Genomic DNA, 57439 nt, shown 5'->3' with positions numbered 1-57439 from the left:
CCAGTTAACCGGACGTGAAACTGAAATTCTGATTGGCATTGTCACGGGCCTGCCGAACAAGACCATTGCCTATGTTCTTCAGATCAATCCGCGGACAGTCGAGGTTCATCGCGCCAGCATCATGCACAAGATGCAGGCGAGAAGCCTTCCTGAATTGGTTCGAATGACGCTGACCGTCGATCTTAAGACAAATTGACGCAGATCAAGGCACCACCTGCACGCTGTGTTAACAGCGCCTTATGAATAGTTCGTTTCCTCATGCCAAGGTGCTGGTCGTCGCTCCGAATGCTGACCTTCGGCATTCACTCGCGTTCATGCTGAGAGCGGAAGGCTTCAGCGTAGAGTCACGATCGGCATGGCAGCCAGGCGACGACCTGGGCTTGAACCATGCCATGGTTATGGACCACGGCGGTGTGCCAAAGCGGTTTATTGATAACGGCACTCTGGAAAAGCTGGGTGCGCGCCTTCTTGTCCTGGCCAGCAGCCCCAGCCTTCCATCAGGGCTCAGAAACGCAACGTTCGTTCGTAAGCCCCTGCATGCACAAGAATTGGTCAGCGCGCTGCGCTCCGCGCTTACCAACCCCGATACGTAAAACTACGTAGGGATAAAACCTAATATCGCGAGGCGCGGTTTCGCGTGACAACTGACGTCAACAACGGTCCACGGAGTGCCCAATGTTCGACGCCATGCCCATCACCACCACACGTGCACAACCGGCCACGGGTCTTGCCCCTTTTGCCGTCGCCTCAGCGATCAGCTTTACACCCGGTGCCGAAATCTTCGCTGAGGGCGATAAGGCCGGTGCACTTTATCAGCTGGCGTTTGGCGTGGTGAGAGTCTACCGCCTGCTCGCCGACGGACGGCGCCAGATTTGTGCTTTCCATATGCCCGGCGAGATCTTCGGCTTCGAAGCCGGGACCGAACGCCATTTCTTTGCCGACGCCGTCACAGCCGTGGGCTTAAAAATCCTGCGCCCCGGAAGTGAGTCCGACCTGTCGCGGGAACTCCTCGCCCTCGCCTTGCGCTCGCTCAGCCGCGCCCACGACCACTTGTTGACGCTCGGCCGTACCGATGCCGTCGGACGCGTCGCGGGGTTCTTGTTGGAAATGGCTGAGCGCCAGGACGTGCGTGGTCATGGCGATATCGAGCTTCCGATGTCACGCACCGACATTGCTGACTATCTGGGCTTGACCATAGAAACCGTGTCGCGAGCGCTTACAAAGCTGAAGGACGCTCGCGTTATTCGCCTGGCGTCTGCCCGTCAGGTCGATGTCCTGCGCTGGGAAGCACTGGAAGACGCGGCGGGGTAGAGCCGTCTTCATTCAGAGGAGGGGATCAAGATGTTGCAGACCGCAAACCTCAGGACCGCGACACGCAGATCCCCGCCTTTGGCCCGAAAATTCCGAACGGCCCGTCGCCCAAGACTTCAGTTTCAACAGCCAGTGCCAGGCATTCCCGAATGGATCGCAAGAGCAGATGAACGCGCGTTTGGCTCACTTCGTCTTGACTTCAGCGCGCCGTGGATTGACGCGGCGCTTCGCCGCTTTGGACCCGCGTTGATATTCGATTTGCAGACAGAAGATCGGGACCTCGTCATCGAAACGTTGAGAGCATTTCTGGCGTTTGTTAAGCGCCGTCCAGGCTGCGCGCTTTTGATGGCGTCCTACCCAATAGACGATGCACTCCAAGCCTCTGTCCTGGAACGCAGCGGCTTTCTAGCCACTGGCATGTTGGCACGCGGAGACGGCAGGACCTGGATGCAGATGATAAATATTCTTTGAGAAATTTTGTCGGTTTGACCCAGGTCAAGGTCTCGCTCAACGCGGCGCCTAACGTGTGGTCAGATCATTTGAAAGGACAAATCCATGGCTCTGAAACCCGGAATGCAGGCGCAACTTGCCGAGACGCTCGACAGGTTGCAGGACATTGTCGAAGACACCAGTGACGAGGCGCAAAATCTTGGCCGGACGGCACGCCGCGAAATCCGCAGCCACCCCAGTGCGGCGGTAGGGATCGCGCTCGGCTTAGGCTTTATCGCCGGCGTCCTGACAGTCGCGGCCTGCAAAAGATAGTAATATTAGCCGATCAAAATGCCCTTGTGGTTGGCTAACTCCGGCGACGTAGAGGGTGATGTAGACCCGCATTGGGCACATGCTCACGTCGCCGGTCGGCGCCGGTCGTCCCCCACGACCGGCGCTTCCCTTTTTTCGGGTCTGTGGAGCTAGCCATGCCGGTAATTGAACGCACTTTAGACCAGTCCCTGGATGCCCTGAATGTCGCTTTGGCCGGGCTGGACGAAACCGATGCCGCCGCGCGTCTGGAGACGGATGGCTACAACGAGTTGCCACAGCCAGAAAAGCGCTCGTTTCTGTCTATTGCCGTGAACGTGGTACGCGAACCGATGATGCTGCTGCTATTGGCAGCCGGTCTCCTTTACCTTGTACTCGGCGACCCGGGCGAGGCGCTGATCCTGCTCCTGCTCGCCAGCATATCCGTAGTCATAACCGTGGTTCAGGAAACACGGACTGAAAAAGTACTCGAAGCCCTCCGCGACCTGACAAGTCCGCGTGCTCTTGTCATACGCGGTGGCACCCGCAAGCGCATACCCGGACGCGAAACCGTACGCGGCGACCTGATAGTGCTTGAGGAAGGCAGTCGCGTGCCGGCTGACGCTGTGTTGGCAGAATGGCATGACTTGCAGATCGACGAGTCGCTGCTGACAGGGGAGTCGGTACCGGTTCATAAGGGAGGCGCAGACGACGAGGTATTTTCGGCAACGCTCGTCGTGCGGGGAAAAGCCCTCGCAACCGTCACGGCAACCGGGGTCAGGAGCCGCATCGGCCAGATCGGTACCAGCCTTAACAGGTTGAAAGGCGAGCCGCCCAGATTATTGGCGGAGACACGTCGGCTGGTTCGCCTGTTCGGTGTCGGTGCCGTTGTCATATGTGCTGTCGCCGTCGGACTTCATGTGCTGCTCCGTGGCGATTGGCTCAATGGCATTCTGGCCGGCATAGCACTTGCCATGTCGATGTTGCCTGAAGAGTTCCCCGTTGTCCTGACTGTCTTTACCGCCATGGGAGCCTGGCGGATTTCGCGTGCACGGGTTCTGACCCGCAACGCCGCAGCCATCGAGACGCTGGGTGCTGCAACGGTATTGTGCACCGACAAGACAGGCACACTCACGGAAAATCGCATGTCGGTCGCCGCCTTAAGTCTGCCCGACGGCAGCACCTGGGATCCGCAGGCCACGCCTGCGCCACCATCCGAAGACTTTCGGCGCCTGACGATGTTTGGCCGTCTGGCCAGCGATCTTCAGCCGTACGATCCGATGGAAATGGCTTTTCACCGCCTCAGCGACGCTGTTGGCGACCGGGGACAATCTGACTGGACGATTTCTCGAGCCTACGGCCTGAGGCCCGACCTGCTGGCCATGACGCAGGTCTGGCAGCAGGCTGATGGCGGATTGGTTGCGGCAGCCAAGGGCGCTCCGGAGGCCATAGCGCAGCTGTGCCGCATGGATGACCAGGCGCGTTCCAGCATGCTGGCCGCCGCAGACCTGATGGCGAGCAAAGGGTTGCGCGTACTCGCCATCGCCTCGGCCTCGCCCGGTCCGGGCGACCTGCCGGAATCGCATAGCGATCTGCCGCTTGCGTTCATGGGCCTCGCTGGATTGGCCGATCCATTGCGAGGCGGCGTAACCGACGCGATTGCTGAAGCGCGCACGGCGGGTATTCGTGTCGTGATGATCACCGGCGACTATTCCGTCACAGCCGGCGCAATCGCCCGGCAGGCCGGTCTGGATGCTGAAGCTGTGATCACCGGGGACGCATTGCAGCAGATGGATGAGAAGACCCTGGCAGACACAATGCGCTTCACAACGGTGTTCGCCCGTATAAAGCCGGAGCAGAAGCTGCGGATTGTCAACGCCCTGAAAGCGGACGGGCAGGTTGTCGCCATGACCGGAGACGGCGTCAACGACGCACCTTCGCTCAAAGCGGCCCACATCGGGATCGCCATGGGAGGACGCGGCACCGATGTTGCGCGGGAGGCATCCTCGCTCGTACTACTGGACGACGACTTTGGGTCAATCCTGAAAGCCATCCGCCTGGGCCGGCGCATCCACGATAATCTACGCAAGGCCATGTGCTTCATCGTTGCCGTGCACGTGCCGGTTGCCGGTCTGGCGCTCTTGCCACTGCTGTTCGGCTTGCCGGCTATCCTCGGGCCCATTCATATTGCCCTGCTCGAGCTGGTCATCGATCCTGTCTGCTCACTGGTTTTTGAAAATGAAGCCGAGGAGAAGGACGTCATGCGCCGGCCACCGGCCTCGCCCAAGGCCCCGCTTCTCTCCCTTCCGTTGCTTGCCTGGGGCGTGGCGCAAGGGCTCGTTGTCTTCGCCCTGATCGCCTTGCCGGTCTTGTTGCTGCAGGGTTCCGACAAAGCGGAGATACGCGGTGTGGCCTTCCTGTCGCTGGTTTTGACCCTGATGAGCCTGACCCTCGTCAACAGGTCGTTCAGCACCTCGGTTGTCGCGGCATTGCGCCGGCCAAATGCCATGCTTGCCATCGTCGCCATGGTTGTGGCGGCGGGCACAAGCGTGGCCTACCTGCTGCCCTGGGCCAGAAATGGCCTGGACTTTGGACCGTTGGACGCTGTCGACATGGCCATTGCCGTGGGCTTGGCTGCTGCTGGGTTGCTCCTGCTCGAGGTCTTAAAAACCTTCTGGCGGCGGCCGCTTAGCCGGTAACACGCTTATGGAAATGGCCAGAACATTGGCGCCAGATATCGCTCGGCGCTGAAATCAGCCGATGCCCAACTGGCAAATGGTATGCAGATGCTTGAGACCTGATGCAGCTGCTGCCGCCTAAATATTCGGCATCGTGCCGGATTTCGACAGCAAGCGGCACGCATCTGCCTCTCGATCTTAACGTGTCAGCAGTAGCGGCAGCCTGGCGTGCTTTACGACAAAATCCGTAGCGCCGCCGAAGATCATCTCTCCGATGTGTCCTCGACCATAGGCGCCCATGACGAGCAAATTGGCGCCGAAGGCGCCGGCCTGTTCAAGGAGGACTTCACCGGCCTGGCGCTTGTCCGGATGCAGGTGGACAAACTCAGGCATGACGCCATGGCTGCGCAAATAGGCGTCGATGTCGGCATCGGCTTCCCGATCCGCCGCCTTGCCTTCAGAAAGAAGCGTCACGAGCAGCACTCTGTGCGCCATTACCAGTATTGGCGCCGCCGCTATGGTGGCGCGGGCGGCGGCCTGGCTGCCATCCCACCCAATCAGAACCGTCTGAGGACGCCCATCGACGGCCATCACGGCGCCGGGTGTATGCGGCACGAGCAGCAGCGGCCGGTCAGCGCTGAAAAGCGCGATCAGGACGGTCGTTAAATCCCCGTCGGGCGCGTTTTCATACCCGGTCACGATCAGGTCACATGTCTTGGCCTCGTCAGAGAGGCAGGCCTGGGGCGGGCCCAACCTCGTCCGGAACGTGGCAGTCACCGTAGATGGCCGGACAGGCATATCGTCTTCGCGCCAGGCGATATGGTGCCGCTGAGCGAAAACTGCGGCATAGCTGCGCGCCACCTCCGTCAGATCTTTTTCAGCTGCATCAACGGCGCGCAGGCTGTCACCATCACTGATCGCTGCAAAGCCAAATCCTGTTGCATCAAAAGCAGCAGCCGACATCGGTGCCGGTTCTACGATATGCAGCACACGGACCTGGGCCAGTTGGGCTTCAGCGAGAGTATAGGCGCTGGATAACGCATTGAACTCCTGGGCAGTTCCGCGAAACAGGCACAGTATTGTCCGAACCGGCATGACGATCTCCGTTTTCGCATGTCTAGCCCGTGTGAAAAAAATTGGATTTGATCATGCTCAAACGGCACATTGAATATTTGTGTCACTACAGCGCGTGAGTGACCGAACACGCTCAAGACAGCAGGACGCCACCGTTTTTTGGCTGGAGCTCCATCCCGTCGTCTCGCAATGCTCAGGTTTTATATTCACCCGCGCGGATCGCTTCATGACCGAAAACAACCAGCTACTCGACCGCCATCCCTATGCGTCGCTTCTCGACGGTGCGAAGACGTTCGAGCCCCTGAAGGTCGCGATTGTTCACCCCGTCAGCAATGAATCCATCGAAGCCGCTGCCGATGCACAGGCTGAAGGCCTTATTGAACCTATTCTGATTGGCCCAAGCACGCGCATTCTGGAGGCGGCTGAAGGCACCGACATTGCGAAATGGGAGCTGATCGACACCGAACACAGCCATGCAGCCGCGGAAAAGGCAGTCGAACTGGCCGCGCACGGCAAGGTTGACGCTCTGATGAAGGGCGCGCTGCACACGGATGAGCTTCTACATCCGGTGGTCGCAGCATCCTCCGGACTACGCACCGAGCGGCGCATCAGTCACGCATACCTGCTGGACGTGCCGACCTATTCCAAGCCTCTGATCATCACGGATGCAGCCATTAACATCGCACCGGATCTATCCGAAAAAGCCGACATTTGCCGCAACGCGATCAGCCTGTGGCGAAGCTTGTTCGGTGATGCCCGCAAACCCAAGCTTGCTGTGTTGTCCGCCGTCGAAACAGTCCTGCCGTCCATGCCATCGACCATCGATGCGGCGGCGCTATGCAAGATGGCGGAGCGCGGCCAGATCACAGGCGCGTTGATCGACGGTCCCCTCGCCTACGATAATATCATCAGCCGGGACGCGGCCTTCGAAAAGGGCATCATTTCCGATGTCGCGGGCGATGCCGATATTGTTGTCGTTCCCAATATCGAGACCGGCAATGCACTGGCAAAGCAGCTGATCTATCTCGGCGGCGCACAGGCGGCGGGCATCGTGTTAGGCGCGAGGGTGCCAATTATTCTGACGAGCCGCGCCGATTCCGTCCAGGCACGGCTGATGTCCTGCGTGCTGGCCGTGCACCTTGCCGCAGCGCGCCGGCTGGGGCGGATCAAATGAGTGCGACTTCGACGGGCGCACTCCTGACGGTTAACGCCGGTTCCTCCAGCCTGAAGTTTCGCCTGTTTGCTCTTGAACCTGCCCTGCCTGCCCTCGGTGGCGGGAAACTGACTGGTATCGGCGAGCGGCCGGTCTTCCGGCACCAGGGCGACGATGGCGACCTCCCTCTTCCGTTGGATATGGATATCGACGGAGCCGTTCGTTTCGTGCGCGATTGGGTGGACGACAATGCACCTTTCCCGATAATCGCCGCGGCACACCGCATCGTGCACGGCGGTCCCGACCTCGACCGCAGTGTCGAATTGAAAGACAGCACGCTTTCCTATCTGAAGACGCTGATCCCACTTGCGCCACTGCACCAGCCCCACAACCTTGCGGCAGCCGAAGTCCTGGCCAAGGCGCATCCTCAGCTACGCCAGTTCGGCTGTTTCGATACCGCCTTCCATGCCCATCGCGACCGCCTGGCAACCGAATTTGCGCTTCCGGAGCACATACGATCGGCGGGAGTGCGCCGTTATGGGTTTCACGGCTTGTCCTACGCCTGGGTCGCCCGGTGCCTGCACAAAGACCTGCCGCACCTGTACAATGGGCGGGTCGTCGTCGCGCATCTGGGCAACGGCGCCAGTCTTTGTGCCATGACCTCCGGGCAAAGCATCGATACGACAATGGGGTTGACGGCGCTTGACGGCTTGCCGATGGGGACACGCTGCGGCGCGCTCGACCCGGGTGTCGTCATACACATGCAGCGTGCGCTCGGCCTGTCGGTCGAGGACGTCGAAACGATTCTCTACGAGAACTCCGGTTTGAAAGGCCTGTCCGGGGTCAGCAACGACGTCAGAACCCTGCTGAGCAGCACTGAACCGGATGCCGCCTTCGCGATAGACTACTTCGTGCGCAAGGCGGCTCAGCAGATCGCAGCGATGAGCGTAAGCCTGGGCGGCCTGGATGGCTTGATATTCACGGGTGGCATCGGCGAAAAGGCCGCATCTGTCCGTGACCGGATCAGAAATGCTCTCTCCTGGCTCCCCCCCTTCGAGGTCCATATCATTCCGGCCGATGAGGAACGTGCAATGGCGCTTGATGTGGCGCCGTTGCTAGACTCTTGACTGTCCCTATGTCTGCCGGGCGCCGATTTTCGCGAAGCCGGGCATAGATCAACATGCTGACGATGGCTGCGAACAGACACCAGACGGACGGCAGGTTATTGCGATAAAAGGTCCAGGCGAAGGCAAGACCGAGCACTTGGGCCGCGCCGATCCAGCGGATGCCAGGATCGCTGCTGACAAAGAACGGGGCGCAGACGATTACGGCATATATGGCCAGCGTCCCCGGCAATACGCCCAAAGGATTGCCATAAGTAAGACACTGGTTGGCGATGCCGACGGTAAATCCCTGCGATACGACGATACTCACAGTATAGAGGGCAATCGCGGCCCCTGCGACGGACAGAGTTCCCAGTACAAATCGCCTTGGCCGACTGGTCTCCATAAGGAAAATGCTAAGCGGCACAAGGACCGGCCAGACGGCGCCGGCGAACAGTACATATAACTGAACGAGCACATGGATTGAAAGGACCGCAGACTGCACCGGCAGCAAGAGCCAAAGCATGCCCTCGATCAATTGCTGAGCACCGAAGAGTAAGGGAATATAGGCAAATGGCTTTTCAGCTGGCCTGAGAGGTGTGCGCAATGCGGCGGCACCGATACCGGTAAGAAGAAGGCCGGCTGCAAAGCTGACCGGAGCAGAAAAGCACATGAATATCCCCCGCGGAGTGCACAGCTGATCATCCAGCTTGTCTCACGCAAATCAATTCAACGGATTGATCGTAATCAAATGGAAGACGCGGCGCCGGGCTATAGTGAAAGCCGCAACCAAATACTCTGCAAGGGAGTTGACCATGTCTGCAGATACTGCCTCTTCGGGGCGTTCAGCAAAATCCCGCCTCAAAGACGCCCCAGCCTATCCGATCCATGAAACGACGGAAACCGTGAAGCGTGCCAGTGATAGCCTCAATCAGATTGCCAGCGAGTGTGCGGCCATCTGCTCGGACGATATCGCCGCTGCCATCGAAACGAGCTCGCAAAGCGCCAAGCTCTTTACCGAACTTGGCAGAGCCTATGTCGAGGCCATTACGACCTCGGCTGAGACCTATGTCGAGATTGGGCGTGAGGCGATGAGCTGCCGAACGCCGGCGGACATAGTCAGGCTGCAGAAGCGTACCATGGAAAGCCTGAACGGGTCCGCTGAAGCGACGGCCAAGATTTACAGCGACGTATTTGAGACATGGTCGAAGGCCGTGGACCCATTCGTCACCCGTATAACAGATGGCCCGCAAAGACTGTTTCGCGCCTTTGCGGACTGAGATAGACCGGCAAGATCGTCGCCAATTGCGGACAGACAGAAGGCCGCCTCCTAAGGGGGGGCGGCCTTCTCTTTAAGATACATCGATCTTACTGGAACTGGACTGGCTGCGGCGGCGAATCCAGGTCGTTCCAACCTGCGTATAGAGTCGCCGTACCGCGGCCCAGGCCGCGCGCTTGGCAGCCGCATCATGGCTCGCCATCAACCCACGGCGTAACGGCATCACATACGTCTCCCATGCATGGTTATAGGCTTGACGGTATAGCGTCTGGACCGCTGACGGCAGTTGTTCCCGAATATCCGGCGGTAAATCCGCGTTCGATGGATAGACAGAGGCGCGACCTCCAGAGGCGACGGCGGTCTCCTGTTCGTGGTGACGGACCACGGTGAATTCGCCCCCCTCGCCACCAACAGTCCGCTCGTAACATTCTACGGGTTCGCTGGGCGCCGTCTCGCAAACAACGTGGAGTTCGCATCCATCGCCTCCGGCTTCACGCGAAAATATCCTGGGGTGGCCTTGTCGATCGGACATGATTTTCTCCTCGATTTGCATCAAACGCCTTGCGTGCCAAGCTTGCTCGCTCTTGCCAGATGCGCATGACGACTGGCCTCGCCCTCAACCATGCCCATGATCGTCAGCCTGACCGGATCAAAACCACAAAACCTGAAGAGAGACTGGAAAGCCTTGCCGCCATGCGCCCGAAAAATGAGAGAGTAGAAGGCGCCTGGCATGCCCATCGTCTGGATCAAACGGACAGACTTGCCCTTGAGCAGGGCTGCGTTCATCGGGTTTTCCGCAGACAGTTCGTAAGCGAACCCTGGCGTGAATACGCGCTCGCAAAACCCCTTGACCAGCGCCGGCACGCTGAACTGCCACATCGGATAAATAAAGACGATATGGTCGGCCCATCGAATGAAATCCTGGACCGCAGTCAGATGAGGCTCCAGCAACTGATGGCCCTGATACCCTTCGTGCAGGATGGGGTCGAAATCGAGATCTGCGAGGTTAACACGCCGCACATCATGACAGGCCGAAACAGCCCCGGTTTGGTAGGCTTCGGCCAAGGCCTCGCTGAAACTGCGCCGCTGCCGTGCAGGATTGCCGTTGACGATCAGAATGCGCTTGTTCATTTTTAGCGTACCAGCAGGAGCGGCAGGCCGGCGTGCTTGACAACGTAATCGGTCGTCCCTCCGAGCAGCATTTCGCGCACATGCCCCTGGCCGTAGGCGCCCATGACCAGAAGTTCAGCCTGTAACGCGGATGCCTTTTTGACGATGGTCTCGCCGACGCTGGCGGCCCCACGCTCCTCGATTACCAACTCGGCATCAATGCAGTGGCTGCGCAGATAGGTCAGGAGATCGTCTTCGCCGACTTCATCGGGCTTGTCACCACCTGACAGGACACGAAGAATGAACACATTTTCAGCATGAAGCATGTGAGGCACGGCTTCGCGCAGCGCCCGGGCCGCGGCCCGGCTGCCATCCCATGCCAGAACAACCGTCCCTGCGTGCCCGGCGCTGGGGAAGGTGACGGTCGCATCGCGCGGGAAGAGAAGGATCGGCCTCCCGGCCTCGAAAAGCGAGGTCAGAACCACCTTCAGGTCACCGGCCGGATGATTTTCATGGCCGCTGATAATGAGATCGGCGGTAAAGGCTTCCAGAGGCAGGCAGACATCCAATTCACCGACGACGGTGCGGTAGATCGCCTGCGCCTGACCGGGAATCATGTCCGCGAAGCCTTCGCGCACCGGCACCATCTGGCGCTGGCAGGCGGCATTCGCCTGGGCTATCGCGCCGTCGGCCATCTGACGGGCTTCGCTTTCCAGGACGTCGAGCACCGACTGATCGGTTGATGCGGCATAGGCATACTCAGGAATGCCCAGGACGTATGGCAGCACGGGCGGCGCGGCTATGTGGAGTATGCGCAGGGTGGCGCGATAGCTACGGGCCAGCGCAAGCGCTGAATTGAGTGCCTCGGTGGCTTGGCTTGATCCGTCATGGACAAAAAGAAGAGATTTGATCGACATCGTTTGGCTCCTGTGTTGAGCCGAAGAGTCACACAGCGATTATAATCTCGCTTTGATGCCGATCAATTCGCACCTGCGAACATCGTGCTTTTGGCGGGCCCGCACGTAACGCAGCTAATAAGGAGCCGTCATGCCTCGTGTTCTAAAATCCACAATTTTTATATGGGTAATTGCTTCTGCCAGTATCGCCGGCGCCGCTTCCGCGGATGATTTCAAACCGAAGCAGGCCGGAAAGTGGCAGGTGACCGCCCGGTTAACCACCGTCGCGCCGGACGAGGACGGTCCCATTCTGACGTCTGGCAATGCAGTGACCGGACTGGCCGTCGCCGTGAATGACGATACCGTGCCAACACTCGGCTTTACCTACTTCTTCACCGACCACGTCGCTGTCGAAGCTATTCTTGGAACCTCCAAACATGATATCCGCGCGCAAGGCGGCACGACCGATGTTCTTGTTCACGAAACCTGGGTTCTGCCGCCGGTCGTAACGGCTCAGTATCACTTCAATCCCAAAGGAAAAGTCAGTCCCTATGTCGGCGCCGGCGTCAATTTTATGAACTGGTAAAATGGCAAGGACAAGAATGGCTTTACCGTAGCCCTTAAGAACAGCGGCGGCACGGCGATTCAGGCGGGTGTCGACGTCGCCCTGAAAGGCAATTGGGCGCTGAACATCGACTATAAGAAGGTGTTCTATAAAACGGATGCGCGCATAAACGGCGGCGCACTCAAATCCGAAGTCGTCCTCGATCCGGCGGTGACCTCCGTCGGTCTGGCCTACCGCTTCTAAATCATACGCCGCGCATTGATCCCGATCAATGCGAAGCCATTCTCCCGGACCATAGTGACGAACACCATGTCCGGGAGAAACTGCATGAAGACCGAAATTCTCACCTGTTTCGCGCTCTGTCTGTTGAGCACGGGCGCTGCCCGGGCAGCAACGCCGGCGGATGTGGCGCTCGGTGGAACGATCTATGACCGGCACTGCTCTCTGTGCCACGACAATAGCAAGCACATGATCAACGACAGCGGCCCGGCCCTTTTCGGCGTCGTTGGCCGCCGTGTAGCGTCCGTCGAAGGATATGATTACACGCCTGCGCTCCAGGAGGCTGGCCGTCGCGGGGAGCGTTGGACCCAAAAACGTCTGGACCGTTTCCTGACGAACCCGATGACCATGCATCCGGGGACGGAAATGCCGATGAACTTTGACCGGCCGGCTGATCGCAAGGCGATTATCGCCTACCTCAAGACATTGAAATAGGTTTCGGCCGGAGAACCCACTGGCATTCATCCCAGGTCCGGTCATTACCGCAACGTGCCTAGAACTGGAAGCCAGCGGTTATGCCACCCGCGAGTAGCGCGGGCTGTTGTTCGTCGTCCGCGCATAACGGTCGAAGACAGCCGCGATGGACCGAACGAGCATCTTCAGAGGCGCGTCGAATATGACCCGTCCATCGTCAATCGTTACCAACCCGGCCAAACGGAATTCCTCAAGCCCGGCCAACTCTTCGCTGAAATAATCGCCTGACAAGCCGTGGCGGCGCAGGATCACACTCGTGTCCGCTTCGAAGTAGCACATCAAATCTGCGATGACTTCCCGGCGAACAGCATCGTCACCACGATAAGACCAGCCACGAACCGTGGGCAGCTTGCCGGAGGCGACGAGACTGCGATAGCTTGTCGCCTGAGGAATATTCTGTGCGATGCCCTGATCGAGTTCGCTGATCGATGAGGCTCCTAGCGCGATCAGGCGATCGTTTGGCAGATCAGTATAGCCCATGAAGTTCCGGCGCAGCGTCCGGTTCGACAGTGCCTTGGCCAACCCATCGTCCGGCGTCGCAAAATGGTCAATCCCGACGCCGACATAGCCGTTATCTGCCAGCTGAGTTTCGATCTGCAGGTACTGCAAGGCCTTTTCGCCCAGGTCGGGAAGCGCCCTTTCGTCAATCAAGCGTTGGTGTTTTTTCATCCATGGCACATGCGCATATGAAAAGGCGCTGATGCGCTGCGCCTTAAGCTGAAGAATATCCTCAAGGGTTCTCCCGAGGGTTTCGGACGTCTGGTGCGGCAGGCCGTAGATCAGGTCGATGCCCAGCGATTGCAGCCCTTCATCGCGCAAAGCCCCTATTGCGGAAAGGATTGTCTCCATGGGCTGCACGCGATTGATGGCTGCCTGTACCACCTCTTGCGTATCCTGGACGCCAAGATTGACGCGATTGAATCCCAGATAGCCATAGGTATGCGCTTTCGCCTTCGTCACCCGGCGTGGGTCGAGCTCGATCGATATCTCGGCACCCGTGAGAATGTCGAAATTCAGGTGCAGGGCCGAGAACAGGCGCGTTATCGTCCCTGGCTGCAGGATGCCAGGCGATCCCCCGCCGAAATGCAGCGCGTGCACCTTCGGACGAAAGCCGAGTACAGATCCCACCAGGCCAATCTCGTGGATTAGGCTCCCGACATACGCCTCGATGGGCTCGTACTGCTTGGTGATTTGGGTATTGCAGCCGCAGAACCAGCACATCTGCTCACAGAAGGGCACATGCACATAAAGCCCGATGCTGTTCTCACGCGGCAACGCTGCTAGCCAGTCTGAATAGGTCGCCGGCGTGAGTTCACCAAAATGATGCGCCGACGGATAGCTGGTGTAACGCGGTGCTTCCTTGCCCAGCCACTTGAGTTGGTCGAGCTCCTGCCAGGATTTTACGGGTGTTTGCATGGTTATTTGTCGCTATTAGGTGGCGTTGCGCCACGATAAAAGTGTCAGGCCGGCGGCCCAGACGGCAGCAAACCCCAGGGCATGCAATTGCGCCTTGTCATAGATCAAGGCGCCGGCAATTCCTCCGGCGATAAGGCCCAGCCAGAGCAGTAGGTAGGGCGCCCATGCGAGTGCTGGTCCGCCTGCGCCAGCTTCTGCGCGAACTTGACCAATGCGCCTGTCATATAGGTGACGCCGACAACGATCTCGCCGTCGCGCTGTATGGCGGCATTCGCCGCTCCCATGGCCAGGACCATGACTGCGATCGCCGCTCCTTTGAGCGACAACAGGGCGAGTACAAAGCCTGCCAGCAAGAGGAGCGTGACCAACCCCAGGATCACAATTGCCGTCCGTCTCCGTTCCCTATCGTTCACAAATAATGTCGCGAGGAACATGCCGGTTACGAAGGTGCCCAGCACGGCGCCGAGGACGGCAATAGAGCCGTGAATGCCTCCGGTCACAGCGCTGACCGCCAGCCGCGTCGAATTGCCTGTCATGAAGGACACAAAGATGCCCTTCAACTCAAGGAATCCAAGCGCGTCTACAAAACCCGCAAGCATGGCCAGGCCGACTGCAACCTTAGTGGATACCCGGTCAAGTGCGTTCACTTGCTCTTCCACCAGTTCAGTCTGAGGGAGTTCAGGACGACGACCAAGGATGAAGACGACATGGCAATAGCCGCGATCAAAGGTGTGACGACACCCAGTACCGCAGCCGGGACAGCCAGCACGTTGTAGGCCAGTGAAAGCGCGAAGTTCTGCCGAACGAGGATCCGCGTGCGTCGGGCAACGTCGAAAGCCGTCACGATGGGCGTCAGGCCGACGCCGCGATAGACAAAATCCGCGGCATTCTGGGTGATGTCCATGCCGCTCGACGGCGACATCGAAACCGCCGCAGCTGTAAGTGCTGCCGCATCATTCAGACCGTCCCCGACCATCAGGACGCTGTGGCCATCTCTGCGAAGATCCTCGATGGCGCGGACCTTGTCCACGGGGCTCAGCGCGGCGTGAACGTCCGTAATTCCCAATTTTGCCCCCAGGGCTTCGGCAACCTGGCGCCGGTCGCCGGACAGCATGATGACATGCAGACCACGCTGCTTCAGGTCCGAAACGGTATCATCCGCATCGGATCGTTCGATATCCGCAAAGAGGAGGCGCACAGGTGGCCGGTCCCCGCGCCGAAACCAAAGTTCAATCTGATGATCCTCGCTCGGCGAAAGTCCCAACCAGGCGGCCCGGCCAACCTTCACAGGTTCGCCCTCCCATGTGGCGGAAAGGCCATCGCCAGGATGATCAGCGACAACCACTTCGGGCAGTGGACCGTAACACTCAGCCGCACTGATGGCCTGCGACAGCGGATGTCGGCTGTGGTGGGCAATGGAAACGGCAAGGCGACGATCCGCCTCTTCCAGGTCGTGTGGGTTGAGCCAATGTGGCTGCCCTTCCGTAAGCGTTCCGGTCTTGTCAAAGACGACTGTGTCAATCCGCGCCAGCACCTCCAAGCCCTTGCTGGATTTCAGAAGAATGCCGCGCGAAAAAAGGTATGAGGATGCCAGGACGTGGACAACCGGAACGGCCAGACCCAAGGCGCACGGACAGGTGATGATCAAGACGGCCATGGCCTTGAGCAATGCGTCTTCCCAGGGCACAACCCCGCCTGTCAGGTAGCCGAAGCCCGTCCAGCCAAAGAAGGTGGCGAGCGCAAGTATGTGCACGACTGGCGCGTACAGGCTGGCAACACGATCGGCGAAACGCACATAGGCGCTTTGCGACTGCTCGGCTTTTTCCATCAGAACGATGATCTCGGACAGCAGGCTGTCGTCGGCTGCGGCGCTAACCTCGACATGCAGAGGCGCAGACTGGTTGATCATGCCGGCATAGAGTTTTTCACCGCATACCACCGGGCGCGGCAGGGTCTCACCTGTGACCAGCCGCGTGTCGACATCCGAGCTTCCCGAGATTACGATACCGTCCGCCGCGACCTTCTCCCCGGCCGTCACGATGAGGACATCGCCCGGCCGGACGTCACGGATGCGGACCGCCAGCGGCTGGCCGTCCTTCAGCACGCGCGCGGTGCCATCGAGCATGGCCAGCAAGCCTTGCGCCGCCTCACGCGCCTTGCCGCGCGCCTTCAGGTCGAGATAGCGACCAATCAGCAGAAAGAAGAGCAGCATGATTGAGGCGTCGAAATAGACGTAGTGGCCATGGTTGATGGTTTCAAACAGCGACAGGGCATTGGCCAGGATCACCGCCAGCGAGATCGGCACGTCCATATTGGTGCGGCCGGACTTCAGCGCAGAGATCGCCGAGCGGAAAAAGGGCTGGCCGCAATAGAGCGTCGCAGGCATGGCGATCAGCCCCATGAACCAGTGCATCAGGTCGCGCGATGGCCCTTCTAGGTCGCGCGAGAACCACAGCGCATCGGCAAAAAGCATGATGGCGGCCGTGGCGAAGCCCGACACCGCCAGATAGGTCAGGAGCGTCCTTTCCTCGAGCCTGGCCTGGACGGCGCGGCTGTCGGGATCGAACGGCGCGACATGGAAACCCAGGGCTTCGATCTCTTCAGCGAACGCGTTGGCGCTCTCAGGCGAAGACGCCTTTGGCCAACTGACGCGCAGGCGCTGGGTCGAAAAGTTGATCCTGGCCTCGACGCCCGGGTGCGCGGACAATGTCTGCTCGATCTTCCAGGCGCAGCTGGCGCAGCGCATGCCTTCGACCTGCATGTAGAGCGAACGGCGGTCCTCATCATCGCGGGCAAAACAGGAGAAATCGACGGCGGCGGTCATTGTTCGTCCTCTTCCGGCTTCAGAATGCGTGCGGCATGACCTTCCAGATCCTCGTACTGGCCGCTGTTAAGGGCCCACAGCAGACCTCCCAGGCCGGCCAGTCCGAGAACGAAGGCCAAGGGAATTAGGATCAAGAAGGCGCTCATGACAGTTCAGTCGATATACAGGTCGGTGGCGGACTGATACTCGCGACCGCGAAGACGAGCGGTTACGTGTACGGTCCAGCGGCCCTTCGCCGGCAGCGGCGCGTCTGCGCTGTAGACACCGGGCCGGACGGAATTTAGATCGAAGCTGCAGTCATTGGCCTTGACAGCCGGATGGATAAACCATGCGCGAACCTGCGCCTGTTCCACGGCAAGGTGCCGGCTGTCCCGCAGCGTGAAAACGATACGGCCATTTTCATAGGTCGTAACAGAGTGCCAGCCCAGCACGTCCTGCGCCGCGGCCTTGTCTAGGGCGTCGTTATATTCCAGGCCCTTTGCATAGGCCTGACCGGTGATCTCGTTCGGTGGGTTGCGGAAAGCAATAATGACGAAAGCGATAAAGCCGGACATGAAGGCGAGGTAAAACGCCCCGATGATCCACGGCACGAACCTGCCGCGCAGCCGATCGATTTCCGCCTGAAGCCGGTCAGGGTGTGACGAAGTAGCTGGCATGCTTTGCCGCCTTTCCAGAGGAGCGATCGGTAAGACTGAAGGTCACGGGGGTTCGTCCGGCGGCGCGGGTAGTGGTCACAAGCTGGACACGGAACTCGCCGACGCTATTTGCCGGAACCGTTATACTCGGCACGGGCTGGTCGCCGGCAGCCAGGAGTTCCATTGTTTTCACGGGAATTCCGTCGACTTGCACAAGATATGCGCGGTCAAAATGCGTCTTGTTCAAGACCTTGAGCTGGTAGTTGTTGCGGATGTCGCCGCTGGACATGCGCACATACAGGGGCGAACGATTATGAATGATATTGACGTCGGTTTCGGTCCGCATCAGCACTGCCGCCAGCATCAACGCCCCTACGATGGACATGATGGCGGCATAGAAAACGGTGCGTGGCCGAATCCACTTCATCCTGCCTTTGGAAGGGGACTGGCCTGCGCCGATTTCGGCCGCGCGACGCGACTGGTTGTTTTCCGTGTCGTAATGGATGAGGCCGCGGGGCAGCATGACCTTTTCCATCACTGAATTGCAGGCATCGATGCACAGGCCGCAGGAAATACAGTCGAACTGAAGCCCGTCGCGAATATCGATGCCCATCGGGCAGACGACGACGCAGGCGTTGCAGTCGATACAATGCCCCCGGCCCTCCCAGGTCGCACCCTTCTTATGGTGGGCGCGCGGTTCACCGCGCTCATGCGCGTAAGAGATGATCAGGGTGTCGCGGTCGAACATGGCCGACTGGAAGCGCGCGTAAGGGCAGGCGTATTTGCAGATATTTTCGCGTGCAAACCCCGCCATGAAGTAGGTCGAAAGTGTTAGCGCCAATATCCAGATACCCGTCGACGACGGAACGTCCAGATGTACCAAACCTTCCAACAGCGTCGGGGCGTCATTGAAATAGAAGACCCAGGCGCCACCGGTCAGAAGACCGATGAGAAGCCAGACTGCGTGGGTCAGCGTCTTTTTCCAGATCTTTTCCAGCGTCCACTTGTCGTCGTCGAGGCGTTTGCGTGCATTGCGATCGCCCTGGATGAAGCGCTCGACGTGAACGAACAAGTCTGTCCAGACGGTCTGGGGGCAGGCGTAGCCGCACCAGGCCCGGCCAAAGAGTGACGTCGCAAAGAAAAGCCCGATGGCCGCCAGAACCAGAACACCGACCAGAAGGTAAACTTCCTGGGGCCAGATTTCGACGCCGAAAAAATACCCTCTCTGGCCGGTGAGATCGATCAGGATCGCCTGATCCGGCACATGCGGGCCACGATCATATCTGAGCCATGGCGCGCCATAATATATGCCGAGCAGGGCGATCATCGCTGCCCATTTCAAATTGCGAAATATGCCGGAGACCTGGCGCGGGTAAATCTTCGCCGCTTTTTCGAACAATTCAACCATGGGAGATCTGGTACTCGGAACGTCAGGTAACGAAACCTATCTCCCTCGCCGTTCCGTCGCATTGATCAGGATCAAAAGCCCCCGGTGGGACCGAGGGCTTTTGATCTCCGATACCTACTCCCCGCCACCCAGCGAGTGGACGTAGATGGCCACCATGCGTTGGCTGTCCTTGCCAAGACGGTGTTTCCAGGTCGGCATGACGCCTGCGCGGGCATTCGTGATGGTTTCCACAACCGATGCCTTGTCGCCACCATAGAGCCAGATCGCGTCGTTCAGGGTCGGTGCGCCAAGCGAGCGGTTACCTTCGCCGGCCGCGCCGTGGCACGCGGCACAGCTAGTCGCGTAGATCGCTTCGCCTGCCGTCCAGGCCGCACTTGGGTGTTGTGGTTGCCCATAGCGCATCTGAAGGACATAGGTCGCCACATCATTGATCTCCTCAGGCTTGAGCATGCCCTTGCCGAAGGCCGGCATCATCGTGGCGTGGGTGTCGGCATCGGTGGAACGCGCGCCAACCTCGATGGTGCGATGGATGTCGTCGACGCTGCCGCCGAAAAGCCAGTCGTCATCGTTGAGGTTGGGATACCCTTTTCGCCCCTCTCCGCCGTTGCCATGGCAAGCGGCGCAGTTTTCCTTGAACACGACGGCGCCGCCGGCGCGGGCGAACTCGAACAGGGCGGGGTCGCTTTTGACGGTTTCAAAGGACGCGCCATGAAACGCCTTGAGGTACTTGCCTTGGCGGGCACGTATCTCGCCCTGCTCCGCTTCCAGCTTGCTGAACTGCGTCCAGCCAAACAGGCCTTTGGTGTGGCCGGTGATGGTTGGCCATGCCGGATACACGACCCAGTAACCGACGCTGAAGACGATCGTCACCAGCCAGACGATGAGCCACCAACGCGGGGCGGGGTTGTCGAGCTCCTTCAGACCGTCCCATTGATGGCCGGTCGTTTGAATACCGGTCACCTCATCGAGATCGTTGCCGGGCGTGTCGCCCTTCCCCTTGTCTTTACTCATTGTCCTTCTCCTCATTGAGGGGAATATGTCCGTAGGCCTTCAGGCGCTGACGGTTTGACGGCCAGAAGGCCCAGATGCATATCCCTGCGAAGCTCAGCGTGAAGATCACCAGGATCAGAAGCGCGATATCGGACTGGTTCATTTGCCCGGCACCTTTCCGGCCGCCAAGGGAGCCTTTTTGAGTTCGTAATCGGGATCGTAGGTCGTGAAATCGACCTGGGTGCCGAGTTGTTGCAGATAGGCGATCAGCGCATCGGCCTCTGTTGGCGAACCGGGGTCATTGCTACCGAAGTCCTGCGGGATGACCTTGCGACCGTAGCGCTTCTGCAAACCCGTAGGGTCCTCATCGGGCATGGTCTGCACGGCAGCGTCCAGTTCGGCGTTTTGCACGTGGTCGTCGGTATAGGGCACGCCAAGCGCCTTCAACGCCGCGAGCTTGTCCTGGAGGTCCCAGGTGCGGAGCGGCTTTTTCGCCAGCAGGCTGTAATTGGGCATGATCGACTCCGGCACCACGGATCGCGGGTTCTTGAGGTGCTCGAGATGCCAGGTGTTGGAATATTTTCCTCCGACGCGCGCCAGATCAGGCCCGGTGCGCTCCGATCCCCAGACGAACGGATGATCGTACATGCTTTCGGCCGCCAGGCTGTAGTGGCCGTAGCGTTCGACCTCGTCGCGCAGTGGGCGAATCTGCTGCGAATGGCATGTGTTGCAGCCTTCGCGGATATAGATGTCCTGCCCGGCCAGCTCGAGCGGGGTCAGCGGACGCACGCCCTTGACCGGCTCTATGGTTGTCTGCATGCGAAAGAGCGGCACGATCTCGACAAGACCGCCGATGGAGACAGCGACGACCGCGAAGATCAGCAGCCAGATGGAATTGCGTTCGAGTTTTTTGTGGGATTCTAACATTGCGGCCTCCTATTCTGCCGCTACGAGGGCGGGCTCACCCACCGGCTGGGACGATGGTGAAGGCAGTGTGACGGTACGCCAGATGTTGTAGCTCATGATCAGCCCACCGATCAGGAAGAGCACGCCGCCCAGGGCGCGGATGATGTAATAGGGGTGCATGGCCTGGACGACCTCGACGAACGAATAGGTCAGGAAGCCCATCTCGTCGTAGGCACGCCACATGAGCCCCTGCATGATGCCGGCGATCCACATCGAGGTGATGTAGAGCACGATGCCGACCGTCGAGATCCAGAGGTGGACAGAGATTAGCCGGGTCGAATACATGCCGGCTTTTTTCCACAGGTGCGGGATCAGGTAGTAGATCGCGCCGAAGGAGATATAGGCAACCCAGCCCAAGGCGCCGGCGTGGACGTGGCCAATGGTCCAGTTGGTGTAGTGCGACAGGGAATTCACGGTCTTGATCGACATCAACGGCCCTTCGAAGGTCGACATGCCGTAGAAGGCCAGGGCGATGATCATGAACTGGAGGATCGGGTCATCGCGCAGTTTGTGCCACGCACCCGACAGGGTCATCATGCCATTGATCATCCCGCCCCAGGACGGCATCCACAGCATGATCGAGAAGGTCATGCCCAGCGTCTGCGCCCAGTCGGGCAGCGAGGTGTAGAGGAGGTGGTGCGGACCGGCCCAGATGTAGATGAAGATCAGCGACCAGAAGTGAATGATCGACAGGCGGTAGGAATAGACCGGACGGTCGGCCTGCTTGGGGATGTAATAGTACATCATCCCCAGGAACCCCGCCGTCAGGAAGAAGCCGACGGCATTGTGACCGTACCACCACTGGATCAGGGCCGACTGGACACCTGCCCAGGCCGAATAGCTCTTCACGCTGACCGCCGAGATCGGCAGGGTCACGTTATTGACCAGATGCAGAATGGCGATGGTGACAATGAAACTCAGGAAAAACCAGTTGGCGACGTAGATGTGCTTCTCTTTGCGCATCGTCAGGGTCATCAGGTAATTAATGAAATAGACGACCCAGACGACGGTCAGCCACAGGTCGGCGTACCATTCGGGCTCGGCGTACTCCTTGCCCTGGGTGACACCGAACAGGTAGCCCAGCCCCGCCATCAAGATGAAGGCCTGATAGCCCCAGAAATGGAACCAGGCCATCCGGGTGCTGAACAGGCGTGTCTGGCAGGTACGTTGCACGACATGATATGAGGTGGCGAACAGGATGTTGCCGCCAAAGGCGAAGATTACGGCTGACGTATGCAGAGGCCGCAGCCGGCCAAACGTCAGGTAGGGTTCGACATTCAGCCACGGAAACGCCATCTGAAACGCGATCAGGACGCCGACGGCAAATCCCGCGATCGCCCAGAACATGGCTGCGATGGTGAAGTACTTGAGAATGGTCTCATCATACCGCGATGGCGGGGCCGCAGCGACGACCGCCTCCCCTCCTCTCGCCATTGTCTGGACTGTATTCATGAATTGGACTCCCAAGGATTCAGCTGAACGCAAGCGCCAGCAGAACCACGCCATTGACGCCGAACGCCGCCAGGCCGAGGACCTGACGTGCGCGCGGGCTTGTTTTGACAAAATGGTTTCCGGCAACGCCCAGCCCCATCAGGGCGGGCATGGTGCCGGCGGCGAAAGCGGCCATGCCGAGCGCACCCGTGAGCGGGTCGGCCTTGGCCGCGACAGCCATCAAGGCCGCAAAGATCATTGGACATGGCAGCAACCCCAGGGCTGCACCCAGCCCGAAACGCGCCAAAGGACTGCGCACACCCCGCACGCGGTTCATCGCGTTGACGGCGCATTTGGACTTGAAAGCCGGTAGGAGCGGCAGGCGCACGCCCATTTGCATCAATAGACGCTCTGCGAACACAGCCAGGAGGATGACGGCAACCAGCGCCAGCAGCAGGTGGCGGAAAACGGAAAACACCGATGACGTCGCCACGAAGTGAAACGCGAAGCCGACAATAGCGCCTAAAGCAGAGTAGGTGGCCATGCGACCGGCATGATAGGGCAGCAGCACCTGGGTTAGCACACTGCTGCCTTGCACCGTGGCGGACTGGCCCAGCACGAAGGTCGAACACATAGTGGAACAATGTGTAACGCTGCCGCCAAGTCCGGCTACGAAAAGGGCCAGCGCCAGCGGCATTCCCGCCGCGGCGAGGAAAGTTCCGCAATCATATATCCAACGCAGTTCGCCCACTGATTACGCCCTGAAGAAACCCGAAAGGGGCTTCGAACCGAACGCTTCATGACACAAGCCACGCGGTCCCGATTTGATTTGAGTCAAACCGATACGCTGCAACCAACCGCCGCATTGATGGTCGTCGCAGACACTTGATCAGGATCAAGGCATCGAATTCCTTCGGGAGTAGTGTGCTGGAAAATTCTTCATGTGGGAGAGCAAGAGTGGACTATACCGCCGCGTTCGAGGCAGCCGTTGATCAGGTTCGCGCCGAAGGGCGCTACCGTGTGTTCGCCAATCTGAAGCGACATAACGGCCAGTTTCCGCGCGCCACGTGGACRCGCGAAGACGGCTCGACGCAGGACGTCACKGTCTGGTGCTCCAACGACTATCTCGGYCAGGGTCAGAACCCGGTCGTGCTGGAAGCCATGCACAAGGCAATCGATGAGGTCGGCTCGGGTTCCGGCGGCACGCGCAATATTTCCGGCACCACCTGGTACCACAACGAACTCGAAGCCGAGCTGGCCGAYCTGCACCAGAAGGAAGCCGCTCTGGTCTTCACCTCGGGCTAYGTCGCCAACGAAGCGACCCTGACGACGCTCTACAAGATCCTGCCCGGCCTGATCATTTTTTCGGATGAGCTGAACCACGCCTCGATGATCGCCGGCATCCGCAACGGCCGTGGCGAGCGCAAGGTTTTCCGCCACAACGATCTCGCGCACCTCGAAGAACTGCTGCAGGCCGCACCCGCCAATGCGCCGAAGCTGATTGCGTTCGAGTCGGTCTATTCGATGGACGGCGACATTGCCGATATCCGCGGTACGATCGACCTCGCCAAGAAGTACGGCTGCCTGACCTATATCGACGAGGTCCACGCGGTTGGCCTCTACGGTATTCGCGGCGCCGGTGTTGCCGAGCGCGACGGTCTGATGGGCGAAATCGACATTATCGAAGGGACGCTGGGCAAGGCGTTCGGCATGATGGGCGGTTATATCGCCGCCAAGTCGGTAATCATCGACGCCATCCGTTCGTGGGCTTCGGGCTTTATCTTCACGACTTCTCTGCCGCCGGCGGTGATGGCCGGTGCAGCGGCAAGCGTGCGCTGGCTGAAGGACCATAACGAAAAGCGCATCCAGCACCAGGAACGCGCCCAGACCCTGATGAACCGCTTCAAGGCGGTCGGCATTCCGGTCTTCCCGTCTGAATCGCACATCGTCCCCGTGCTGGTTGGTCACGCCAAGCACTGCAAGATGATTTCGGACATCCTGCTCAACGATCACGGCATCTACGTCCAGCCGATCAACTATCCGACCGTCCCCAAGGGCACCGAGCGCCTGCGCTTTACGCCGTCGCCGGACCATACGGACGAGATGATGGACCATCTGGTCGGCGCCATGGACAAGCTGTGGACGCACTGCAACGTCGCGCGCATGCCGAGCGTGGCTTGACGCGTCTCGCGCAGGCAAGAGAGACCTCAGTGAGAAGCAGACCGTCCGTGGACCTGACCGCGATCAAGGCGGCCTCGCGGCTCATGTTAAAAAGCAGGCCTCGGAGGCAAGCATGATTGATACCGAATTATGACGTAAGATTCTCGAGATAATCGGGTTTAATCCCGCCTTTGATGCCAGTCGGGTAAGCGTCTGTGTCGACGACTTGATCGTCACTCTGAGCGGTTGGGTGCCTCCGAACAGGGAAAAGACGCGTTGGTTGCTGCTGTCCAGAACATTTAAGGCGTCGACGCCATTGCCGACGAGCTGCAGGTGGGCCTGACGCCTAGACAGTTCGTCAGAGACGAGGACCTTGCGCGCCACGTCGCCGATGTCGTCCGCCATGGCATACAGCCGGCGCCAGATCGTCTGCAGATCCGCGTCTAACAGGGTTAGGTGTAGCCCTGCGATGCCAAAGCTTTTCGCCTCAGAGCGCGAGAATGCCCACTATCGCGTTCGGCACCGTCCAAGCCGTAGCGATAGACAATCGACAGTGAATACTGCGCTCGAGCGTCACCGCCTCCCGCCCGCGATTCAAGGCCGGTCGGTGTCACGTCAAGAGCATCCTCCAGCTGCGTCAACGCTCCGGAAATTGAAATCGTGACACATCCAGTCAAACCGAGGGTTGCCATCAGATACGCATCATCCCTCTCATCGTTTATAACCATCCGCTCACGGAACGGGCGTCATAGGTAATTCCGTCTTCAGATCGTTGCTGACTGGCTCGCCCGGTTCCGCCATTTCCGGCTGCAGGCCTTTCTGATCCGGTTCGGCGATATGCACACCGCGCGCCTTATCTGTCCCTAACGCGTCGCCTCCCCGCAGCAGCGGTTCCCAGAAGACACCCCCCGTCTTGCGGTAGCGACGCAGGTGTTCGGCCGTTCATTGGGCGGCAGGCAGCGGGCAATCTGCTCCAGCAGGGTGTGCTGACCGTCGGCCGTTCCAGGCGCCGCGCCACCAGTCTCAAGCGTCTGAACCGCTTCTCCTTCCGCCTCGGGGAAGGCAGCCCTTGCCGGTTGCATCAGCGAGCCAGCATCGGCAGGCGCTGAAGGTTCAAGCATAGGCGGTTCAGTTACCTGCGACGTGATCAGGGCACCGGTCCGCGCGTCGGCAACCTGCTGGCTGACGAGTTGAGCAAAGACTGGATCATAGCCCGCGCCTAACCCGTGCGCGCCATCGTAGCGGCCTGAATCGCCGCGAATTCCGGTGTGATTTTGCCATATCAGACACAGCAGCAGACAAACATGCAGCGCGACAGAGGCCGCTGCTCCCACCGCAGCCCTCCGGACCTTGTTCCGGACCGCAAAGCCTTTCACGGCAACAATTATCTGCTTTAATGCCGTTGCCATAGCCAGCCTCGCATACTGCCAGACCATACCACGTTGGCGCTCGACACGTAAGTAGGATGTGCCATTTGCGGAAGTAGAACCGCGTCAGTAACGGTTCAATAAAATCTGACCAAAGCGGAAGCGCAATGACAACAGAGCAGGTCGCTTCCTGGCGACCGTGTCTGGCAATTTCCTCCCGATGCCGGCGAGCAAGTCGACCCGACATAGGGTTATGGCACGATCGTAACCTTGGCTGAATAAGAAAGAAGGCCCGGCTTCCCGTGGTTTCTTTCTTATTCAGGTGGTGTCCGGCAGGTCAGGATTGAGGGCGACCATCGCTTTTTCCCGTGCCCAGTGCCGGATGTCGGCAAGGGCTTCGATATAGGCGCTGACCGCGTCCGGCCCATCGATCTCGACGAAACCATCGTCGAGATCGTCGATAATGCCGGCCTTTTCCAGTAGCGGCACGACACCTGGCGAATAGGCAACGAACTTGAAGTAGGCAAAGGCGTCCGACATGAAGTCGCGCGCCGGTGGCAGCTTGGCCAGCTTGTCGGCACCGGCCTCTGACGCCAGGACGACCGGGAAGTCGAACAGCACCGACGGCCCACCATCGATCTTGTACTGGACGGGGATGAGCGTGCCGTCATCCAGCTCCGCGCCGCCGATCTTGGAGCCAATCAGTTCGACCACCGCACCGGCCGCCAGGGCCGCTTCGGTGATGGCATTGAGCAGGGACGCTTCGGCGCCATCGCCCAGCAGAATGCCGAACTTGCGGCCCTTAAGGAGGCCAGGGTTTTTCTTGATGATGCTGAGCGCGTCGGACGGCGGCAGGTCCATCAGGGTCGGCTTCTTCGCCTGGGCGGGCTTCGGCAGGTTCTTCAGGCCGAGGCCTTCCGCAACCACCCGCGCCAGGGTTTCATCGATGTTCATCAGGTGCGACACCATCCGCGAGCGGATGTCGGCACGCTCACAACGGCTGAGTTCGAAGATCAGTGCGCTCTGGATGTGCGACTGCTCGATATCGGTCTGGCTGATATAGAACTGGCGCGCCTGACTGTAGTGGTCTGCAAACGCTTCGGGGCGAATACGCAACTTGTGGCCCTCGACCGCTTCGGGGAAGCTGCGGAAGCCTTCGGCGCTTTCACGCGGGCCTGGATCTTCGCCCAGTTCCGCCGTCCACGAATTCGGCTCGTAATTGACGCGCCCATTGGGATTATTGAAGGCCATATGGCCGTCCTGCTGGAAGTGCGCGAACGGGCATTTCGGCGCATTGATCGGCAGTTGCGTGAAGTTCGGGCTGCCCAGGCGCTTCAGCTGCGTATCGAGATACGAGAAATTGCGCCCTTGCAGTAGCGGGTCGTTGGTAAAGTCCAGGCCCGGCACGATGTTCTGGGTGCAGAAGGCAACCTGTTCGGTCTCGGCGAAGAAGTTGTCCGGCATGCGGTTGAGCACCAGACGGCCGACCATGCGCAGCGGCACAAGTTCTTCCGGGATGATCTTGGTGGCGTCGAGCACATCGAAATCGAAGCTGTTGGCAAAGTCTTCGTCGAACAGCTGAAGGCCCAGCTCCCATTCCGGAAAGTCACCTGACTGAATGGCGTTCCATAGGTCGCGGCGGTGGAAGTCGGGATCGGCGCCGTTGATCTTGACAGCTTCATTCCAGACGACCGACTGCGAGCCCAGCTTGGGGCGCCAGTGGAACTTGACGAAGGTCGACTTGCCCTGGGCGTCGACCATGCGGAAGGTGTGGACGCCGAAGCCTTCCATCATCCGGAAACTGCGCGGGATGGTCCGATCCGACATGATCCACATGACCATGTGCATCGATTCCGGCATCAGGGTAATGAAATCCCAGAAGTTATCATGCGCCGTCTGCGCTTGCGGGAAATCGCGGTCGGGCTCCTGCTTGGCGGCGTGGACAAGGTCCGGGAACTTGATGGCGTCCTGGATGAAGAAGACGGGGATGTTGTTGCCGACCAGGTCCCAGTTGCCCTGGCGGGTGTAAAACTTGACGGCAAAGCCGCGAACGTCACGCGCCAGGTCGGACGAGCCCTTGTTACCGGCGACCGTCGAGAAGCGGACAAAGACCGGCGTCTGTTCGCCGGCGCGCTGGAACAGGTCCGCCGACGTCACGTCGGACAGGTTGTCATAGGTTTCGAAAAAGCCGTGGGCGCCATAGCCGCGGGCATGGACGACGCGTTCGGGGATGCGTTCATGGTCGAAATGAAAGATCTTTTCGCGCAGGTGAAAGTCTTCGAGACTGACAGGGCCGCGCGCCCCGGCCTTCAGGGAATTCTGGTCGTCGCTGACCGGAATGCCATGCGTCGTCGTCAGGATCGCCTGGTCAGGTCCGGCTTGCTGACGGGTTTCGCCGCCCGGACCTTGCTCAAGTTTGATTCCGCCGACATCGGCCTTGGTAAAAACCTGGTCTTCACTGGTCTTGCTCATCTGGGTCGCTCGCTGTCTGAGAGGTAAATGCAATTGTGCCGTGCCTACGATGCGAACGGCGGAAGCTTGGGTCGCTGCTTAGACAAGTTTGCAGCACAACGGGTCAACGCGGCCGCGCGGAATTAATCCGTGGTTCGCAGTGGCATCGCATCGGTCTGGCCGGAATGGGTTACGGCATCGACGGATTCAAGGTTCGCCCTGTGGGCTTCCAGCATCGCCAGATGGGCCTTGGCGAATCTCTTGACAGGGCCGGTGGCGGCGCCTTCGGTGTAGTCCCGGAACAGGTCGACCGTTTTGTCGTGTGCGCGTGTCTGGAGATCGATATATTTGTCGTCGAACGCTTCGGCACTGGCGTCGGCAAGCTCTTCGTACATTTTCAGATGCGCATCATCGAGCACGCCGGCCGGAAGCCCCTTGCTCTTTGCTGCAGACGCCGCGGCATCGAGATCATAGCCAGCCTTGGTATGATCGGTGATCATGGATAGTGCGAAAGCGCGCACCTGGGGATTCTGTGCGCGTTGCAAAGCCAGTTCACTGGTGCGGATTTCGAACAGATTGGCGACCGATGCTTCTTGTATAAATGCTGCGACTTCATCGTCCTGCGCTGGACTGGAGCAAGCAGCAACGCTTAGGAACGCGGCAGCCGCAATCGATGCCCAAAGGCGATAAATTGTCATGACATTCCCTTAGGAGTGCAGGAACCATACAGATAATGTGGTAATAAACAGATGTGGCGCGCTTCTGATTAAATAAAAAAGCCACACGACAAGTCGCACTTAATGAAAATGTCGCACATATGAAATTATAATATTTGTTATCTAAAAATATTTCCTGAAAACCATGCAACTGACCGCAATATAAGCCGAATTATGCTATAAGTGCACAATTATACTTGAGATACTTCATCATGAGCAATGAAGCAGGCAAGTCCCGGAGATGACAGGTCAGGCCATCTCGTCGTGCGGCATATCGACCGGTTTCGATTCCGGCGACCCCTTTTGCCGCAGCCATATCGACAGGACGACAATCGAACCGATGGCCAGGAATTCGCTCTGCCAGTTCTGGAAGGACTCGAACCAGAAACGGGTCTGCATCAGGTAAGCGGCAAAATTGACGGGGACTTGACCGTCGATACGTTCCTCAAGCCGGTAGTCGGCGAAACTGCCCAAAGCGTGGAATGTGAACGACAGCATGAATAATACCAGAAAGGCCAGACTGAGCGAGTTCTCATAGACCTTTAGGATCCATCCGCCCTTTCGCACTGGCCACGGCGCCGTGGCGTGGGATTTAGGTTTACGATCGCATTCGGTTTCGCCTTCAAGCGGCTTGGACTCTGACGATCCCTGCTGGCGTAGCGAGACGGTCAGGAGCACGTAGAGGAACATCTGGAAGAACTCGCTCTCCCAGTTTTCGAACGTGACTTCGACGAAATTGCCAGTGGTCAGATAGGCCAGGAAGGATACGGTGGCCGCCGATTTTTCCAGCAGTTTTTCATTGTATTCAGCCCAGCCCGTCACCGCCTGCAAGGCCCAGAACAGCAGGAAGAATCCGAACACACAGAGCGACAGGCTGTTGCGGTACAGAAAGCTGCGGCGTTTGGCGTTGCGGCGGGTGAACATTAATCTGCTTAAAAAGACACCGCCGAAGCGGGGCCAAGTTTCCGGAAAACTATTCTGCGGGTTCAACCATTGCGTTGGCGTCAATCGCGGCCTGATTGACTTCTGACAGGGCGATCTGGCCCAGCTTTTCATCGGTCGCCTTCTCTTCCGCCAGGGTCGCCCTGAGCAGTTCGGCGGCTTCCTTGTACCCAAGGGAGTTGGCGATGGTGACCAGGCTGCCATAGGCGGAGATCTCGTAATGCTCGACCTTTTGCGCGCCAACGATCAGCATGGCGTCGCGGACAGGACCCTTTTCGATTTCCTCGATGGTTTCACCGCCTTCGGCGACCAGGCCTTCCATGGCCAGGCATTTGATGCGCTTCAGCTTGACGCCGAGCAGTTCAACGACCTGGTCAATGCGCTCGATCTGGCCTTGCGTCTCTTCCAGGTGCTGGGTGAAGCCAGCCTTCAGTTGTTCACTGGTCGACGCCTTTGCCATCTTCGGCAGAGCCTTGGTCAGCTGCTTTTCGGCGCTGTAGATGTCCGAAAGTTCGTGGACGAAGGCTTCTTCAAGTGTCGTGATCTTGGACATAGTGCGTTCCGTATTTGGGGAGGGAGAGTGAGCGCGCACTAGTAGGTCTGCCGGCCTTGGAATCATATGCGGCGGGACATCGGCGTTTGTCAGGAATGAGACAGTGTAATTACGCACTGACGGGGCCGAGGAAGGAGCGGGATGACTTTAAGCTTCAGGCTTTGGCGAGGCATGCATCTGGCATCGCATCCTTATCCTGCACTCGGCACTATCTTGCCTGATACAAACGAGAACTGCCGGTGAGCGATAAAGTCACCCATTCCGAAGGTGCGGCAGGTGGCTGGGGCTAAACGACAGGCCGTCGTCCATGGCGGCTGACCTTTCTTCCGACCACGCCTGTTGCAGTTCGATGACGATGCGACTGCTACGCACAGACCCCAAGCCCACCCGGCTGGTCCAGCAACTGGATCGACGAACCGGTGCCGAGATCGGGATCACCCCAGGCGCTGAGCGTCCAGGCCACTGACTTTGCCGGCGTCACTTCGAAAACCTGGACGGTTCCCGGCCATTGCGCAGTGTCCTTCAAGGCGCCGGCGCACCAGTTGCAGATCAAGGTATTGCCGTTCGCCAGGCGCTTCACCCCCTGAAACTGAAAGCATTGCCAATCGGGCCTGTCCTGCGGAATGTCCTTTTGCGAAAAGCGCCAGATGATCTCCTGCTGCGGCGTGACCTCGACGACTTCTGTCATGCGGTCGGGGTTGTACGAACTGATCAGCGTATTGCCATTCTTGAGCCGCTCGACGCCCCACGGCCGATCGATGGCATAGCTCCAGACCGGCTGTCCCGCCCGGTCGTATTCAACGACCTTTTTGTTATCGAGATGCCCGGCGATGAAAGTCCCCTGTTCCGTCATGCGTACGCGGCGGAACTGAATATGCGGCTTGTTGGGGTCAGGCACCGGCAGATTGAGATCGATCTCGATCCTGCCACTGGGCTTATGCACCACCATCAGCCGTGCGGGATTACCGTTTTGCACGACCATCACGCGGTCAGCCCCGATGGGTTGCAAGGTATGGATCTCAGCGCCCGCAGGCGCGGCCAGTGTCCAGACGATCCGCTTGTCCGGCGTAACCTCGCTGGCGCCCGTCTTATGGGCAAACAGGACATTGCCATTGGGCAGCAAGGTCGCATCGCCCAGTTCCACGCCGTTACCGTTGGCATCCGTATTCGCCAGGGCATAGCTCCAGACCAGCTTGCCGCCGCGAACGAGATAGAGCGTCTGGCCGTCCTTGCGATGATCCCATTCGCCACTGAGCAAAAACGGGTGCCGCTTCAGGTCACCGATGGGCGCCGCCCACGCTGGAAAGGCGGCTGCCGCCGCTGCCTGACTTAAGAGAAGCGCACTGAATGCGCGACGCGATAATGTGTTCGGCATGTCTGTCCCCGGTTCGTCTCGATGCTGGAATGGATATTCTCGCAGGCGCCGCCAATCATCAAGTGTGTTGGAGAATTCCGATCTCCTGCCTAGACCGGTAGCTCCATCGTATTCTTGACCTCTTCCAATACGGCATAGGTCCTGGTTTCGCGCACGCCAGGCAGGCTGACCAGCACGTCCCCAAGAAACTGCCGATAGGCAGCCATATCCTTGACGCGCGCCTTGATCAGGTAATCGAATCCCCCCGCGACCATGTGGCATTCGAGAATTTCCGGCTGGCGCTGCACCGAGCGGCCAAAGGCCTCAAAAACGTCGTCGGTCGTGCGGTCGAGCAGGACTTCGACGAAGATCAGCAGCGCCCGATCGAGCTTTTCCGGATCGAGCACCGCCATGGTTCCCAGAATATAGCCGTTGGTCTTCAGCCGCTTAACGCGATCGAAACATGCCGCAGGTGAGACGTGTACCGCTTCGGCCAGGGCCTGGTTGGTCATGCGGCCATCGCGTTGCAGGTGGCGAAGAATTTTCCGGTCGATCTCGTCCAGCATCCGAATATTTTTTCACATTTACATAGTTGCAGCAAATTATCTTCGGGTATTGCAGGCAAATTACCAAGGACATTTTCGAAATCGCGCGCATAATCGTGTAAGTTTCAGGAGATACCGTCATGACCGCATCCGCCGCCATTGCGCAGATGAATGCCCTTTATCGCGCGCCGGAGGCCGAGGTCTTGGCAGGGCTTCTGCCCTCCGCGACGTTGACAGTGGCCGAACGCGATCAGGCAATGGCGCAGGCGCGGCTGATCCTGACGGACCTGAAAGCGGCGCAGTCGACCGGCTGGGTCAACCGCTTCCTGCAGGAATACCGCCTGAACACCCAGGAAGGCGTGGCGCTTCTGTCTCTGGCCGAAGCCTATCTGCGCGTGCCCGATCCCGAAACCGCCAACCTGTTGATCCGCGACAAGATCACCGACGCCAACTGGCTGGCACACAAGGCAAAGTCAGACTCCAAGCTGGTCAATACCGCCACCTTCGGCCTCATCATGACGCGCGCCCTGGTCGGCGAGCCTGAAACTGCCGGTACGCTGAAAAAGCTGGTGGCGCGCGTCGGCGAGCCCGTCATCCGTCAGGGCGTGGCCGTCGCCATGCGCCTGATGGGCGAGGTCTTTGTCATGGGCCGCACCATCGAAGAAGCGCTCGACGTCGCCGCCAAGCCGGAAAACAAGGGCTTCACCGCCTCGTTCGATATGCTGGGTGAATCCGCCCGGACCTTTGCCGATGCTGATCGTTATTTCGCCTCGTACGAAGCGGCCATCGACGCCGTGGGCCTAGCGGGCAATACCGGCCATTCGGTCTCGGTCAAGCTGTCGGCCCTGCACCCGCGCTATGAGGTCGCCAATGCCTCGAGTTGCGTGCCGGAACTGACGGCGCGCATCCGTCACTTGGCGTTGCGCGCGGCGTCATCGGGCATCGACCTGACCATCGACGCCGAAGAAAGCGAGCGCCTGATCATGTCCCTCGACATCATCGAAGGCGTGCTGCGCGATCCGTTGCTCAAGGATTGGGAAGGCTTCGGCATGGCGGCACAGGCTTATGGGAAGCGCGCCCGCCCGCTGATCGCCTGGGCGCAGGAAGTGAGCAAGGCGACAAACCACCGCATCAAGGTCAGGCTGGTCAAGGGTGCCTACTGGGACGCCGAGATCAAGAAGACCCAGGTCGAGGGCCTGAGCGACTACCCGCTGTTCACCCGCAAGGCGGCGACCGACGTGTCGTACCTGGCGTGCGCACACGACATGCTCGACGCCTCGCACATCTATCCGGCCTTTGCTGGGCACAACGCCCTGACCGTCGCCACCCTGATGACGTGGGCCGGCGCGCGCCGCGACTTCGAGTTCCAGCGCCTGCACGGCATGGGCGAAGGCCTGCACGAACGGCTGGTGCGCGATCTTGGCTATAACTGCCGCACCTATGCCCCGGTCGGCGGCCACAAGGACCTGCTGGCCTATCTGGTTCGCCGGCTGCTGGAAAACGGCGCCAATTCGTCGTTCGTCCACCAACTGTCAGACCCGACCGTCGATGAAGCGACCCTGCTGGCTGACCCGGCCGAACACATCGCCAAGGTGGAGGGGCGTCCGCACCCGGCCATCCCCCTGCCCGCCAACATCTTCCCGGGCCGGGTTAATTCCAAGGGGCTCGACCTCAACGACCGGGCAACGCTTGACCGGACGCTGGCCGCCGTTGCCGCACCGAAGACGTACACCGCTGCGGTGCTTGTTTCCGGCAAGCCAGTCACCGGCACAGCACGGCCAGTCGCACGCCCGGCCGACAGCAAGACCTCCATCGGCACCATCATCGAAGCCACGCCGGACGATGTCTGCCGCGCCGCCAAGGCCGCACATTCTGCCGCCACGCGCTGGGATGCCACCCCGGTCGAGGATCGCGCCGCCTGCCTGGAGCGACTGGCAGATAAGCTTGAAGCCAACCAACGGGAACTGATCGGCCTGTGCGTCCACGAAGCCGGCAAGACGCTGAGTGACGCCGTTGCCGAAATCCGCGAAGCCGTCGACTTCTGCCGCTACTATGCCATCAATGCGCGCAAGTCGTTCGCGCCCGAAATCCTGCCCGGACCGACGGGCGAATATAACGAAACGCGCCTGACCGGCCGCGGCGTCTTTGCCTGCATCGCGCCGTGGAACTTCCCGCTGGCCATCTTCCTGGGCCAAGTCGCGGCGGCCCTCGTCACCGGCAATGCCGTCCTGGCCAAGCCGGCGCCGCAGACGCCACTGATCGCCTTCCGCGCCGTGCAGATGGCGCACGAAGCCGGTATCCCGGTCGATGTCTTGCACTTCCTGCCGGGTGGCCCAGATGTCGGTGCGGCCCTGACCCGCGCCACCGAAGTCTCAGGCGTCGCCTTTACTGGCTCGACCGCCACGGCACGCAATATTGCCCGCTCGCTGCTCGAAGACGACAGCCGCCCCATCGTGCCGCTGATCGCCGAAACCGGCGGCCTTAACGCCATGATCGTCGATTCCACCGCCCTGCCTGAACAGGTCGTCAATGACGTCATCACCTCGGCCTTCCGTTCGGCCGGCCAGCGCTGCTCGGCCCTGCGCCTGCTGATCGTCCAGGAAGACGTCGCCGACACCATTCTGCACATGCTGAAAGGCGGCATGGACGCCCTGGTGCTCGGCGACACGGCCGATGCCCGCACCGATGTAGGCCCGGTCATCGACGAAGCCGCCCGCGATAAGCTGATGGCTTACCGCGACAGCGTGAAATCACAGTGGGTGCACACGGTCACTGCACCTACGACCGGCCTGTTCGTGCCGCCGACCCTGATCCGCCTGTCTCGCATCGAAGACCTCAAACAGGAATGGTTCGGGCCGATCCTGCACGTCGTCACCTGGAAGGCCGGAGAGCTTGAGGATGTCGTGTCACGCATCAATGCCAGCGGCTACGGCCTGACCATGGGCCTGCATTCGCGTGTGGCCGAAACGGCCGACCGCGTCAAAGCGATGGCCAGGGTCGGCAATCTCTACGTCAATCGCTCGATGATCGGCGCAGTCGTTGGCTCGCAGCCCTTCGGCGGCGAAGGCCTGTCAGGCACGGGCCCCAAGGCCGGCGGGGCTCACTATCTGCTGCGCTATGCCGGCGAACGCACCGTCTCAGTCGACACAACCTCGGCCGGCGGCAATGCCAGCCTGCTATCACTCGGCGAAACGGACGTGTAGAGACGGCGGATATCTTTCATCAGGAGGCGCACGTCATCGGCACGGACGCCGTCGCGCGCCATCAGCAGGATGATGGCATCCTCGTTGAGAATTTCATCCAGCGTGGGCTCCTTGAAAAACATCATTGTCGCCTCCTCCGGCTTAGCGGCACCGCATACATAATGCAATTGCGACTTATTCGTAATTAATAACGACGCGCGCTGCGTTTTTTAGCGACGATTATCTGAGACCGGGAAAATATAGGTTGCTATTTTGGCCTGATCGCCCACAACTCTCACGCTTCTATTGACTTCCAGTGACAAATTTCTGCTTGACAAAAAAGTGGTGCAGAGATCATAACAGGGCATGTTAGCGCTACCAAAACGACGCTGATAGGCAAGAAACGCCACACGCTAACCTTCTGTGCCAGTAATGATATTGTAATCGAAAGTCATACGGATGCGATACCCGGACTTCGACATACTGCGGACAAAAGACAAAAATAAAAAAGGGTCGGGAATATGTATATGGGGATCGATGTCGGAACATCCGGCATTAAAGTTGTTATCATCAATGATGCAGGTGCAGTTGTAAGCGAAGCCCGCGCCGACTTAAGCGTTTCCCGCCCCTATCCCTTGTGGTCAGAACAGGATCCGTCCGACTGGTGGGCCGCGACGAATACTGCGGTAAGCAAGCTCGACGCCGGTGCCCGCTCGAAGGTTCGCGCCGTCGGCTTGTCTGGTCAGATGCACGGCGCTGTCCTGCTTAACAAGGCCCGCAAGGTCATCCGCCCCGCCATCCTGTGGAATGACGGCCGCTCGGGCGCCGAATGCGAAGAACTGCTGCGCCGTGAACCGCGCGCCCACGAACTGACCGGCAACCTGATCATGCCGGGGTTTACGGCTCCGAAGCTTCTGTGGGTCAAGGGCAATGAGCCAACCGTTTGGGATGAGGTCGATCTCGTCCTCCTGCCTAAGGACTACATCCGTCTGCGTATGACGGGCGAAGCTGGCACCGACCTGTCGGACGCGTCCGGTACGCTGTGGGTCGATGTCGCCAAGCGCAAGTGGTCGGACGAAATGCTGACGGCCTGCGACCTGAGCACAGACAATATGCCGGCACTGCACGAAGGCAACGCGCCGACCGGCATCCTGCGCGACGAACTGGCCGAAGCCTGGGGCATGGCGCGCGTGCCGGTTTGTGCTGGCGGTGGCGACAATGCCGCCGGCGCCGTCGGCGTCGGTGTTATCGACGATGGCGACGCCCTGCTCTCTCTTGGCACGTCAGGCGTTCTGTTTGCCGCCACCCGCGAATTCCGCCCTAATGTCGCCGGCACCGTCCACGCCTTCTGTCATGCCGTTCCAGAACGCTGGCATCAGATGTCGGTCATGCTCAATGCCGCGTCGTGCATCGACTGGGTCGTGGCAGCCACCAACGCCAAGTCTGTCGGCGACGCGCTTGCCGACGTCGAAGCTTCTGGCCGTACCGACACGCCGGAACTGTTCCTGCCCTATCTGACGGGCGAGCGCACCCCGCACAACAATCCGCACGCCAAGGGCGCCTTCTTCGGCATGACGGCTTCGACCGACAGCCTGGCCCTGACGCTCTCGACCCTGCAAGGCGTGGCTTTGGCATTAGCGGATGGCATGGACGTCCTGACCGACGCGGGCACATCGTTCGACAGCATCACCGTCATCGGCGGCGGCGCACGCTCGGGCTACTGGGGCAAGATCCTGGCCTCGACGCTCAACAAACCACTCATATACCGCACCGGCGCCGATCTTGGCCCATCCTACGGCGCCGCCCGCCTGGCACGCCTCAGCATCGGCGAAGGCGATGTCGCCTCGGTCTGCACGGCCCCGCCGATCGAACACGTGGTCGAACCCGACCGCCGCCTGTCGGACATCATGGCCGCCAAACGCCCGACCTTCAAAGCCCTGTACCAGGCCCTGAAGCCGCTCTTCTAGAATTCCATAAACAAGGAAATGTCCATGCCTACCTATTTCGACAGCATCCCCAAGATCGGCTTCGAAGGCCCCGCCTCTAAGAACCCGCTGGCCTTCAAATACTACGACGCGAAGAAGGTCATTCTCGGCAAGACTATGGCCGAGCACCTGCGTATCGCCGTCTGCTACTGGCACTCCTTTGCCTGGCCGGGCAACGACATCTTCGGCGCCGGCACCTTCGACCGCCCGTGGAAGCCCGGCGTTCCAATGACCAAGGCCGCCGCCGAACAGCGCGCCGAAAACGCCTTTGCCTTCTTTGAACGCCTGGGCGCGCCCTTCTACTGCTTCCACGATGTCGATGCCATGGCCGATGCCGCAACGCCGGCAGAGTTCAAGTCCAACCTGGCGCACATCGCCGACGTGCTGGCCAAGCACCAGGAACGCAGCGGCGTGAAGCTGCTGTGGGGCACAGCCAACCTGTTCTCGCACGCGCGCTACATGGCCGGCGGCGCCACCAATCCCGATCCGGACGTGGTCGCCTGGGCCTCGCTTCAGGTTCGCGAAATGCTGGAAACGACGCACAAGCTGGGCGGCGTCAACTACGTCCTGTGGGGCGGCCGTGAAGGCTATGACACCATCCTCAACACCAACCTGAAGCAGGAGCTGGACCAACTCGGCCGCTTCCTCAACATGGTGGTCGAGCACAAGCACAAGATCGGTTTCAACGGCACCATCCTGATCGAGCCGAAGCCGCACGAGCCGACCAAGCACCAGTACGACCGCGACACCGCGACCGTCTTCGGCTTCCTGAAGAACTACGGCCTGGAAAACGAGGTCAAGGTCAATATCGAAGCCAACCACGCCACGCTGGCCGGCAACAGCTTCGAGCACGAAATCGCCACGGCCGTTGCGCTCGGCATCATGGGTTCGATCGACATCAACCGCGGCGACGCCCAGAACGGCTGGGACACCGACCAGTTCCCCAACAACGTGATGGAAATCACCCAGGCCATCTATGAACTGCTGCAAGGTGGCGGCTTCACGACGGGCGGTTTCAACTTCGACTCCAAGGTCCGCCGCCAGTCGGTCGACGCCGAAGACCTGTTCTACGCCCACGTTGGCGGCATGGACGTCCTGGCGCGTGGCCTGCTGGGCGCCGCCAAGCTGATCGAAGGTGGCGAACTGAAGTCGTTCACCGAGCAGCGCTACGCCGGCTGGAAGCAGGGCATGGGCCAGAAGATGCTGGCGGGCCAAGCCTCGCTGGCCGACATGGCCGACCACGCCGTTTCCGCCAACCTGGCGCCGGTCGGCAAGTCCGGCCGTCAGGAATACCTGGAAAACATCGTCAACAACGCCTGCTGATCCAGGCTTTTTCATTGCCCAGGTTTTTTCATTGCAATGTGCAGACATTGCTCAGAGTCCTCCTGGGAGGCAATCCGTTCCTGCCCTCCCAGATCCTGCCTCTTGCCGCTCACGCGGCAAGAGGCCTTTTTTTGCCCAATTTTACTGACCTTGCGGGATGAGGGTTTCCAGCACAGGCAACTGATCGGCCTCCTGCGCCGGCTTGTCCCAGCGGATGCGGCTGATGCGCGGGAAGCGCAGGGCATAGCCCGACTTGTGCCGCGACGAGCGCTGGACGGCATCGAAGGCGACCTCGAACACCAGCTCCTTCTTGACCTCGCGCACCGGCCCAAAGGTCTGCAGCGTATTGTGCCGCACCCACTTGTCGAGTTCCTTCAGCTCGGCATCGGTAAAGCCGAAATAGGCTTTGCCGATCGGCAGCAGTTGGTTGCCGCTCCATAGGCCGAAAGTGAAGTCGGAATAGAAGCTCGACCGCTTGCCCGAACCGCGCTGGGCGTACATCAGGACAGCGTCGACCAGCTTGGGGTTGATCTTCCACTTGTACCACGGGCCGGTCGGACGGCCAGCGACATAGGCACTGTCGCGGCGTTTCAGCATCAGGCCTTCGATGACCGAAGCATTGTCGACACTGCCGCGCAGGTCTTCTAGTTCGGAAAAGGCGGTGTAGGGCAGTTCCGGCGACAGTCGTATCCCGGTCGGTTGATAGTGGTCGAGCGCAGTGGCCAGCAGTGTCCGCCGTTCGGTATAGGTCTGCGGCCGGACGTCCTCACCTTCCAGCATCAGGACATCGTAGGCGATGATGGCGGCGGGATAGTCGGCGATATGCTTGGCCGACGGGCTTTTGCGCCCCAAACGCTGTTGCAGATCGTTGAAGCTGCCAACCTCATCGCCGCGCTGAACCAGAAGTTCGCCATCGAGCACGGCGTGGAAGTTCAGATGCTCCAGCACATCGGGAAAGGCGCCGCTGATGTCATCGCCGGTTCGCGTGAACAGTGCCCGGCCGATGCCAGAATGGACGACCTGGACGCGGATGCCGTCATACTTCCATTCGGCAGCATAACGGTCGGGCGTGATCAGCCCGTGGTCCTTGTCTTCGAGCGCATGGGCAAGCATGACCGGCGTGAAGGTCAGCTTCTCGACCACGACAGGCGCCTCGGCACGGCCCTCCAGCCAGGCGAACAGCGGCTCATAGGGCGGATCGACGCCGTGCCACAGGGTCTCGACGGCCTCGACCGGCTGGCTGCCATATTTGGCGAGGACCTGTTTCAGCAGGCGCGCCGATACGCCGATGCGCAAACTGCCGGTACCGATCTTCAGCAGCGCCCAACGTTCGGGTGACGTCATGCGGTCGAGCAATCCGGCGACATAGTCGGGCAACTGGGCCTTGGGCGTATGGCGCAGGGCGTCTACGACCTCGGCCAGGGACGGCAGGTCGTCATCCGTGGGATTGCCGGGCCAGAGATGGGCGACGGTTTCGGATAGCTCGCCGACATAGTCGTGGCTCATGGCCAGCAGATTGGGGTCGGTCCGCGCCCGGATCAGCTCGAGTACCATGCCGCGTTTGAAGTTCGGCAGGGACAAGGAGTCGCCTATAATCGCCACGGCATAGCCACGGTCCGGATCGGGCGTTTCGCGGAAATAGTCGAGCAACAAACGCTCTTTGCCGAGCGTCGCGTGTTCGTAATAGAGGCGTTCCAAGAGGCGCGAAAAGGCTTTCATGCTGGCTCCTCGCCCCAAGAGCATCCCCTCTCCCCTTTCAAGGGGAGAGGGTTAGGCGCGGGGCGGCGAGCCTGAGGGGTCATACGATCGAAGTCACATTGCGCGGCCACCACCGCTTTACCCCTCACCCGGCTTGGCAAGCCAAGCCACCCTCTCCCCTCAAGCGGGGAGAGGGGAAGAGGACGCGGCCCGTCAATTTGTCCGGAACTATTCACTGTCATCCTCATACCCAAGCAGATGCAGCGCCTGCGCCTTCAAACCCATCTGGTGCGCGGCATAGACCAGCGCATCGTCGCGGCCGTGCGTGACCCACAATTCCGGTGCGCCGACATCTTTCAGGGTTTCCAGAAGTTCATCCCAGTCGGCGTGATCCGAAATCACCAGCGGCAGCTCAACGCCCTTCTGCTTGGCGCGCGCCCGGATACGCATCCAGCCCGATGCCGCAACCGTCATCACCTCAGGAAGCTTGCGCGACCAGCGATCCTTCAAGGCCGAGGGTGGACACAGGACGACCTTGCCGGCCAGGGTCTTCGCATTCTCCGGCGTCACAATATCCCAGGGTCCAAGGGCAATGCCCAACTGTTCATAAAGCTCGCACAGCTTGACCATGGCGCCGTGCAGATAGATGGTTTCCGCATAGCCTGCCTGACGCAGCGCCACCATGACGCGCTGGCATTTGCCGAGCGCATAGACGCCGACGAGATGGCAGCGATCGGGAAACTGCTCCAGCGAAACCAGCAACCGCGCGATCTCATCCTCAAGGGGCGGATGGCGAAAGACCGGCAGGGCGAAGGTCGCTTCGGTAACAAAGACATCGCACGGCACGGGCTCGAACAGCTTACAGGTCGGATCGAAGCGGCGCTTATAGTCGCCCGAAAAGACGATGCTGGCGCCATCGTATTCCAGACGCGCCTGGGCGCTCCCCAATATATGGCCGGCGGGATGCAAGGACACCTTCACGCCATTGATCTCCAGCGCCTGGCCGTAGGGCATGGGGTGTTCGGCGCCATTGAAATGGTCTTCGCCATAACGGCTGCGCATGATCGCCAAAGTCTCGGGCGTCGCGAAGACATGGCCGTGGCCTGACCGGGCGTGGTCGGCGTGGCCATGGGTAACGACCGCCACCTCAACCGGGTGCATCGGGTCGATATAGAAGTCACCGGCGCGGCAGTAGACGCCTTCTTTGCGGACCTCGATCCATTCGCGGGGATGGCTCATTGTACCCTTATATTCCGACGCCATATACTTTGTGCATGCTCAAGATTCCGTCCGTTTTTCAGCAGTGGTTCGACCAGCAGGGCTGGAAGATCCTTCCGCATCAGACGGAAATGGTCGCGTGCTATCAGGCCGGCCGCTCGACGCTTCTGACGGCGCCGACCGGCACCGGCAAAACCCTGGCGGGGTTCCTGGGGTCGCTGATCGACATCACGCAAAACGGTAACCGCAGCGGACTGCACACCCTCTACATATCCCCGCTCAAGGCATTAAATTACGATATCGAACGCAATGTGCTGGCGATCATCGAGGCGTTAAGCCTGCCCGTCCGTGTCGAAAGCCGCACCGGCGACACGACGCAGTATCGCCGCCAGCGCCAGCGCGCCAAGCCGCCCGACATCCTGCTGACGACGCCGGAATCGCTGATGCTGCTGCTGACCTATCCGGACGCCGCGGCGATGTTCGGCAAACTCAAGGCCGTGGTCATCGATGAAATCCACCAAGTGGCGGCGTCCAAGCGCGGCGACCTGATTGCGCTCGCCCTGGCCCAGCTTGAGGTCTACAGCCCCGGTTATCGCCGCATCGGCCTGTCGGCGACCGTGTCCGATCCTGACGTTTTCTGCAAATGGCTGGGGCCGACGGGGCGACCGGCCGAACATCTCGACAGCCCCGCCGGCAAACCGCCGAAAGTGGCCGTCCTCAAGACCAGGACCATCGTGCCCTATAGCGGCTTCATGGCGCAGTATGCCGTGCCCGAAATCCTGGCCGAAATCAGCAAAGCGAAGACCACCATCGTCTTCGTCAATACCCGCGCCCAGGCCGAGCTGCTGTTCCAGTTCCTGTGGGAGGCCAATGCCGACGCACTCCCCATCGCCATCTACCACGCCTCGCTGACGCGCGAGATGCGGCTGAAGACGCTCGCCATGATGACGGAAGGCAAGTTGAAGGCGCTGGTGGCGACCGCTGCTATCGAGTTAGGCATCGACTGGGGCGATGTCGATGTCGTCATTCAGGTCGGCGCGCCCAAGGGCGTGTCGCGCCTGCTGCAACGGATCGGCCGGTCGAACCACAAGGTCAATGTGCCATCCAAGGCTTTTCTGGTGCCGGCCAATCGCTTCGAGGTGCTGGAATGCGAGGCGGCGATCACCGCGATTGCCGAACGCCATCTCGATGGTGACCTGCCCCTGCCCGGCAGCCAGGACGTCGCCATCCAGTACATTATGACGGCCGCATGCAGCGCTCCTGTCACCCCGGAGGGACTCTATGAGATTCTGAAAACCTCATGGTCCTACCGCCATGTCAGCTTCGAAGCCTTTCAGTCGCTGTTCCAGTTCGTCATCGATGGCGGGTATGTGCTGCGAAACTACGACCGCTGGCATCGCCTGATACAAAGCGAAGACGGCGCGTGGGTCGCGGCGTCCAAGGCGGTCATCCAGCGTCATCGCCAGAATATCGGCGTCATCATCGAAGCCGGAAAGCTCAAGGTCCGCAAACGCCACGGCCGCGGCGGAAAAATCCTGGGCACGATCGAAGAACAGTTCGGCCAGTCGATGCGGCCGGGCGATACCTTCTACTTTGCTGGCGAGGTCCTGGCGTTCGAGCGCATCTACGACATGACGCTTGAGGCGCGGGCCAGCGCCGCCAAGGAGCCATTGCTGCCCTCCTATTCCGGTGGGCAAATGCCGCTGTCGACCTTTCTGGCCGATGGCGTGCGCCGCCTGTTGCAAGACGACAGCGCGCTCGATACCCTGCCGAAACCAGTGCGCAACTGGCTGGCCTTGCAGGCGCGTTTCTCGGTCCTGCCCGACCGCAAGCACCTGCTGGTCGAGTCGTTTCCCCGCGGGAAGCTGCATGCCTTTGTCGTCTATACCTTCGAAGGCCGCCGCGCTAACCAGACGCTCGGCATGCTGATCAGCCGGCGGATGGAGCGGCGCGGCCTGCACCCCTTGAGCTTCACCCTGACCGACTATGGACTGGCGATCAACAGCGTCGAGGCGGTCACCGCCGACATCGTCCACGACCTGCTGTCGTCCGACATTCTTGCCGATGAGCTGGAAGAATGGCTGGCGGAATCACCCATGTTGAAGCGATCCTTCCGGAGAGTCGCGACCATTGCCGGCATCGTCGAGCAGAACAACAATTCCGCGCGCAAGACGTTGAAACAGGTGACATTTTCGACTGATCTGATTTATGACGTGCTGCGTAAATACGATCCTGACCACGTGCTTTTGAGCCTCGCGCGCGCCGACGCCATGCGCGAACTATTGGATTTAGACCGCCTGACTGAGATGATTCTCAATTTTCAGAACCATATCATTTTCCAAGACCTGCCCCGCCCGTCGCCCCTGTCGCTGCCGGTCATCCTCGACGTCCGCACCGAGCGCCTGCCCGGTGGCGGCATGGAGGCACTGCTGGCTTTGGAAGGCGTCGAAGCCACCGCCGACCGGATGATCGCGGAGGTCGAACATGGCCTCATGGTGTGACATCGTCTTTGCCGGCCATGAGATGGTGCTCGACGCCGGCCTGGCGCTCTGGTGGCCGGCACAGGACGCGCTTGTCGTCTCGGACCTGCACCTGGAAAAATCGACCTTCCTGGCGCAATTCGGCTCGGCCGTGGCGCCCTACGATACGCACGATACGCTGCTGCGGCTTCAGGCCTTGGTGACGCGCTATCGGCCAAAGACCCTGATCCTGCTCGGCGACAGCTTCCACGACCGCGACGCCTGGCACCGGTTGGAACACGGTGCGCGATCGCAACTGCTCGACATCTGCGGATCGGTGGCCGCCTGTCATATGGTCGAAGGCAATCACGATGTCGGCCTGATGAAGGACGGCGCGCTTAGCTTCTGCGACGACGTGACGATCGAGGGCGTAACCTTTCGTCACGAGCCCGAAGAGACCGGCCCGCAAGTCATCGGCCACTTCCACCCCAAGCTCGCCACCCATGTCCGCGGCCATCGCGTGTCGGGCAAGTGTTTTGCCATCAACCGCGACATGTTGATCATGCCGGCCTTCGGCAGCTTTACCGGCGGGCTCGACCTGTCGCACGATGCCTTCAGACCCTTGGCCGGCAGCGATCCGTTCCAGCCCTATCTGGTTGTCGGCAATACGGTCGCTGCCCGGCCGAAAACCATACATTCCGTATAGACGGCTTATCCCACAACGCCCGATTGCTTATATCGAACTTATCGGAAGCGATCGATTTTACGGTATTTGCACGATGCCGGGGTGCTGCCATGTCCGAGAGGAAAACACCGTTCCGCGTGACGCAACTGGTCGTCAGCATGGCGATACTGTGTGGTGTCGCCGCGCTCCGCCACCACCGCGATACGCTGGATGAAGACGCCATGCCTGCGCGACGGCCGGTCACGATCACCGCATTGATCGATATCATCAAGCAGACCTGGCAGGAATGGAATGACGACGAAGCGCCACGTCTGGGCGCCGCGCTGGCCTTCTACAGCGTCCTGTCGATCGGGCCATTGCTGCTGGTATCGATCTGGGGCGCCGGGCTGATCTTCGGCGAGGTCAATGCCAGCCGCTATATCCTGGATGAAATGCGCGGCATGCTGGGCGCCGACGGCGCCAAGGCGATCGAAGACATCCTGCTGCATACCCACAATGAATCGGGCGGCGTACTCACCGCGATTATCGGCCTTGGGGCACTTATGTTTTCTGCGGCCGGCTTTTTCGATCAGCTGCAGAGCACCTTCAACTACATCTGGAATGTCCCGAAGCAGAAAACCGACTTCAAGGACTATATCTTCAAGCGCCTGCTGTCGTTCAGCATGGTGATTGGCATCGGCGTCCTGCTGCTGTTTTCGCTGATCGTCTCGGCGGCACTGACTGCACTGACCGGCATGCTGGGCGATGCAGCGCCAGCCGTCATCCTGCAAGGCGTCAACTTCGTTCTGTCGTTCGCTATTACTTCGCTTTTATTCGCTGTCGCTTTCAATGTCCTGCCCGACATCCATCTCAGGTGGCGCGATGTCTGGGTTGGCGCGATCCTGACCTCGCTGCTGTTCTCGATTGGCAAGTTCCTGATCGGGCTTTATCTCGGTCACAGCAATATCGGCACGTCCTACGGCACCGCCGGATCGATGATCATCCTGCTGGTATGGATCTACTATTCCGCCCAGATCATCTTTTTCGGCGCCGAGTTTACCCAGGTGTATACGCGCTACCGTAACCCAGGTTGGCAGCCGGTGTCAGACATTACCGGCGCCAAGGGCAGCGGGATCAAGGGCAGCGGGGTCAAGGGCAGCGGAGGCAAGTCCACTGGCCGCCGCCTTCTCGCCTGACAGCGCTTCAAGGTGCGCCGCGCGTTCGGTGGCGCGCTCCGCTGCCCGGTCGCGTGCGGCTTCGACCAGAGCCTTGAACAGGTCTCGGAACGGCTTGCGATACAGCATAAGTTCGGGATGGAACTGCACGCCGATCCAGAAACGGCTAGTCGGGTCTTCGACCGCCTGGACTATGCCGTTGGGTTCACGCGCCACGACGCGCAAACCCGCACCGACGCGTTCGATCGCCTGCTTGTGGATGGCATTGACGCAAACCCTGCCACTGCCGATGAGCTCGGCCAGATGCGATCCTTTACGCACCTCGATCGGCTTGCGCAGAAACAAGGGCTCGAGCAGGCCGTTGGAAGACACTGCCTTGTCGTAGCCCGTCAGGTCGTTGTGCAGCGTGCCGCCGGCAAAGACATTGAGCATCTGTGCGCCACGGCACACACCCAGCGCCGGCAGGTCATGACGGCGCGCCGTCGCCGCCCACGATGCCTCCATGTCGCCGCGCGCCAGGTCGTAACGATAGCCCGGCTTGGGCGTGCCTTCGTAATGTTTGGGGTAGACATCCGAGCCGCCACCGAAGATCAGGCCATCTATCGTTTGCGGATCGCGCGCCGCCTTGGCGGTCACCTTGACCGGATGGCCGCCGGCCAGCCAGACAGCGAGCTTCATCGCCCACCACGCCCACAGATCGCCGCGCACCGGCTTTGTGATGCCGATAAACGGCCGTTTGCGGGGCGTTATCGGTTGCAGTTCGACCGGCGCCTCATCGGCCTTATAGGTGATTTCCGACGGCAGCTTGCGGTGGCGCACCAGGTGGCTGAGGATGAACAGCGCGCCCAGTCCGACCAGCGGATCCTTGTCGCTGAGTTCGGACGGCGCATCGCGATTACGGGCCACGGCCTGTCCAATGGCGTCGAGCGCGTCCTTGGCAGAGGCTGTCGCCCCCAGGGCGGAGACCGCCGCCTCCATGGCGCGCGCCAGCTTTCCAGTCGCGAGATTTTCCTTGGCGCGGCGCCAGGCGTCGGCCGCTGCGCCCAGGTGCGGGTCTGACGCCGCCACATCCTCCAGCGTCGCCAGCAACCACACCGCCGGCGTCTTGGTGACGACGCCAACCTGCGGTTCAGGCTCTTCGAAGCGCTTGCCGATCGTCTGGAGGTACAGCAGCCACGGGAAGTCGACGCCGGTTTCGATTGAGTGGAAAATACCAGCCCAGAAGCGGGCATTGACCTCGATAAGCTGGGGCACGTGATCGGCCTCGCCGTCCCAGCGGAAGTCGATCTCGCACACACCGTTCCATTTCGTTTCGGCCATTAGTTGCGCCACGGCCTCGCGAAACGGCTCGGCATCTACCGATTCCCGAATGGCGCCGGCACCGGCCTTGCGGGGATAGGTGGCGATATTCTTGTAGGCCATCATGGCCTCGATGACGCCGTCGCGCGCCAGCACGCCGACGCAGTAGTCCTCGCCACCGGCAAAGGTCTGGATCAGCGGCGGCGGGTCGAAGCCGAGCGCCTCAGCCTGTTCGCGCAGCTCTTCGGCCGTATGGGCGATAGATACGCCGCGCCCGCCGACGCCGGTCACCGGCTTGACAACCAGGGGCAACTGGCCTTCCAGCGCCATGACCTCTTCGATGCTCTGTGGCGAAAATCCACGTGGCGCCGGCAGGTCGATCCGCGCCGCCAGGTCGGACAACCGGTCCTTGGGGTTGACCATGTCCAAGCTGGCAACCGACGGCGCCGAAATCTTTATCAAGGGCTCGAAGCGTTCGCGATGGCGCGCGATCAGCTCGATATCGCGAAAGGCCGGCATGAGCACATAGGGCCGGCCATCGCGCGGCGCATAGGTCCTAACCGCCGCTTCCAGGTCGTCGAGAAACTCCGCCGGCCGCGTTTCCCACGGCGCCACGACAAAGGTTTCACGGACATGTTTCGAAAAACTGAGAACCGTCATCGACACATCGTCACAACCGATGACTTCAATGCCCTGGCGCGCCAGCGAACGCGCGATAACCAACGCCATCAGGCTGCGGCCATAGGTCAGGATGACCCGCCCAGCCGGTTTCAAAGCCGTCGCGTCAGGCTTTTCGCCGTTGCGCTTCCCAAGAATGCTCACCGCTTGCCCACCCCACCAAACAACAAGATATTTACCTTATAATTACTGCGCCTTATGCCAATTCTTAAGCGGATGGGTTATAAAATTTCCATGCCGGTCTCTGCGCGCCGGCGCAGCTTACAGATATGTCGCCGTGAACAGGCCACCGATCCCCAGAGTTACCGTCTTCATCCTGCTGGCCCTCGCCATGCTGGGCGGAGCGGTCATGCTGTGGGGCGGCGAAGACGGACTGGGCATGATCAAGGGCATCCTGGTCATGCTGCGCGATCTTGCCAACCGCCATCCGCTCGTCAGCGCGGCCACGTTCCTAGCGGCACACATTATCGTCGCCGCGCTATGGCTGCCCGTGGAAATTCTCATGATGGTGGCGGCGGGCGCCCTGTTCGGCTTTGTCGAAGGCACGATCCTGGCCTCCTTCGGCACCAGCGTCGGCGCCACCCTGGCGTTCCTGGAAGCCCGGTTCCTGCTGCGTGACACCGTCATGCGGCGCTTCGGCCGCCATCTGGCCCGCGTCGATGAGGGCATGAAGCGCGATGGCCCGTTTTATCTGTTTTCGTTACGGCTCCTGCCGATATTTCCATTTTTCCTGACAAATGTGACCATGGGCGTCACGGCCCTGCCGGTCAGGGCCTTTTACCTGATCAGTCAGTTGGCGTTGTTGCCGGCGGTGATGGTCTATGTGAATGCGGGCACACAGATCGCCAAGCTGGACAGTCTGTCGAAGATTGTGTCGCTGGCCCTGCTGCTGACCCTGGCCGCCGTAGCCGTGCTGCCGTGGGCGGGCAAGGCCCTGGTGAAACTCTTCCAGAAATCCGGAACAAATAGGTAAAGCCGAAGCTTTCCCCCGTTTGGGTTAGTGACGGCCACCAGACACAAAGCGGCCTGCGCGGTTCGCTTGGGGAAACGACGCGCAAGCCGTATGAAAACGAAGGCTGACCCTAAATCCGTTCAGCTTCGCCAACCGGGCTGAGCAACACATTCAACTTGCGTTCCAGCTCATTGGTATCGAACGGTTTTGAGATATAGTCGTCCATACCGGCCTGCAGGCACTTCTCACGGTCGCCTTTCAGCGCGTGCGCCGTCATGGCCAGGATGGGCGTCCGCTCCATATTGAGCATGTTCTCGCGCTCACGGATACGCCGGGTGGCTTCGAAGCCGTCCATGTCCGGCATCTGCACGTCCATCATGATCAGGTCGAAACCGCCCGACTGCCATTTGGCGATGGCGTCACGTCCGCTTGTTGCGACTTCGAAGTGGCACCCGAACTCCTCAAGCAGTGTCGTGGCGACCAGGGTATTGGCAGCATTGTCCTCAGCGAGCAGTACGGTCTTGTGCGCCGGATGCGGCAGAGCCTGGGCCGCCTCATCGACAGCGACCACAGCATACGACAGCACCTTCAGCCGCACCTGAAGCGTGAATGTGGCACCCAGCCCCTCCTCGCTCTGAACGGTCAGGCTGCCTCCCATCATCTCGGCCAGCTTGCGGCTGATGGCCAGGCCAAGGCCGGAGCCGCCGAACTTGCGGCTTATGGAGGAATCGGCCTGGGTGAACTGACCGAAAACGTGGTCGATCTTATCGGCGGCGATGCCGATGCCGGTATCGCGCACGCTTAAAGACACCGGCACGGCGTCGTCCTGGCGGGGCCCGCTCCAGACAGTGACCGCAATACGGCCCTTGCTGGTGAACTTGACCGCATTGGACAGCAGATTCATGACAATCTGCTTGAAACGCAGCGCATCGGCTTCGAACGTCAGCGCACGGTCGATGCGGTAATCCAGATTACATTCGAGGCCTTTTTCGCGCGCCTTGACGGTATTGATGTTCAGGCATTCCTCGGTCAGGGCGAACAGGTCGCACGGCGACAGATCAAGTTCGACGCTGTCGGCCTCGATCCGCGCCAGATCGAGGATGTCGCTGATCAGCTGCATAAGGGTCTCGGCGCTGTCCTTCATGGTTGACAGGTATTTCGTGTGCATCGCCGGGTCGGACTTGAAATGCAGCATGATATGGCTAAGGCCAACGATGGCATTCAACGGCGTGCGGATTTCGTGCGACATGTTGGCCAGGAATTCCGACTTGGCGCGGTTGGCGCTTTCGGCCTGGATGCGTGCCTCGACCGAGTCCTCGATGTCGGTGCAGGTGCCGTACCAGATGCGGATACGCCCTCCATCGTCGCGCATCGGCACGCCGCGTGTCTTGAACCAGCGATAGCCGCCGTCGAAGCGGCGCAAGCGGTATTCGATGTCATAGTCCGCGCGGCCGGCGATTGCTTCTCTCCACGCCCGTGCCGTGCGGTCACGATCTTCGGGGTGCAGGAAATCGAGCCACTGGTTCTGCAGCAGATTCGCCACCGGCGCACCGGTATAGTGCTCCCATTGCGCGTTCATATAGACAGTGGCGCCGTCATCGGGCTGACTGATCCAGACGAGCTGCGGCATGGCCTCGGCCAGGCCGCGCCAGCGCCCCTCGCTTTCGACCAGCCGTTCCTCGGCCGCCTTGCGGGCTGTGATGTCCTGGAAATAGATCGACAGGCCGCCGTCCTCGACCGGATAGATGCGAACGCTGTACCAGCGCTGCCACGCCGCGTAGTAGTTCTCGAAGGCGGCGTCGACGCGCTCGCTCATCACCTGGCGCAGGCGGCTCTCAAGCTCCGTGCCGATGGCGTCAGGCAGCGCGTCCCAATAGACCTTGCCGATCATGTCGTCGGGCGCCATGCCCTGCTCGGCCAGCATGTCGCGGGCGGCCGCGTTCATATAGGTGAAACGCCAGTCGGCATCGACGACCTGCAGCCCGTCAACGATGCTTTCCAGTACGCGCGTCAGCTGCGCCTCGCCCTCACGGCGCAGGCGCGACATCTGCAGTTGCGAGCGCAGCTTCGCCAGCAGTTCCCGCGCGCTGAACGGCTTGACGATATAGTCGTCGACCCCGGCGTTGAGCGCTTCGACCCTGGCTTCTTCGCCAGCCCGCGCCGACAGCATGACGACGGGAATGTCGCGCGTCCGCTCGTCGCCGCGCAGCCGGGCCAGCAAGCCGAAGCCATCGAGCCTCGGCATCATGACGTCGGTCAGCACCAGTGCAGGCGGGTCGGCAACGATCCGCTCCCAGGCGGCCTCGCCGTCGCCCACCGGCTCGACGTGGAACTCTGCATCCAGCAAACGACGGACATAGTCGCGCATATCGGCATTGTCGTCCGCCAGGATTATGCGCTGCGCGTCGGCAGCCGCAGTTGCGTGATGCTGCGCAGCATCGTCCGGCAACCAGCGCAGCATTTCCTCAGCGAAAACGCCGGCGCGCGCCGACTCTGCCACCGGCAGAGCGTCCTCGCGCACCTGGGCTGATGGCAGGTGGCTCCTGCCCAACGGCAGGCGCACGGTGAAGGTGCTGCCTTCGCCCAGACGGCTGTCGACCGACACCTCGCCGCCGTGCAGCCAGACCAGTTCCTGGACTAGTGCCAATCCTATGCCTGAGCCTTCGATACTGCGCCCCGACACGCCTTCGACGCGATGGAAGCGTTCGAACAGGTGCGGCAGCTCTTCCTCTGGAATACCCGGGCCGGTGTCGCGGACGGCCAGCACGGCGTGGCCATCGTCCGCCCGCAACGCCACCTCGACCGATCCCGACAGGGTATATTTGAAGGCGTTGGACAGCAGGTTGAGGACGATCTTTTCCCACATGTCGGCGTCGACATAGGCCGGCTGGGGCAAAGGTTCGACCGCTATGCGGTAATTTAAGCCCGCCTTGTCCATGGCCGAGCGGAAATTGCTGGCCAGGTCTGCCGTATAGACCGGCAGGTCGAGGGGCTGATAGGTGGCGGTCACCCGGCCAGACTCTATGCGCGAGAAATCGAGCAGGACATTGACCAGCTTCATCAGCCGCTCAGCATTGCGACGGGCGACTTCCAACCGGCCACGGTTGACGGGATCGAGATCGGGATCGGCAACGGCGTCTTCGATCGGCGCCAGCAGAAGCGTCAGGGGTGTGCGGAATTCGTGGCTGATATTCGAAAAAAAGGTCGTCTTGGCGCGGTCGAGTTCCGCCAGGGCTTCGGCGCGGCGGCGCTCTTCCTCGTAGGCTCTGGCATTGGCGATGCTGGCGGAAATCTGGCCGGCGGCAAGCGTCAGGAACCCTTTGTAATCTTCATCGATCAGCCGGAACGGGCTAAGCCCGGCAATGAGCACGCCGCCGGCGCTTAACGGCACGACGGCGGCGTGCGACGGCGGTGACGGCCATGCGCCGCTGGGCAGGACACCGAAAACGGTAGCGAGATTATCCACCAGTTGAATGTCGTGGCTGCGGCAGGCTTCGGCGCATGGCCAGGCCGATGGCGCGCCAAAGTCGATCATCTGAGGCGCGGCAGGATGTTCGGTATTTATGCCGGTCAATCCCGCCCGCCGCAGCGTGTCCGCCTCACCATCGAGATAAATCATGGCGAACGGCAGGTCGTGCCGGTTTTCGGCCATGGCCTGACAGGCCTGCCGGCAAACCTCTTCGACCGTGCGGGCCTCTGCCGTAAAGGAAGCAAGATCGCGCAGGGTGGCGGTCTGGCGTTCGCCGATAACCCGGCGCGTGTCGTCCGTATTGGCACAGATGATGCCCCCCGGGGTGCCGTCATCATCGGGAATGGGGCTGTAGGAGAAGGTGTAGTAGGTCTCTTCGGGATAGCCGTTGCGCTCCATGATCAGGAGCTGCTCTTCGACATAGGTGCCTTCGGTGCCCGTCATGGCAGTGGCAAGCAGGGGCTGGATGTCGTCCCAGATTTCCTGCCAGACCACCTTGGTCGGCTTGCCCAGCATATGCGGGTGCTTGCCGCCGATGATCGACTTGTAGGCGTCGTTATAGAGATAGATCAGTTCCGGCCCCCAGCCGATCCAGATCGGCTGCCGCGAGGTCAGCATGATGCGAACCGCAGTCTTCAGGCTTTGTGGCCACTGATTTACGGCGCCAAGCGCAGTCGCGGACCAGTCCACGCTGCGCATCAATGTCGCCAGTTCACCCTCACCCCGCAGCACACCTGACGTGTCCGGCACGGTGGTATCGCCATACATACTCAAACCCGGCCCTCCACAGGGTTTAGATGACGTTCCATCCCGTAAGGATTCAATGTGAAGATCACGGGCAATCGCCATTGCCTCCCTGAGAACGCAACAGACGGATAGCACGGGTGACGATTTTCATTACGCCGCGACCAGGATAAGCTGTTTCTTGACCCATTTAAGCTGCGCTTTGTAACCATAGAACAGACATTTTATGTGGTAAAAGAGGCTTGCCATCGACATAGATATCTGACCATTATTCGCAATGGTCAGACCAAAGATCGGCTCAAGCCGGCTGAACCGCGTCTTTCCCGGGGCGTGCGCCTAATCCGACCGACAGAGAGAGGACGACATATGGAAAAGGAAGCCAATGCCCGCCGCGATTTTCTCATGCAGGCCGGTATAGCCGGCGTCGCCGCCATGGGTTTTGCCGCGGCCGACGTGAAGGCCGAGACCCTGCCCCCGCCGCCAGAGTTCAAGCCGCAGCACAAGGTGCGCTTTTCAGTGTGCGGCATCAGCCACGACCACATCCACGGCATGATTGCCGCCATGCAGCGCGGCGGCGGCGAGTTGGTCAATGCCTGGGGCGCCGAGCCCGACAAGCTGGCGACCTTCCGCCAGCGCTATCCTCAGGCGCGCATACTGGCGACCCAGGACGAGGTGATCAACGACGACACCCAGTTGATCCTGACCTCGCACGTGCCCAATGAGCGCACTGGCATCGGCATCCGCGCCATGAAGGCCGGCAAGGATGTGCTGGCCGACAAGCCGGGTATCATCACGCTGAAAGACCTCGCGCAGGTCCGTAAAGTCATCAAGGAAACCGGCCGCAAGTACGGCATCCAGTATTCCGAACGGCTGGACGTGCGCGCCGCCGTTCACGCCGGTGAACTGATCAGCAAAGGCGCCATTGGCAAGGTCATCCAGACCATCAACCTGGCGCCGCACCAGATCGTGCAGGGCGGCGGTGACGCCGGCGGTGGCTCCAAGCGGCCGGAATGGTTCTGGGACGACCGCCTGTTCGGCGGTATCCTGACCGATATCGGCTCGCACCAGGTCGACCAGTTCCTCTACTATACGGGTTCGAAATCGGCCGAAATCGTCGCGTCGCAGATCGCCAATATCGGCCATCCCGATCGCCCGCGCTTCCAGGACTTCGGCGATATGACGCTGCGCGGCGATGCTGGCCTGGGTTACGTCCGCCTCGACTGGTACACCCCCAAGGGTCTCGGCACCTGGGGCGATGGCCGCCTGTTTATCCTGGGCACCGAAGGCTATATCGAGGTGCGAAAATACACCAATGTCGCCGTCAACAAGCAGGGCAACAACCTGTTCATCGTCGACCAGAAAGAAGCGCGTTTCGTTGATTGTTCGAACGGCGACCTGCCATTTGGTCCGCAGTTCGTCGCCGACATCGTCAACCGCACCGAAACCGCCCAGGATCAGGAGATGGCCCTGCTGGCCGCCGAACTGTCGATCAAGGCGCAGGTGAACGCCAAGACGGTAAAAGTCTAAAACAAAAACAATACCTGGTCTGGGAGGAAACCGATGACCAAGCTCACTAAGCGCTGCCTGATAAAGGCCGGACTGGCGACGGCGGTCGCGGCGGGCTTTCCAGCCATCGTGCCGTCGACCGTCTTCGGGCAATATGCCCCGTCTAAACGCATCAATATCGGCGCTATCGGCAATGGCCGCATCTCGCGCGGCCACGACATGCCGGAAGTCCTGAAAGACAGTCGTGCGCGCATCATCGCCGTCTCGGACGTCGAAGCCCACCGCATGGAAGAAGGCAAACAGTTCGTCAACGACTTCTACGCCAAACAGACCGGCAAGCCGTATGACGGCGTCAAGACCTTTGCCAATTACCACGACCTGCTGGCCGACAAGGATATCGACGCGGTTATCGTCTCGACGCCCGACCACTGGCACGCGCTGATGGGGATCCATGCGGTCAAGGCCGGCAAGGATGTCTATCTGCAAAAGCCGGCCGCGCTGACGATCGCCGAGGGCCGCGCCCTGTCAGACGCCGTCAATGCCTCGGGTCGCATCCTGCAGATCGGCAGCCAGCAGCGCACCAACATGCCGCAGTTTCGCAAGGCGGCCGAATGGGTGCGCAATGGACGTATCGGCAAGATCACCCGCGTCGAGATCGGCCTGCCCGGCGACCCGGCTGGCGGCGATCCGACGCCGCAACCGATCCCGGCAGGTCTGAACTACGACGCCTGGCTGGGCTCGACGCCCTATGTTCCTTACACGCTCGACCGCGTCCATCCGCGCACCGGCTATGACCGGCCGGGCTGGCTGCGCCTGCGTCAGTTCGGCGCCGGCATGATCACCGGCTGGGGCTCGCACCATATCGACAGCGCCCACTGGGGCATGGACACCGAATATACCGGCCCGGTCGAGGTGTGGCTGGACCACGTCGAATATCCGACATCGGGCTTGTGGGACGTCCACGGCAAGTTTCAGACCGAAGCGCTCTATGCCAATGGCGTGCGCATGAGCATCAGCGGCGACTTTCCCAACGGCATCAAATATGTCGGCACCAAGGGCTGGCTGTTCGTGTCGCGTGGCGATGCGGCGGCGACGGCGTCTGACCCCAAGTCGGGCAAGGCCAAGGCGCTGGATGCTTCCGATCCGAAGATCCTGACCTCGGTTATCGGGCCTGACGAAATCAGGCTCTATACCGCCGATGAGCAGCACACCAACTGGCTCGATTGCATCATCAGCCGCAAGCCGCCGATCTCGCCAGCGGAGATGGGCCATCGCGCCTGCTCGACCTGCCTGGTGCATGACATCGCCATGGTGCTGAAGCGGAAACTGTATTGGGATGCGATGACCGAGCGCTTCAAGAACGATGATGAGGCGAACGCCATGCTGTCGCGTCCAATGCGCGCGCCTTACACGATATAGGATCATCGAAATACCCTTCTCCCTGCTTGCGGGGAGAGGGATTAAGGACGGCTCCAATGCCCACCAAACGCGATATCAAGGTTGCAGGGATTACCCTGATCGGAACTCTAGCGGTAATCTCTGTGGCTTCATTCGCCGCCGATGCTGCCAAGCCGATCCTCGGCCCCACCACCTTCGACTGGAACGCAATGAAGGTCACGAAGACCGATGTCGGCGAAGTCCGGCAACTGGTCCGTCAGCCGACCGCGACACTCGACGAGTTGGAAATGCACATCACCACGCTCAATCCCGGCACGACCTCGCACCCGCCGCACACGCATGTGAATGAAGAGCTGGTCATCATCCGCGAAGGCACGGTCGAGGTCTTCAATGGCGGCAAGTGGGTGCGCCTGGGCCCCGGCTCCGTCATCTTCAACGCGTCGAACGATCCGCATGCGCTGCGCAATGTCGGTGACACGCCAACCACCTACCACGTCATCAACTGGTCACCGGATCAGGCGCGTCTGAAGGCGGCAAAATAGGACTCTTACACACCCGCTAAGCAAGCGGACTGCATTTTTACAAGCCGGTGGGCATGGTGGCGGCAAATAGATGCCGCATACAGGAGACCGCGATGGCCACCGCCACAGCCGAGTCCAACCTTCCCGTCCTTGCCACGCCAGCACCCCAATCCAATACCGGCGCCATGACGCGGCCGGTCGATGAGATCGAAGACCCCTACATCTGGAAACCGGCCGGTGCCTTCGGCCTCCAGGCTGTGCAGGCAAAAGCACCCGTGCCAATGCCCTCCGCCGCCAAGCCACCCGCGCCTGCATTGGCCCATGCCAACCAAGCTTATGAAGCGCTGTGGCGTTGGCGCGATTTCGCCGCGGGTGTCGCCGTCGGAGCCGTCTCGATCATTGCCTTTGCCCTGGTCTACAAGCTGGAACGGCGCTGATTGGTCTGACCATTTTTCTTGACGGTCCAACCTTGTCCTGATACCGCCAACACAAGCGCGTATAAATGCGCAATACTGCGCCGGCAGCTGGCGCACCTGGACAAGGAGTGCTCATGCCCCGTACGCTTGCCGCCGCGAGCCGTTTCCTCGCGTCATCTGCCGTCATCGCCCTTGCAGTCACCGCCGTCTCGACCGCCGCGGCGACACCGCCTGCCTGCCTGGCTGAGGCCTGCGCCTTTCTTGACAAGAGCCTGACGCCCGAAGCACGCGCCAAGGACCTCGTCGGGCGTATGACGCTTGATGAAAAAGCCCG

General features: G+C 60.5%; 51 protein-coding genes and 1 pseudogene (2 of these 52 only partly in view). 24 read left to right on the top strand and 28 right to left on the bottom strand.

Annotated elements, in window-relative coordinates; all coding sequences use genetic code 11:
* From AC1DON_RS16835 to AC1DON_RS16810, 6 genes are all read left to right on the top strand, one after another.
* Window positions 1-196, top strand: partial view of a response regulator transcription factor gene (locus AC1DON_RS16835; RefSeq protein ID WP_476935975.1) — the 3' portion only. 38 nt of this gene lie to the left of the window's left edge; the window shows 196 of its 234 coding nt (coding positions 39-234); the start codon falls outside the window, past its left edge; it ends in the stop codon at window positions 194-196.
* 43 nt (window positions 197-239) lie between these two features.
* Complete coding sequence (locus AC1DON_RS16830; protein ID WP_476935974.1) at window positions 240-593, top strand: hypothetical protein; 354 nt, start codon at window positions 240-242, stop codon at window positions 591-593.
* A gap of 82 nt (window positions 594-675) precedes the next feature.
* On the top strand, window positions 676-1311 hold the full coding sequence (locus AC1DON_RS16825; RefSeq protein WP_476935973.1) for a helix-turn-helix domain-containing protein: 636 nt from the start codon (window positions 676-678) through the stop codon (window positions 1309-1311).
* Window positions 1312-1341: 30 nt separating this feature from the next.
* Window positions 1342-1782, top strand: coding sequence for a hypothetical protein (locus tag AC1DON_RS16820; RefSeq protein WP_476935972.1), 441 nt, complete (start codon window positions 1342-1344; stop codon window positions 1780-1782).
* An 84-nt stretch (window positions 1783-1866) separates the two neighbouring features.
* Window positions 1867-2073 (top strand): hypothetical protein, encoded by a 207-nt coding sequence (locus AC1DON_RS16815; protein WP_476935971.1) that lies wholly within the window; start codon window positions 1867-1869, stop codon window positions 2071-2073.
* A 155-nt stretch (window positions 2074-2228) separates the two neighbouring features.
* Window positions 2229-4748 carry a cation-translocating P-type ATPase gene (locus AC1DON_RS16810; RefSeq protein ID WP_476935970.1) on the top strand — a complete coding sequence of 840 codons (2520 nt, stop codon included), beginning with the start codon at window positions 2229-2231 and terminating at the stop codon, window positions 4746-4748.
* A gap of 177 nt (window positions 4749-4925) precedes the next feature.
* Here AC1DON_RS16810 and AC1DON_RS16805 read toward each other — a convergent pair whose 3' ends face one another.
* Window positions 4926-5822: a universal stress protein gene (locus tag AC1DON_RS16805; protein WP_476935969.1), complete on the bottom strand. Its 897-nt coding sequence runs from the start codon at window positions 5820-5822 to the stop codon at window positions 4926-4928.
* 205 nt (window positions 5823-6027) lie between these two features.
* On the opposite strand from AC1DON_RS16805, the gene AC1DON_RS16800 reads away from it, so the two are divergent.
* Together AC1DON_RS16800 and AC1DON_RS16795 are read left to right on the top strand one after the other, a co-directional pair.
* Window positions 6028-6975: a bifunctional enoyl-CoA hydratase/phosphate acetyltransferase gene (locus AC1DON_RS16800; protein ID WP_476935968.1), complete on the top strand. Its 948-nt coding sequence runs from the start codon at window positions 6028-6030 to the stop codon at window positions 6973-6975.
* Window positions 6972-8081, top strand: coding sequence for an acetate/propionate family kinase (locus tag AC1DON_RS16795; protein WP_476935967.1), 1110 nt, complete (start codon window positions 6972-6974; stop codon window positions 8079-8081). The genes AC1DON_RS16800 and AC1DON_RS16795 overlap by 4 nt, the downstream gene beginning before the upstream one ends.
* Here the strand turns inward: AC1DON_RS16795 and AC1DON_RS16790 are convergent.
* Window positions 8020-8730, bottom strand: coding sequence for a DUF6629 family protein (locus tag AC1DON_RS16790; RefSeq protein WP_476935966.1), 711 nt, complete (start codon window positions 8728-8730; stop codon window positions 8020-8022). The genes AC1DON_RS16795 and AC1DON_RS16790 overlap by 62 nt on opposite strands.
* Before the next feature lie 142 nt (window positions 8731-8872).
* Here AC1DON_RS16790 and AC1DON_RS16785 point away from each other — a divergent pair, with 142 nt between their 5' ends.
* Window positions 8873-9337, top strand: a complete 465-nt coding sequence (locus tag AC1DON_RS16785; protein ID WP_476935965.1) for a phasin family protein — start codon at window positions 8873-8875, stop codon at window positions 9335-9337.
* Window positions 9338-9409: 72 nt separating this feature from the next.
* Here AC1DON_RS16785 and AC1DON_RS16780 read toward each other — a convergent pair whose 3' ends face one another.
* The 3 genes from AC1DON_RS16780 to AC1DON_RS16770 are packed head-to-tail and all read right to left on the bottom strand — an operon-like array spanning window position 9410 to window position 11363.
* A complete protein-coding gene (locus AC1DON_RS16780; protein ID WP_476935964.1) occupies window positions 9410-9889 on the bottom strand; it encodes a ChaB family protein in 480 nt (159 codons plus the stop codon).
* Window positions 9889-10467: an NAD(P)H-dependent oxidoreductase gene (locus tag AC1DON_RS16775; protein ID WP_476935963.1), complete on the bottom strand. Its 579-nt coding sequence runs from the start codon at window positions 10465-10467 to the stop codon at window positions 9889-9891. Before AC1DON_RS16775 ends, AC1DON_RS16780 begins: the two co-directional genes overlap by 1 nt.
* 2 nt (window positions 10468-10469) lie before the next feature.
* Entirely contained in the window at window positions 10470-11363 is an 894-nt protein-coding gene (locus AC1DON_RS16770; protein ID WP_476935962.1) for a universal stress protein, read from the bottom strand.
* Between the two features lie 130 nt (window positions 11364-11493).
* Between AC1DON_RS16770 and AC1DON_RS16765 the strand changes: the two are divergent.
* Both AC1DON_RS16765 and AC1DON_RS16760 read left to right on the top strand, forming a co-directional pair.
* Window positions 11494-12150: pseudogene (locus tag AC1DON_RS16765) on the top strand (OmpW/AlkL family protein).
* A gap of 84 nt (window positions 12151-12234) precedes the next feature.
* Entirely contained in the window at window positions 12235-12621 is a 387-nt protein-coding gene (locus AC1DON_RS16760) for a c-type cytochrome (RefSeq protein ID WP_476935961.1), read from the top strand.
* A gap of 78 nt (window positions 12622-12699) precedes the next feature.
* Here AC1DON_RS16760 and hemN read toward each other — a convergent pair whose 3' ends face one another.
* The 11 genes from hemN to AC1DON_RS16705 all read right to left on the bottom strand — a co-directional run bounded on the left by hemN (window position 12700) and on the right by AC1DON_RS16705 (window position 23081).
* A complete protein-coding gene (gene hemN, locus AC1DON_RS16755; RefSeq protein WP_476935960.1) occupies window positions 12700-14076 on the bottom strand; it encodes an oxygen-independent coproporphyrinogen III oxidase in 1377 nt (458 codons plus the stop codon).
* A gap of 104 nt (window positions 14077-14180) precedes the next feature.
* Window positions 14181-14723, bottom strand: coding sequence for a YoaK family protein (locus AC1DON_RS16750; RefSeq protein ID WP_476935959.1), 543 nt, complete (start codon window positions 14721-14723; stop codon window positions 14181-14183).
* The gene (locus tag AC1DON_RS16745) at window positions 14720-16900 is read right to left on the bottom strand and encodes a heavy metal translocating P-type ATPase (protein ID WP_476935958.1); all 2181 of its coding nucleotides are present in this window, start codon (window positions 16898-16900) and stop codon (window positions 14720-14722) included. The genes AC1DON_RS16750 and AC1DON_RS16745 overlap by 4 nt, the downstream gene beginning before the upstream one ends.
* Window positions 16897-17046: a cbb3-type cytochrome oxidase assembly protein CcoS gene (ccoS, locus tag AC1DON_RS16740; protein WP_476935957.1), complete on the bottom strand. Its 150-nt coding sequence runs from the start codon at window positions 17044-17046 to the stop codon at window positions 16897-16899. Before ccoS ends, AC1DON_RS16745 begins: the two co-directional genes overlap by 4 nt.
* A gap of 6 nt (window positions 17047-17052) precedes the next feature.
* Window positions 17053-17556: a FixH family protein gene (locus AC1DON_RS16735; RefSeq protein WP_476935956.1), complete on the bottom strand. Its 504-nt coding sequence runs from the start codon at window positions 17554-17556 to the stop codon at window positions 17053-17055.
* Complete coding sequence (gene ccoG / locus AC1DON_RS16730; protein ID WP_476935955.1) at window positions 17531-18943, bottom strand: cytochrome c oxidase accessory protein CcoG; 1413 nt, start codon at window positions 18941-18943, stop codon at window positions 17531-17533. The genes AC1DON_RS16735 and ccoG overlap by 26 nt, the downstream gene beginning before the upstream one ends.
* A gap of 114 nt (window positions 18944-19057) precedes the next feature.
* On the bottom strand, window positions 19058-19954 hold the full coding sequence (gene ccoP, locus AC1DON_RS16725) for a cytochrome-c oxidase, cbb3-type subunit III (protein ID WP_476935954.1): 897 nt from the start codon (window positions 19952-19954) through the stop codon (window positions 19058-19060).
* Window positions 19947-20096, bottom strand: coding sequence for a cbb3-type cytochrome c oxidase subunit 3 (locus AC1DON_RS16720; protein ID WP_476935953.1), 150 nt, complete (start codon window positions 20094-20096; stop codon window positions 19947-19949). Before AC1DON_RS16720 ends, ccoP begins: the two co-directional genes overlap by 8 nt.
* Window positions 20093-20860 (bottom strand): cytochrome-c oxidase, cbb3-type subunit II, encoded by a 768-nt coding sequence (gene ccoO, locus AC1DON_RS16715; RefSeq protein WP_476935952.1) that lies wholly within the window; start codon window positions 20858-20860, stop codon window positions 20093-20095. The genes AC1DON_RS16720 and ccoO overlap by 4 nt, the downstream gene beginning before the upstream one ends.
* A gap of 9 nt (window positions 20861-20869) precedes the next feature.
* On the bottom strand, window positions 20870-22351 hold the full coding sequence (gene ccoN / locus AC1DON_RS16710) for a cytochrome-c oxidase, cbb3-type subunit I (RefSeq protein ID WP_476935951.1): 1482 nt from the start codon (window positions 22349-22351) through the stop codon (window positions 20870-20872).
* A 19-nt stretch (window positions 22352-22370) separates the two neighbouring features.
* On the bottom strand, window positions 22371-23081 hold the full coding sequence (locus AC1DON_RS16705; protein ID WP_476935950.1) for a sulfite exporter TauE/SafE family protein: 711 nt from the start codon (window positions 23079-23081) through the stop codon (window positions 22371-22373).
* 206 nt (window positions 23082-23287) lie between these two features.
* Here AC1DON_RS16705 and hemA point away from each other — a divergent pair, with 206 nt between their 5' ends.
* Window positions 23288-24511 (top strand): 5-aminolevulinate synthase, encoded by a 1224-nt coding sequence (hemA, locus tag AC1DON_RS16700; RefSeq protein WP_476935949.1) that lies wholly within the window; start codon window positions 23288-23290, stop codon window positions 24509-24511.
* Window positions 24512-24592: 81 nt separating this feature from the next.
* Here the strand turns inward: hemA and AC1DON_RS16695 are convergent, their stop codons facing one another.
* The 8 genes from AC1DON_RS16695 to AC1DON_RS16660 form a co-directional block, all read right to left on the bottom strand.
* A complete protein-coding gene (locus AC1DON_RS16695; RefSeq protein WP_476935948.1) occupies window positions 24593-24895 on the bottom strand; it encodes a hypothetical protein in 303 nt (100 codons plus the stop codon).
* 458 nt (window positions 24896-25353) lie between these two features.
* Entirely contained in the window at window positions 25354-25611 is a 258-nt protein-coding gene (locus tag AC1DON_RS16690; RefSeq protein WP_476935947.1) for a hypothetical protein, read from the bottom strand.
* Between the two features lie 564 nt (window positions 25612-26175).
* Window positions 26176-28329, bottom strand: a complete 2154-nt coding sequence (locus AC1DON_RS16685) for a catalase (RefSeq protein ID WP_476935946.1) — start codon at window positions 28327-28329, stop codon at window positions 26176-26178.
* Window positions 28330-28451: 122 nt separating this feature from the next.
* Entirely contained in the window at window positions 28452-29006 is a 555-nt protein-coding gene (locus AC1DON_RS16680; protein ID WP_476935945.1) for a DUF4142 domain-containing protein, read from the bottom strand.
* Between the two features lie 267 nt (window positions 29007-29273).
* A complete protein-coding gene (locus AC1DON_RS16675) occupies window positions 29274-29948 on the bottom strand; it encodes a DUF6766 family protein (protein ID WP_476935944.1) in 675 nt (224 codons plus the stop codon).
* Between the two features lie 49 nt (window positions 29949-29997).
* Entirely contained in the window at window positions 29998-30519 is a 522-nt protein-coding gene (locus tag AC1DON_RS16670) for a YciE/YciF ferroxidase family protein (protein ID WP_476935943.1), read from the bottom strand.
* A 364-nt stretch (window positions 30520-30883) separates the two neighbouring features.
* The gene (locus tag AC1DON_RS16665) at window positions 30884-31894 is read right to left on the bottom strand and encodes a hypothetical protein (RefSeq protein WP_476935942.1); all 1011 of its coding nucleotides are present in this window, start codon (window positions 31892-31894) and stop codon (window positions 30884-30886) included.
* Between the two features lie 89 nt (window positions 31895-31983).
* Entirely contained in the window at window positions 31984-32439 is a 456-nt protein-coding gene (locus tag AC1DON_RS16660; RefSeq protein ID WP_476935941.1) for an Lrp/AsnC ligand binding domain-containing protein, read from the bottom strand.
* Window positions 32440-32558: 119 nt separating this feature from the next.
* On the opposite strand from AC1DON_RS16660, the gene putA reads away from it, so the two are divergent.
* From putA to xylA, 3 genes are all read left to right on the top strand, one after another.
* A complete protein-coding gene (putA, locus tag AC1DON_RS16655) occupies window positions 32559-35621 on the top strand; it encodes a bifunctional proline dehydrogenase/L-glutamate gamma-semialdehyde dehydrogenase PutA (RefSeq protein WP_476935940.1) in 3063 nt (1020 codons plus the stop codon).
* A gap of 506 nt (window positions 35622-36127) precedes the next feature.
* Window positions 36128-37567, top strand: a complete 1440-nt coding sequence (gene xylB, locus AC1DON_RS16650; protein ID WP_476935939.1) for a xylulokinase — start codon at window positions 36128-36130, stop codon at window positions 37565-37567.
* A gap of 24 nt (window positions 37568-37591) precedes the next feature.
* Window positions 37592-38908, top strand: coding sequence for a xylose isomerase (gene xylA, locus AC1DON_RS16645; protein ID WP_476935938.1), 1317 nt, complete (start codon window positions 37592-37594; stop codon window positions 38906-38908).
* A 141-nt stretch (window positions 38909-39049) separates the two neighbouring features.
* Here xylA and AC1DON_RS16640 read toward each other — a convergent pair whose 3' ends face one another.
* Window positions 39050-40627, bottom strand: coding sequence for a cisplatin damage response ATP-dependent DNA ligase (locus AC1DON_RS16640; protein WP_476935937.1), 1578 nt, complete (start codon window positions 40625-40627; stop codon window positions 39050-39052).
* A 207-nt stretch (window positions 40628-40834) separates the two neighbouring features.
* Window positions 40835-41845: a ligase-associated DNA damage response exonuclease gene (locus AC1DON_RS16635; protein WP_476935936.1), complete on the bottom strand. Its 1011-nt coding sequence runs from the start codon at window positions 41843-41845 to the stop codon at window positions 40835-40837.
* Window positions 41846-41880: 35 nt separating this feature from the next.
* Here AC1DON_RS16635 and AC1DON_RS16630 point away from each other — a divergent pair, with 35 nt between their 5' ends.
* The 3 genes from AC1DON_RS16630 (at window position 41881) to AC1DON_RS16620 (ending at window position 46143) form a co-directional block, all read left to right on the top strand.
* Window positions 41881-44325 (top strand): ligase-associated DNA damage response DEXH box helicase, encoded by a 2445-nt coding sequence (locus AC1DON_RS16630; RefSeq protein WP_476935935.1) that lies wholly within the window; start codon window positions 41881-41883, stop codon window positions 44323-44325.
* Window positions 44309-44989, top strand: coding sequence for a ligase-associated DNA damage response endonuclease PdeM (pdeM, locus tag AC1DON_RS16625; protein ID WP_476935934.1), 681 nt, complete (start codon window positions 44309-44311; stop codon window positions 44987-44989). The genes AC1DON_RS16630 and pdeM overlap by 17 nt, the downstream gene beginning before the upstream one ends.
* Before the next feature lie 89 nt (window positions 44990-45078).
* Window positions 45079-46143 carry a YihY/virulence factor BrkB family protein gene (locus AC1DON_RS16620; RefSeq protein WP_476935933.1) on the top strand — a complete coding sequence of 355 codons (1065 nt, stop codon included), beginning with the start codon at window positions 45079-45081 and terminating at the stop codon, window positions 46141-46143.
* Here AC1DON_RS16620 and AC1DON_RS16615 read toward each other — a convergent pair.
* Complete coding sequence (locus tag AC1DON_RS16615; protein WP_476935932.1) at window positions 46051-48243, bottom strand: gamma-glutamyl-gamma-aminobutyrate hydrolase family protein; 2193 nt, start codon at window positions 48241-48243, stop codon at window positions 46051-46053. The genes AC1DON_RS16620 and AC1DON_RS16615 overlap by 93 nt on opposite strands.
* Window positions 48244-48376: 133 nt before the next feature.
* Between AC1DON_RS16615 and AC1DON_RS16610 the strand changes: the two genes are divergently transcribed.
* Window positions 48377-49072 carry a TVP38/TMEM64 family protein gene (locus AC1DON_RS16610; RefSeq protein ID WP_476935931.1) on the top strand — a complete coding sequence of 232 codons (696 nt, stop codon included), beginning with the start codon at window positions 48377-48379 and terminating at the stop codon, window positions 49070-49072.
* A gap of 109 nt (window positions 49073-49181) precedes the next feature.
* Here AC1DON_RS16610 and AC1DON_RS16605 read toward each other — a convergent pair whose 3' ends face one another.
* Window positions 49182-53288, bottom strand: a complete 4107-nt coding sequence (locus AC1DON_RS16605; protein ID WP_476935930.1) for an ATP-binding protein — start codon at window positions 53286-53288, stop codon at window positions 49182-49184.
* A gap of 342 nt (window positions 53289-53630) precedes the next feature.
* Between AC1DON_RS16605 and AC1DON_RS16600 the strand changes: the two genes are divergently transcribed.
* From AC1DON_RS16600 to AC1DON_RS16580, 5 genes are all read left to right on the top strand, one after another.
* Window positions 53631-54791, top strand: coding sequence for a Gfo/Idh/MocA family protein (locus tag AC1DON_RS16600; protein WP_476935929.1), 1161 nt, complete (start codon window positions 53631-53633; stop codon window positions 54789-54791).
* Between the two features lie 33 nt (window positions 54792-54824).
* Window positions 54825-56189: a Gfo/Idh/MocA family oxidoreductase gene (locus AC1DON_RS16595; RefSeq protein ID WP_476935928.1), complete on the top strand. Its 1365-nt coding sequence runs from the start codon at window positions 54825-54827 to the stop codon at window positions 56187-56189.
* Between the two features lie 56 nt (window positions 56190-56245).
* Entirely contained in the window at window positions 56246-56710 is a 465-nt protein-coding gene (locus tag AC1DON_RS16590; protein WP_476935927.1) for a cupin domain-containing protein, read from the top strand.
* 92 nt (window positions 56711-56802) lie between these two features.
* A complete protein-coding gene (locus tag AC1DON_RS16585) occupies window positions 56803-57126 on the top strand; it encodes a hypothetical protein (protein WP_476935926.1) in 324 nt (107 codons plus the stop codon).
* 113 nt (window positions 57127-57239) lie between these two features.
* On the top strand, window positions 57240-57439 hold the 5' portion of the coding sequence (locus AC1DON_RS16580; protein ID WP_476935925.1) for a glycoside hydrolase family 3 protein. The gene runs 2476 nt beyond the window's last position; the window shows 200 of its 2676 coding nt (coding positions 1-200); its start codon is at window positions 57240-57242; the stop codon falls past the right edge of the window.

The organism is Asticcacaulis sp. P4_H10 (genome assembly GCF_056400965.1).
This window is presented reverse-complemented; position numbering and strand designations above follow the sequence as displayed.

Excerpts from the sequence above, each read along its gene's own strand:
- AC1DON_RS16670 (WP_476935943.1), bottom strand. The coding sequence starts at position 30,519 with ATGTCCAAGATCACGACACTTGAAGAAGCCTTCGTCCACGAACTTTCG.
- AC1DON_RS16785 (WP_476935965.1), top strand. The coding sequence starts at position 8,873 with ATGTCTGCAGATACTGCCTCTTCGGGGCGTTCAGCAAAATCCCGCCTC.
- AC1DON_RS16665 (WP_476935942.1), bottom strand. The coding sequence starts at position 31,894 with ATGCCGAACACATTATCGCGTCGCGCATTCAGTGCGCTTCTCTTAAGT.
- AC1DON_RS16675 (WP_476935944.1), bottom strand. The coding sequence starts at position 29,948 with ATGTTCACCCGCCGCAACGCCAAACGCCGCAGCTTTCTGTACCGCAAC.
- AC1DON_RS16760 (WP_476935961.1), top strand. The coding sequence starts at position 12,235 with ATGAAGACCGAAATTCTCACCTGTTTCGCGCTCTGTCTGTTGAGCACG.
- AC1DON_RS16660 (WP_476935941.1), bottom strand. The coding sequence starts at position 32,439 with ATGCTGGACGAGATCGACCGGAAAATTCTTCGCCACCTGCAACGCGAT.
- AC1DON_RS16770 (WP_476935962.1), bottom strand. The coding sequence starts at position 11,363 with ATGTCGATCAAATCTCTTCTTTTTGTCCATGACGGATCAAGCCAAGCC.
- AC1DON_RS16805 (WP_476935969.1), bottom strand. The coding sequence starts at position 5,822 with ATGCCGGTTCGGACAATACTGTGCCTGTTTCGCGGAACTGCCCAGGAG.
- ccoP (WP_476935954.1), bottom strand. The coding sequence starts at position 19,954 with ATGAGTAAAGACAAGGGGAAGGGCGACACGCCCGGCAACGATCTCGAT.
- AC1DON_RS16690 (WP_476935947.1), bottom strand. The coding sequence starts at position 25,611 with ATGCTTGAACCTTCAGCGCCTGCCGATGCTGGCTCGCTGATGCAACCG.
- AC1DON_RS16735 (WP_476935956.1), bottom strand. The coding sequence starts at position 17,556 with ATGCCAGCTACTTCGTCACACCCTGACCGGCTTCAGGCGGAAATCGAT.
- ccoG (WP_476935955.1), bottom strand. The coding sequence starts at position 18,943 with ATGGTTGAATTGTTCGAAAAAGCGGCGAAGATTTACCCGCGCCAGGTC.
- AC1DON_RS16720 (WP_476935953.1), bottom strand. The coding sequence starts at position 20,096 with ATGAACCAGTCCGATATCGCGCTTCTGATCCTGGTGATCTTCACGCTG.
- AC1DON_RS16795 (WP_476935967.1), top strand. The coding sequence starts at position 6,972 with ATGAGTGCGACTTCGACGGGCGCACTCCTGACGGTTAACGCCGGTTCC.
- AC1DON_RS16800 (WP_476935968.1), top strand. The coding sequence starts at position 6,028 with ATGACCGAAAACAACCAGCTACTCGACCGCCATCCCTATGCGTCGCTT.
- AC1DON_RS16810 (WP_476935970.1), top strand. The coding sequence starts at position 2,229 with ATGCCGGTAATTGAACGCACTTTAGACCAGTCCCTGGATGCCCTGAAT.
- AC1DON_RS16585 (WP_476935926.1), top strand. The coding sequence starts at position 56,803 with ATGGCCACCGCCACAGCCGAGTCCAACCTTCCCGTCCTTGCCACGCCA.
- xylA (WP_476935938.1), top strand. The coding sequence starts at position 37,592 with ATGCCTACCTATTTCGACAGCATCCCCAAGATCGGCTTCGAAGGCCCC.
- AC1DON_RS16695 (WP_476935948.1), bottom strand. The coding sequence starts at position 24,895 with ATGGCGGACGACATCGGCGACGTGGCGCGCAAGGTCCTCGTCTCTGAC.
- pdeM (WP_476935934.1), top strand. The coding sequence starts at position 44,309 with ATGGCCTCATGGTGTGACATCGTCTTTGCCGGCCATGAGATGGTGCTC.
- AC1DON_RS16600 (WP_476935929.1), top strand. The coding sequence starts at position 53,631 with ATGGAAAAGGAAGCCAATGCCCGCCGCGATTTTCTCATGCAGGCCGGT.
- AC1DON_RS16790 (WP_476935966.1), bottom strand. The coding sequence starts at position 8,730 with ATGTGCTTTTCTGCTCCGGTCAGCTTTGCAGCCGGCCTTCTTCTTACC.
- AC1DON_RS16815 (WP_476935971.1), top strand. The coding sequence starts at position 1,867 with ATGGCTCTGAAACCCGGAATGCAGGCGCAACTTGCCGAGACGCTCGAC.
- AC1DON_RS16590 (WP_476935927.1), top strand. The coding sequence starts at position 56,246 with ATGCCCACCAAACGCGATATCAAGGTTGCAGGGATTACCCTGATCGGA.
- AC1DON_RS16640 (WP_476935937.1), bottom strand. The coding sequence starts at position 40,627 with ATGAAAGCCTTTTCGCGCCTCTTGGAACGCCTCTATTACGAACACGCG.
- putA (WP_476935940.1), top strand. The coding sequence starts at position 32,559 with ATGACCGCATCCGCCGCCATTGCGCAGATGAATGCCCTTTATCGCGCG.
- hemN (WP_476935960.1), bottom strand. The coding sequence starts at position 14,076 with ATGCAAACACCCGTAAAATCCTGGCAGGAGCTCGACCAACTCAAGTGG.
- AC1DON_RS16595 (WP_476935928.1), top strand. The coding sequence starts at position 54,825 with ATGACCAAGCTCACTAAGCGCTGCCTGATAAAGGCCGGACTGGCGACG.
- AC1DON_RS16780 (WP_476935964.1), bottom strand. The coding sequence starts at position 9,889 with ATGCAAATCGAGGAGAAAATCATGTCCGATCGACAAGGCCACCCCAGG.
- AC1DON_RS16635 (WP_476935936.1), bottom strand. The coding sequence starts at position 41,845 with ATGAGCCATCCCCGCGAATGGATCGAGGTCCGCAAAGAAGGCGTCTAC.
- AC1DON_RS16745 (WP_476935958.1), bottom strand. The coding sequence starts at position 16,900 with ATGACCGCCGCCGTCGATTTCTCCTGTTTTGCCCGCGATGATGAGGAC.
- xylB (WP_476935939.1), top strand. The coding sequence starts at position 36,128 with ATGGGGATCGATGTCGGAACATCCGGCATTAAAGTTGTTATCATCAAT.
- AC1DON_RS16685 (WP_476935946.1), bottom strand. The coding sequence starts at position 28,329 with ATGAGCAAGACCAGTGAAGACCAGGTTTTTACCAAGGCCGATGTCGGC.
- ccoS (WP_476935957.1), bottom strand. The coding sequence starts at position 17,046 with ATGAGCGCCTTCTTGATCCTAATTCCCTTGGCCTTCGTTCTCGGACTG.
- ccoN (WP_476935951.1), bottom strand. The coding sequence starts at position 22,351 with ATGAATACAGTCCAGACAATGGCGAGAGGAGGGGAGGCGGTCGTCGCT.
- AC1DON_RS16825 (WP_476935973.1), top strand. The coding sequence starts at position 676 with ATGTTCGACGCCATGCCCATCACCACCACACGTGCACAACCGGCCACG.
- AC1DON_RS16775 (WP_476935963.1), bottom strand. The coding sequence starts at position 10,467 with ATGAACAAGCGCATTCTGATCGTCAACGGCAATCCTGCACGGCAGCGG.
- AC1DON_RS16830 (WP_476935974.1), top strand. The coding sequence starts at position 240 with ATGAATAGTTCGTTTCCTCATGCCAAGGTGCTGGTCGTCGCTCCGAAT.
- AC1DON_RS16605 (WP_476935930.1), bottom strand. The coding sequence starts at position 53,288 with ATGTATGGCGATACCACCGTGCCGGACACGTCAGGTGTGCTGCGGGGT.
- AC1DON_RS16620 (WP_476935933.1), top strand. The coding sequence starts at position 45,079 with ATGTCCGAGAGGAAAACACCGTTCCGCGTGACGCAACTGGTCGTCAGC.
- AC1DON_RS16680 (WP_476935945.1), bottom strand. The coding sequence starts at position 29,006 with ATGACAATTTATCGCCTTTGGGCATCGATTGCGGCTGCCGCGTTCCTA.
- AC1DON_RS16820 (WP_476935972.1), top strand. The coding sequence starts at position 1,342 with ATGTTGCAGACCGCAAACCTCAGGACCGCGACACGCAGATCCCCGCCT.
- AC1DON_RS16630 (WP_476935935.1), top strand. The coding sequence starts at position 41,881 with ATGCTCAAGATTCCGTCCGTTTTTCAGCAGTGGTTCGACCAGCAGGGC.
- ccoO (WP_476935952.1), bottom strand. The coding sequence starts at position 20,860 with ATGTTAGAATCCCACAAAAAACTCGAACGCAATTCCATCTGGCTGCTG.